We start from the raw sequence: 45,733 nt of genomic DNA, 5'->3' as shown, positions 1-45,733 counted from the left end.
CAGCCATTAGCAGAACAACCTACGGGCACCGTGAATGTCAGCTTTACGGACGGAACCGCGACAACAGGGGATGATTACACCTACGGCAATACGACCGTCAATGTTAACGGTGTCTTCAGTGCCGAGTCCGTTGATGATGTCCTTTCTGATAATGCAGAGAACTTTATTGTTTCACTGGATGAGGGTTCCTACAGCGAAGATGCGGGCAATACTGCAGATGGCAGTGGCCGTTATGAAACCGTAGAGTATGCATCGGATACGGTGACCACCACCATTCTGGATGAAATGGATAATGACCCGGCCACCCCGGGTGATAACGACAGCGCCTTTACGTTGAAGTTGTTTGCTGCTGATGAGAACGGCGATATTTTGCGTGATGGTGATGGTAACCCTGTTGATGCGACAGAGATCTCTGAACCCGGTACTCAAGGTGGTGAGTCAACGGCCTATTATGTGGTGAAAGCTGTAGATGCCGCAGGTAATCCATTAGCTGAGCAGCCGGAAGGTACCATTGATATTACCTTTACCAACGGCGATAACATCTCTAATGATGACTACTCTGGTCCTGGTCCTCAAACTGTCACGGTGGGTGAGAAATTTACCGCAACAGCGAAAGATGACGATATTTCCGATAGCGGTGAAAACTTTGTAGTTTCTCTTAATGATGGCAGTTTCAGTAATGCAGGGGTTTATGAAACGGTTCAGTATGCACCTGATACGGTGACTACCACTATTTTGGACGAAACCAATACCTCTACACCTGACGATAATGACAGCGCCTATACCCTGAAATTGTTTGCTGCGGATGAGCAGGGAAATATCCTGCGTGATGGTGATGGCAACCCTGTTGATGCGACTCAGATTCATGAAGATGGTGGCACCAGTGCTTACTATGTTGTTAAGGCACTGGACGACAACGGCGATTTTGTTGATTTGTCCGGTCATGTCAACGTGCGTTTCAACAACAATGATGCCGAAGATAATGATTACGATATCAGCGGTACTCAGGTCGAGTTGGATGAAGTATTTCATGCCACAGCGATTAATGATGCCTGGGCAGATAATGGCGAAACGTTCACCGTAGAGCTGGTCGAGAACTCCTACAGTGAAGATGCTGCTTATACGCCGGGTGGTGAATATGAAACCGTTGATTATGATGATGCTACGGTGACGACAACCATCCGTGACCTGGATATTGCGGGTATTGAGGATAATACGAATACTCAGGAAGGTGTTGGAGCCGGTGGTGACTGGGATATTACGATTCTAGAAAATCTGGATGATATTCACCAAGAAGCAGACTTTTCTTCAATCACTATTTCAAATATTCCAGCGGATGCGACGCTTAAGGATGGTGATGGTAATGTCATCACTGTTAATGGCGGTGAATATACAGCGACAAGCTGGCAGGAAGCTCTGGAGCTCACTTTAACGCCAGCGGTGGACAGTAGCAAAGATATTGAGTTGGACTATCAACTGAGTCTTCAGGATGGTTCTGTAGCAACGTTTACACAATCTATTGTGATTACTCCAGAGGCTGACCAACCCTGGACACTGGATAAGCTAACATCGGAGTCTGTAACTTATCAGGATACGTTATTGGAAGATGATGGCTGGCAGTCGTTAGATGCCGGTTGGAGTGATGGGGTTAATGTTTTTGATGAGTTAACCGCTTCTACTGGTGACGCAGATGGTAGTGAAAGCAACACCTATGTGCGCTTTTATTCTGATGGCGACACTAATCTGCCGACAAATACCCAGCTTCGTTACGAAGACAGTGATGGCAATATCAGAACTTACACCTTTAAAAACTCCAACAGTTATGTAGATGTCCCAGCTGATAAGTTGGATAGCCTGCAGATTAAAACACCGGCTCATTTTAATGGTGAGCTGAGTCTTAAGATTAAAACCGGGGTCATTGATCAGGATGAAGATGGTTCAGGTTCGGATAATCGCTGGAGTGACAGTGGAGAAACCAACCAGGTCTGGGGGACAGCGGATACGCTGATTATTAATGTCTCCGGTAGCGCGGATCTTGATGAAAACCTGATCTCGGTGACCAGTGTACGGGCAGATGAAGACAGTGGGCGTGATCAGGGTACGGGAGCTCTTACCCAGAGGGCAGATGGCACCTACGATATATCCGATGCTATTGATCTTGAGATTAACTTCCGTGCGGGTAAATACACCAATACCGAAGTGATTGAGTTGAAGGTTGAGGATATCCCTGCCGATACTTTCATTTTTGATAAAGATGGTAATTTGTTAAATGGCGACGGCTCAGGCGGTAGCCTGAGTTCTATAAAAATTGTGTTGGACCCTTCTGATGGTGAGCATTATACCCCTCAGGCGGGTGAAGTTGTTCTGACATCAAAAGAGGCATTCAATAGCTTTGTTGAAAACCTGAGCCTGATACCTGCACATGATAGTAATGAAGACTTTACGCTGACTCTGAATCAAAAATCCACTGAACCTAACTGGGATGGGACTGTAGGCGGCGAGCAAACTAAAGAGGTAACCGATACCTTTGAAGTACAGCTGAACAGTGTTGCAGATAACCCGTTAGTCAGTGGAACTGATGCGCCAATTGAGCTGACCGAGAGTGGTGAGTGGCAAGATCTGGCTGGTTTCCAGATCGCTTCGGGAGAAGATCAACACTTCTCTGAAGAAGTGTATGCACTGATTCGTAATGTCCCCGGCGACGTTGGCCTACGGATTGTGGATAGCAATGGCAATGAATTGTTTGATCAACTGGTACTGGCTGATACTGATGGCAGTACCACTGATTGGCGCATCGACAATGAGACCCTGCAAAAGATCGATAGTGGTGAGTACCGCATCCAGCTAAAAACGCCTGATGTAGATATGAGTGGGTCCATTGAATTCGGTATTCGTGTCACTGTATTGGATCTTGATCCTGACTCAGGTCAGCAAACGGATACTCTTGTGTCTGATCATACCATGACGATTGTGGTGGAGCCGGATGTAGAGTCGTATGGAGATAGCCAATCTTCGGGTAATGAAGATGAGTGGATAGACCTTAATTTAATCGTAGGCTCCAATGATGGTGATACCTTGGTTGAAGGTCAGTATGACTACAATGGCATCGCTTATGACATGAAAATAGAGATTCCTGGTCTGGGGCAAACCAGTGAGGATATCCAGGTGCAGGGCGACAATCTGGTGATTGATTATGCCAATAACCTGATCTATCTCAATCAGAGTGATTTGGCTTCCGTTGAGGTGAAGGCCCCGCAGCATTCGAATGAAGATCTGTCTGGTATTCAGTTCTATCGATATCTGAAAGATGACATGGATGATGGCTCAACCTCTCACGAAGATATTCAAGAGGTTGTGACAGGCCATACTGTTAATGTCACTGGCGTTGCGGATGGTTGGGAAGATACCGATAATCCAGATAACGGTACCACTGATGATACTGATGGCACTGATGATGATGGCTTTATTGTCGATGATGTAACAAGTGGTCTATCGTCTGATACCCTATTTGAGATGGGAGGTTATCAGGGCGATGGCTATAATCAGATGCTTAATACTGGCAAGTTAGATAGCGCTAATGCTCCGATTTCTTTCACAGCTGGAAAAGGTTTTGGTGTTGCTCAAGATGGTCAGGGCAGTTCAAGTAACCAATCCGAAGGGTTGGATCAAAACGAAAGCATTGGTGTTACTTTAGGTCAGTCGGCAAGCCAGGTTGGTTTCACCATTAACTTGGACTCAGGTGCATCTATTGATGGAGTAATCTCTTTCTATAATGCTTCTGGTGATAAAGTTGGCGAAATTGATATTCAAGGATTGAGTGGGTCTCAGTCCTTCACAGAATCCAATATTAAAACCAGTAATGGTCTAAATGGTAATCAAGAGGCGTATGATCAGGCCAATAATGGTGTCAGTTTCAACTATATCGTATTCGATGCCTCGACTTCGAATGGTAATGCAAATCCAGATAATGGTTTCTATGTCGATATCACCAATGTAGCAGGTAATAGTGTTGATAGCTCAAGCCTGGCTATTACAGATGGCAAGGTTAGTTCTGAAATCGTAACTGGTGATGATAATGCCAATACAGCCCTATCTGATATTGTTACGCATAATATTAATATCGAAGACAGTTACCACGATACGGTATCTGATATAGATACCTCCGAATCTGAGTACTACATAATCCGTGATCAGTCTGGTTTGGATTCTCCAAATACGACCTGGATGGTCGAAAATGGTATTAATGCGGGTAATGGTGTGTGGGTTGTACCTGCTGATGCCTTTGACTCGGCCAATATTAAGATTCTGCAAGTAAACGCAGGTGATGGCTCTCTGGATCTGGAAATCATTCCGGTCAGTAAAGAAAATGACGGCGATATCCTGTTTGATCAGCCTCATACTTTTACCATTGAGTATGGGAACGGTACATACAGTGATGCAATTGCCGGTGAAGTGAATGGCTCTTTAGAAATTCCAGGGAGTGGTTCGGCGCCTACTCTATCTGTGCATAGCAAAAATGAAGGCACCGAGGATGTGTCTGTTGATGATGTCTTGAGCGGCACAACAGCCGGTAGTGCTGACGTATCCTACGTGGTAACAACCGCGACGAATAATGGTTCAGTTGATACCAGTGATATGTATCAGTTGCCGGATGGCAGTTTTGTTGGAACCGGGGCGATTAACTTTAATCCCGACGCTAACTTTAACGGCGATGCTGGCTTTGATGTGGATATCATTGCGACAGATAGCAAAGGTAACCAGTCGACAGTTTCGGAAACAATCGTATTGGATATTGATCCTGTACTGGATGATGCTCAGACCAGTGCCCAGGGTGGTATTGAAATTGATGGGGGCAATGCAGAGAGTATTGACCTTAACATCCAGATTACATCGTCTGACACAGACGGTTCCGAAACCTTACAGGGTGATGTTACTTTAACACCTCAGGACGGAGGGCAGCTAACAGGGACAGGCATCATAGACAATGGCGATGGTACTTATACTATCGCACCTGAGAACCTGGGTTCTGTTGCTTTTGTACCAGATGCCTATACACATGGATCTTATAGTTTTGAAATTAGTTACACCCGTATCGATACGGATGCCAATGGTACTGATCATGTGACACTGAATGTGACGGAGACATTCAGTATTAATCTGGCTTCTGAAGTTGATCAGATTGATGTTGATTTGACGCCTTCCTCAGACAGTATTGACGAAACGGAAGATTATCCTCTGGATCTTTCGGTCCTGCAGCATGATAGCGATGGCAGTGAAATATCGTCTGTGAAGATCAGTGGTGTGCCTGATGCTCTGGTTATCCATAATGCTAACGGCGTCCAGATTGGTAACTACAGTGATAATGGTGACGGAACCGTTGATATTGTATTAAAAGGCGACGAAGTGCCTGCAGATGGCGGACTGAAGTTACACGATACTACAGATACCTACGGCGGCACCTTTACCCTTAACGTGACAGCATTCAGCCTGGATAAAGTCACCAAAGAGATTGAGCAAGGTGCAGACAGTGTTACTTTGACAATCAATCCTGTTGCAAGTGATATAGCAGAAGTTGATGCCGGTAGTGCACAAACTAACCGTGTTGTAGGTACTGAAGATGACTCGGGTATGCCACTTGATCTTGATGTAATCATGACTGATCTGGATGGTAGTGAAAAACTCAAGATCACCTTTAGTGAAGAGTTTGTCGATAATGGTTTTGGTGCCAAGTACACCGATAGTTTTGGTGTAACACAAACGCTGACAGAGAATAGTTTATTGACTCCAGAAGAGGCAAAAAGTATTCAGCTGGTGCCAGGGCCTAATTATAGCGGCGACTTTGATCTGACAGTTAATGTGCAATCAGTTGAAGTAGATGCTAATGACAATGTGCTGGATACGTTAACAACACCAGTATCGAAGACAGTACAGATTACCGTTGAGCCTGAGGCTGATGATGTTGCTCTGGATGAGATTAGCGATCAGACCGTTGTTGAGGACGCATCTGCTGTTGACTTAGGTCTGGTATTGACACTGGATGATGTGAACGAAGAGTTAAACATCTCCTTGGATGGACTTGAACCGGGAGCCACTGTTTCTGTGTCAGGCCAAACTGTTACTGTCGGCAACAGTGGCCAGGTGAGCTTTACCAACCTGACGCAGGTTGAAGCTGAAACCTTGAGTGTAGCGCCTCCTGCAGACTACAGTGGCACCATGAACATTAATGTCAGTGTCAAAACCGTTGATGGTGGTGATGTTCTGGATACCGCTGTAACTCAGTCCTTCAACTTTATTGTGACCCCAGAAGCTGATCAGCCTGATCTGGGTGATCCATCACTATCTGAATCTGATGATGTGGATAATGAGGGGGCGACGTTCAGTTATAACCTTGATCTGAGTGCATCGCTAACAGATGACAGTGAAGAATTGTCTTTCAGAGTAGATGGTATTCCTGAAGGCTGTAGTCTGACCAATGATAATGGTGACAATCTTATTATTACAGATGGGTCCATAACTTTAACGCCGGATCAACTTGATGGGCTTACCCTGACAAGTCCAGTCGAGCTGGCCAGTGATGGTCCTGGTGGGCTCAATATTGAGGTAACCGCTATATCAACAGAAGATATGGGGACTGCAGATCCTGCCGATGATAATAGTGCTATCCAGACTAAAACTATTATTGACGGCGTCATTGAAGGTCTGGCTTATGAGACAAGCTCTGGTTTATCGGGATTCACTGATCAACAAGGCGCGTTTCAATACAGAGAGGGTGATTCAGTTACCTTTAAGGTAGGAGATGTCGTTATTGGAACGGCTACGCCAGAGGATATGGCACAATCCAATATCTTCCTGCAGGATCTGGCTAATGTTGATCGTTCTGATCTGAACAACGAGTATGTTGAGAACATGGGGGTCTTCTTACAGTCTCTGGATGCAGATGGTAATCCTAATAATGGTATTACGATCAGTAATGGTACTCATGCTCTGTTTGATGGTGTTTCTCTCAACCTGAAGACAGCTTCTGAGTCCGAGGTTAAAGCAGTTCTTGAACAAGTGGGTAAAACGGCTGTAAGCGAAGAAGAAGCCATGGCCCATGTTAAAAGTATGCTGCAACAGCATTCAGATCAAACGGACTTTGACGAGCATATTGATGACTCCATTGTCACGGCCAATTTGGCTAACCAGTCCATTGATGGTCTACATTACGAAACATCTTCTGGTTTAAGTGGTGAGCTATCTGGTGGGACTTTCCAGTTTGATGAAGGGGATACAGTTGAACTGTATTTAGGTGATCAGCTGGTCGCCAGCTTTGATGCTTCAGATGTGGGTAATGATGGTGTAATCACGTTTGAAGAAGCCGGTTTCACCATGAGCTTGGAAGAGATCCAGGCGCTACAGAACGCAGAAACGCCAGAGGAAGGGACTCAAGAAGAGTCAGAAGAAACTGCTGTCGAGTCTGAAGAAGATGAAAAAGCAGCATCTGATGAAGGCTCTGAAGATGAAAGCGATGAGTCTGCTGGCGAGACTGGTGAGGAAGAACCTGTTTCAGATGACACTTCAGAAGTAGCCGATGATTCTGCTGGCGAGACTGGTGAGGAAGAACCTGTTTCAGACGACACTTCAGAGGTCGCCGATGAGTCTGCTGGTGAGACTGGTCAGGAAGAACCTGTTTCAGATGACACCTCAGAGGTCGCCGATGATTCTGCTGATGATGAAGAACCTGTTTCAGATGACACTTCAGAGGTAGCCGATGATTCTGCTGAAGAAGCGCCTGAATCGGTAGAGGATAGTTCTGACTCAGATACGGAAGAGGCTGAATCAGCAGAGGATAGTGCTGAGCAAGCTGTTCAGGAAACCACTGACGAGGAAGATTCTCAGGTTGCAGAGGAAAATCCAGAGTCAATGACACAAGAAGAAGCAAGCGAAGAAAGCTCAGATACTGCAGAAGAACAGACTGATGCTGTATCGGACGGTTCTGAAGGTGTAGCCGAAGTCGAAGAAGTTGAGGCTGAAGCCGATCCATTTATGGTCGATGAAGCTGAAGAGGTTGATCCATTTATGGTCGACGAATCAGCAGAAGTGGATGAAACTGATGACTTCTTTACCTTCGCGGATAACTCGCCAGCCAATGACTGGACCAGTGAGATTGAAGGGAATGTTGATACTTCAGATAACTCTGGTTGGGTTGGTGAACTCGATAATGCCGTTGATAATGCAGCGGTAGAGAGCGACGATTCAAGCTTCAGTGATATGGAACCGTCATCTGATGAGGGCTTTAGTGATGGCGCGGAAGACGCCCCATTAGATTGGTAAAAGAGTATTAGAAGACAGGCCCGGCCGGTTATGGAAAGCTGGGCCTATTTTCTAACAAAATACGGATTAGGGTTAAAACGGCTTATGCATTTAACTGGATCAGCAATTGGTTCAAATAATACCTGCTGTATGCAAGTGAGCTTTGAGTGCTAAAAGCCGTTTAGCCCTTTTCAAAAATTTCGTCGGTACGGGATGCCATAATAAAATCATTTTTATGCAGTCCTAGAATTTTATGGGTCCACCAGGACACAGTCACTCTGCCCCATTCCGTCAAAATAGCGGGGTGATGGCCTTCAGATTCTGATAAATCAGCAACGGCATTAGTAAAAAACATCGCCGACTTAAAATCCTTAAACTGGTAACTGCGCGATATCTGGCGAACTCCATCAGCCACTTCCAATTGCCACCCAGGCACCTCTGTTAGTAACCGTTCCAGTTCATCCCCCTCTACTCTCGGGGCATCGGTACGGCAGGCTTCACAGGAATATTGGCTGAGTTCACTCATGGTTGGCTCCACACGTTTCTTATGTCTTCTATTTGCAAGCGTAGCTGAATATTGCCCAGATCGCGGAAAAAAGTGCTTATTTAGTGATCAGTGACGACGAGTGGAAAAGAAGTAAGGGAGGAAAGGCTCCGCGTGCCAACCCGCTGGCGCGGGTTGTGAGGAGTGCACGCAGTACTCGCGGTTAACGCTTTCAATGACAAGCATTGTAACTCAGTTAAGCTGAGTTGGCCTGTGGTCTGATGTCACATGAGGCCAGCTGTCTCAGGTATCAGGCTTATCTCAGTACAGAGACTGTTCAGGCCATACCCACCAGATCGCCAGCACACCCGGTAACAGGCTGATAGCTACTGTTGTGGCGATCTTTTTCCACCAGGTATCACCCGGGTTATCCGTCCATTTGATCAACAGTGGCAGTGCCAGTAGCATCAGAGCATAAATGCTGACATCAGCATAGTAGAACGCATAAGCCAGAATAAATAACCACAGGGCCATTGTGGCTTGGGTCACGGCCAGTATGCTTTGTGCCGATAGGGCAACGATTCGATTCAGCAACCAGATGACACCCAATACCACGGCCAGAGAGCCGGTCATCTGTGCGGTGTTTAACGAGCTACTGATGCCAATCACCACGGCGGAAGTCACGATCATCACAATCTGACTGACAGGGAAACGAAAGGCACTTTGCTGACGATCAGAAGCACTGATCGCCATACCGCAAAACAGCAGCCAACCCACAACTTGAGTGAAGATTTCAATGGTACTCATGCGGCCTAATAGCGGTTGTGCTACTAGCGCAAAGCTTAGCATTGAGGCCACACCAAAGCCGGACATGCGATATTCTTTCGGTAATCGGGTGGCTAACACCGGAACCAAACTGGCGATTAATAGCCAATCCAGCGCTTGTCTCGGTGGTAGTTGCCAACGGGTATGAATACCTTGGGCTGCAGTGATCCAGGCTAACCAGATCAGGCCGGTGGCTAACCAGAATGCCGGTTTTTGCAGCTGTTTATGCTCAAACTGGAATAATACCAGGCCTAAAACGACCGCTGCCAGTAACGGATAAACCACCACTGGCAGCAGCATCGCTAAAGGTGAAACGGATTCACCATACATTACGACTCACCTCTATTGCGATTTCTTATCTCTTTCAGCATCTTGCTGTCAGCCACCCCCGCTAACACTGCCCTATTAATATTGGCCTGTTAACATTCCTTGTAAAAAGGAAGGGAAAGGGTGGCTGGTGTGCACAGCGTATCAGATAAGGATTTTTAAAAACAATTACTTACGGATGCCTTCGATAAACAGTTCGATCTTCACATCGTTGCCGATGCCACCCAGCATCTGATCGATACCAAAGTCAGCACGCTTCAATGTTATAGTGCCGTTAAATCCGCTGCGGTAGCCACCCCAAGGATCTTTACCTTCACCGATTTTAACCACGTTCAGGTCAACCTGCTTCGTTACGCCGTGCATGGTCAGGTCGCCGGTCAGTACACCTTTATCAGCATTGCCATTAAAAGCGGTGGATTTAAAGGAGATCTCTGGGTACTGCTTAGTGTCCAGGAAATCCGGGCTTTTTACGTGCTTGTCACGGGCCTCGTGGTTGGTGTCCAGGCTATCAGCATCGATAGTAATCGCCACCTGAGCACTTTGTGGTTTGTTGGCATCGTACTGGTAGTTACCAGAGAAACTGTTGAAACGGCCGACGGTTTCACTAAAACCCATATGATTGATTTTAAACAGAATCGTGGTGTGAGCACCGTCGATATCGTAGTTCGCTGCCATCGCAGAGCCAGAGATCAGAGCAGCAGATAGCAGGACTGGTTTTAGCATAGACTTCAACATATTAATGACCTTCTCAGAAATATTTAATCGGTTAAGAACGCTGTGTATTCGGTTATCACAGGAGATGTGTGCATTCTATCCGTGAATTATTGGCTTGATAATCCATTGTAAAGTGTAAAAACTATTTCTTTATAGTTAACAATAAAGTGTGAACTTTACCGGAAATACTCTGTCGGCTAGTGGATCGATCTTGATTAATCTTTGCGAGGGAAAAATGGATAAATACACCGCAATGCGCGTTTTCTGTCGGGTGGTTGAACGTGAAAGTTTTGCCGCAACAGGACGGGATATGAGCCTATCCACTGCGATGGTCAGCAAGTATATCGCGGGTTTGGAAAAAGAGCTGGGTATCCGTTTGCTGAACCGCACAACCCGCCGGGTTAGTCCTACGGATGAGGGGCTGTATTACTACAATCGCTGCAGTGCTTTATTGTTGGAGCTGGATGAGCTGGACTCTTCAGTCGCTCAGCAGGGACAGGAGCCCAGAGGTCTGTTGCGTTTAACTGCACCGATGGATTTTAGCCTGCTGCATCTGATGGAACCGATCTGCCTGTTTCAGGAGCAGTTCCCACTGGTACGTATTGAGCTGGATCTGGATGATCGCCAGCGTAATCTATTGGCAGATAAGTTTGATGTCGCTATTCGTATCGCGCGCCTGACGGATTCCACCATGGTGGCCCGGAAAATCACCGAGTGTGCCAGTTATGTCTATGCGGCTCCCGAGTATCTGCAAAAGTATGGCATCCCACAAACACCCGACGAGCTGCAGCAGCATAAGTGTTTGCAGTACACCTATCTGTCCCACGATAGAAACTACTGGGTATTTCGCGACAGTGACGGCGAGCGTATCCGGGTAAGAATTCCGTGGACTCTGGCGGTGAATAACGGCAGAGCCTTGTGTGAAGCGGCCGCTCAGGGCATGGGCATTATCCATCAACCGGATTTTATGGCTAATGAGCTGGTTGAGCAGGGACGTTTGCAGCGTATTTTGGATGATTATCCACCAGAGCCATTTAATGTGTATGCGGTCTATCAGCACCGAGAGTTTCTGCCGCAGCGTATTGTCGTATTTGTGGATTTTCTGCGTGAGTACTTCCAGAATAGTCAGAGATGGTAAACTCCGTGTTTTCAAGACTGATGGGGGCAGGGTGTGACGAGAGAAGAGCCGGTTGTATTAGTGATGGATTCCGGTGTCGGTGGTCTATCGGTTGCACAACATATCCAAGCACTGAGACCGGATCTTTCGCTACTCTATCTGGCTGATAATGGCGCTCTGCCTTATGGCAATAAAAGCGAGGCTTGGCTGAATCATCGGGTGGCTACTTTGGCACAGAGGGTGGTACAGGAGTATCCGCTACAGTTGGTGGTAGTTGCCTGTAATACCGCCAGTACGCTGGTATTGCCTGCTTTGCGCGCGAGTCTATCGGTACCTGTGGTGGGTGTTGTGCCTGCCATTAAACCCGCTGCGGCCTTGTCTCAAACCAAGCATATTGGTTTACTGGCCACACCGGGTACGGTACAGCGCAGTTATACCGATCAACTGGTGAATGAGTTTGCTGAGGGCTGTCGGGTATCTCGTTTAGGCACTACCGATCTGGTCAGTTTGGCTGAAGATAAGCTGGCCGGTAAAGCAGTGGATCTGCAGCGTTTAGCTCAGGCGGTAGCCCCGCTATTTGCTCAGCAGGATCTGGATACTCTGGTGCTGGGTTGTACTCACTTTCCCTTGTTAGTCCCTGAGCTGGAACAGATTGCGCCCCGCAAGATCAACTGGGTAGATTCCGGTCAGGCCATTGCCCGTCGGGTAGATGCTCTACTACCACAGATATCATCTTCAGAGCATATGCCGCACCAGGCAATTTTGACCGCTGAAGTTGATCAAACCTCCACGCTATTAACCTCTTTAAGTCGTTTAGGTTTTGGCCATAGCCGAGTCTGGGCTATGGGTGCAGAATGAAGATGTCCGGATATGACCGCTATAGGTCAGGTTACGGCCTGTTGGCTATAACGGCTTCCCCATACACTTTCCTTACTGATTTTGTTTCACTTTATTAAGTTCAGGAGAGCGAGTGATGAGTAAGGCTGCACTGTTAGTGGTTGATGTACAGGACTCCTTTAAACAGCGTGCCGTTTGGGAAACCAGTGATCATGGCCGTTTTGAAAGTAATGTCGCAGCGTTAATTCAAGCTGCCCGTACACAAGGGTGGCAAGTGATCTATGTGCTACATAATGAAGAGGAAGGTGTCTTTTCACCTGAGTCCGGTTTTGTCCGCTTAATGGATTTTATTCAGGTTCAGGATGGCGAGCTGGTGTTTAATAAGAAGGTTCATAATGCCCTAACAGATAGTGGTCTACATGTCTGGCTACAGGAGCAGGGCATTGAGCAGCTGAAAGTCTGCGGCATTCGTACGGAGCAGTGTTGTGAAACCACAACCCGTGTCGCCAGTGATCTGGGTTATCAGGTGGATTTTGTTCTGGATGCGACTCTGACCTTCCCTATGGTCGATGCGATTACCGGTGAAGAGGTCTCTGCTCAGATGCTGTATCAGCGCACTGCAACGGTGTTAAAAGATCGTTTTGCCCGTATTACTCAGGTTGCTGATTATCTGTAAGTTATTCAAGCACTCACACAAAAGTTTTCTCCTTAGCCAATGGCTTTATGCTTCAGCCATTGGCCGGAAAATATCGAAACACTTTTGCGTAAGTGTGTATTGCGGTCATGCGGTAACGGTTTTTCTTGTATCGCAAGAGTATGAAGGGGGTGACTGATGTTAGAGCTACGTCCTAATTGTGAGTGCTATGATAAGGATCTGTCCCAACGATGACCGCTATCACTGATAACTGTGCTGAGAAAAATAAACGACAGGTCTATCTGCTGACACTGCCTGGTGTTCACCTATTGGATCTGGCTGCTCCTGGGCAGATCTTTGGTCATGATTGGTTAAGGGATCAGGTGGAGTTGCACTATATCTCGACAGACAGTGAGCTGAGGTGTCATCAGGGGTTGATGTTCAGTCAGCTGGAGCCTTTGCCTGATACAGTTTCTCAGGATAGCTGGTTATTTCTGATTGGCACCAGTCGTGCGGCATTGCATCTGGATGAGCCCTATTACCGTGAGGCCCGAGAATGGTTGGCCAACACCGCAGATCAGTTCCAGCTGATCTGCGGTATCTGTTCGGGTTCTCTGCTGGCTGCTTATGCGGGATTGATGTCCGGTCGGGAATGTACCACCCACCATGAGCTACTACCAACTCTGGAGCAGTTAGCACCCCAAGCTAAGGTGCTGCAGGACTGTATCTTTGTCAGAGACGATAAATTTTGGACCAGTGCGGGCATTACAACAGGGATTGATCTATGTCTACAGATGACTGCTGAATACTACGGTCATGATTTGGCGACGCGTATCGCTCGGGATATGGTGGTATTTCAACGACGCAGTGGTCAGGAACCGCAGCTGAGTTTCTGGCTGCAGCATCGTAATCATATCCATTCCCGGGTGCACCAGATCCAGGATAGCGTGATGGCCCAGCCAGGTTATGCCTGGCGTATGGCCGAGCTGGCAGAAAAGGTACACCTGGGGGAGCGTCAGCTTAGACGGGTATTCAAACAGGCCACCGGTTGTTCACTACAGGATTGGATTCAGCAAGCCCGCCTGGAGCTTTCCCGACAACTCTTGCAGCAAACTAATTTACCGCTGGCAGAGGTGGCACACCGCTGTGGTTTTGACTCGGAACGTAGCCTGAGACGTTTATGGCAGCGTTGGTTGGGAGTCAGTCCGGCTCAGTTTCGTAACGGTGAAGATAAATAGCCTATCCTGAAAAAGTCAGATGGTAGCCTGGGGTTACATCGGTTGGATTTATTGCTCTGGGTCATAAAGTAACCCTGTCTCTGTTTTCTATTTGTGTTTTGTATGACTACCAGAAGTAAACTGCTTCCCTTAAAAACACTTCACATCAATATTTCTATCTTCTCCGGCTGCAGACCGGAGAAGGCAGAAGCATAGATGCCGAAAAACTTATGTGCCGGCTTATTATCAGGCCTTATAGCGCTTAAAAAACTAATAGAACGTCCAGAATTAGTTGACCACCATACTTACATTATGAAAGATTGAAATAGAAAGGACTGAAGAAGAATAAAGACCGGCTTTATCAACTAGCTAGCTTTTTCAGAGGTTCCCTAAGCGGTATTGTTTTTTTGTGCGATCTCGACGGAGTTACTTATGCGTATACGTTTTAGATTGAGTTTGACACTGGCTAGTCTATTGATCATTACTTCCCTGTCCACGACTATTCTTGCCATTCTTTGGGTTTCAGGAAAACAAGCCGCTCAAGAAGTTGGCAAAAGCTTATTTGAAGTCACCTCTCAGAATGTAGAAACAAAAGTATCGGCCCTTTTGGAGCATTCACTGGAAATTGCGAAAATAGTGTCCAGCAGAGCAGGCTTACAATATGTCAGTGGTGATGGCCCGGACATGTCGGTTTTACCTCTTTTTCGTAGTATCCTGGAAGCTGATAAAACGTACTATTCCATTTATAAAGGTTTTGAAGATGGGAGCTTTCTCCAGCTAATTGCTGTAAATGACAGAGAAAGCATCGCTAAGGCCCATAATGCACCGGCTGGTACAGTCTGGATTGCCCGTACTATTTTAAGTCATTCTATCCAAGAGAGAACTCAGAACTGGGCGTTTTTGGATGCAGACTTTAAACAGATAGCCAGACGGGTTGAAAGTACCCGTTATGATCCGCGTCAGCGCCCATGGTATAAATCCGCGATGCAGAGACCGGAGGGACAGCTTTCAGAAGTGTATTCATTCCACTCTCTGCAACAGCCGGGTCTGACGGCATCTCATAAAATTACCGGTGCGATAGGGGTGGTTGGTGTAGATCTAACCTTATCTGGACTCGGGGAGTTTGTTTCTGGTGAGAAAGTCTCTGAAAATGGGGTGGTTATTCTTTATGACCGGCATCATCGTATCATAGCGGCATCTGATAGCATTGAAAATGTAGGCGTCTTAAGTCCTTTACAGGATGCCCGGCGTGCAGACATTAAATATTTTTCCGAACAAAAAGACGTTGGCTTTAGAAGCTTTGGGGTGAATGGGCAGACCTATCTTGCAAACATCGTAAGCCTTGACATCGCTTCTGGGGCACTGAACATTGCCGTCAGTGCACCTTTGGACGATTTCCGTCAAAGTTTTATTTCAATGAAAAAGCGTATTTTTATTTTGACGCTTATCAGTTTCGCAATTTTTATCCCCGCATCGCTGATTTTTAGTGACCGTTTGTCTTCACGGGTTCGCCGGTTAGTCAAGCAGGCCAAAATGATCAAGCAGCTTGAATTTGTTGAGAGTGGAAACCGTGAGTCCCATATTGTTGAGTTTTTTGAACTGGAAAACAGCTTTGATGATATGCGCAAATCATTGGCTGAAAATGCCGGGGCTTTGACGATATCGCAGGAAAAACTTAATCGTTTGGTCGAACTGGGCATCGCCATGTCTGCCGAACGTGATACCGATAAAGTCATGGAGATGGTGTTGATGGGGGCCAAAGAGCTTTCCAATGCTGATGGGGGAACGCTCTATAAAATTGAAGATAATGCCCTGAGCTTCAAAATTGTTCATAACACGTCTTTGGATATCCAGATGGGTGGGACAAGCGGCGTTGAGCCTGTCCTCTCTCCGGTGCCCCTGTTTAATGAGGCCGGGGAAGAGAATCACCACAATATAGTCAGTCATACGGTCCATCGTGCTATGTCGGTCAATATTGAAGATGCATATAATAATGACCTGTTCGACTTCTCCGGTACCAAAGTGTTTGATGAAATGAACGGCTATCGTTCTAAGTCATTTCTTACCGTTCCTCTGAAACCACGTGGTGGTGACGCAATAGGTGCCTTGCAGATCATTAATGCACAGGATGAAAATGGTGACATCATCCCTTTCAGTGATGAAATTCAAAGCTTTGTCGAAGCGCTTTCGGCGCAGGCTGCCACTATCCTCTATAACCATGACCTGTTAGATGCTCAGGAACGTTTGATGGATGCTATGATCCAACTGATTGCTGGTGCGATTGATGCGAAAAGCCCTTATACCGGTGGACACTGCGAGAGAGTACCGGAACTGGCCATCATGCTGGCGCGAGAAGCATGCGAAAAGCAGGATGGCATCTATGCCGATTTCAATTTTGAAACAGAAGAACAGTGGCGCGAGTTTTCCATCGGAGCCTGGTTGCATGATTGCGGCAAGGTAATCACTCCTGAATATGTCGTTGATAAAGCCACCAAACTGGAGACCATCTATAACCGCATTCATGAAATACGTACTCGATTTGAAGTGCTGCTGCGTGATGCGGAAATTGCTTATTATAAAGAGCGAGTCAGCGGCGCAGATATCAACGTGGCTCAGGAACGATTTGATAAACGTAAAGCCAAGCTTATTGATGATTTCGCCTTCGTTGCCGAATGTAATGTTGGCGGTGAATTTATGAGTGACGACAAGCTTGAACGTCTTAAAAATATTGCAGAAGAAACGTGGGTACGTCACTTTGATATTCAGCAGGGGCTGTCTCATGAAGAAGCGCAGCGTTTTCAGAATGTTGCCGTTGCGCCAGCCGTTGAGAAGTTGTTAGAGGACAAGCCCTACCACATTATTCCACGCCAGAGCGATGTCACAGCACAGTATGAGCATTTAAACTTTAAAGTTCCTGTACCTCAGGATCTGTATAACCGTGGTGAACTTTACAACCTTTCCATTGGTCGTGGTACATTAACACCGGAAGAACATTTTAAGATCAAAGAACACATCATGCAGACCATTGCTATGCTTGAGGCTCCGCCCTTCCCCGCGCACTTGCAGCGTGTACCTGAATATGCCGGTACGCATCATGAAACAATGATTGGCACCGGTTACCCGAGAAAACTCGAGAGTTCAGAGCTTTCCATTCCCTCTCGTATCATGGCGATTGCTGATATTTTCGAGGCATTGACAGCATCAGATCGCCCCTACAAAAAAGCCAAAACTTTGTCTGAATCCATCAAAATTCTCAGCTTCTTTAAGAAAGACCAACACATTGATGGCGACATCTTCGATCTGTTCCTGACCTCCGGCGTCTATAAAGACTATGCTGAAAAGTTCCTGCTACCAGAACAGATCGATCACGTAGATATTTCACAGTATCTGTCTTAATAGAAGGGGGTGGTATGTCTCTTTCTGGTAATGGCCCGCTGTGTCAGGACTATCGTATTCGTAAGTGCAAGTCATATGAGAGAGCTTGTCAGGATGGGTATAAATAGACTTGCAAATGATAAATCTTATCATATAGTATATCGGTAGTTTGATTCCGTTAATAACTGCGATTCAGGACTCCAGTACCATGTATGTCTGTTTATGTTCCGGTATAACCGACCAGCAAATTCGAGATGCGATTCAGGCGGGTGATAGCGATCTTAAAACCTTGCGTAAAAAACTGGGTTTGGCGAATAGCTGCGGGATGTGTGTGTCAGATGCCCGTGAAATCCTGACAGCGGAATCTGATCGTTTGGCTGAGCAGGCTGTGATGGTAGAAATTGTGGATGCAGGTCAGAAGGCGGCGTAACAGGCCGTCTTCTATTTTAACTGTGTGGGTCTAACTGCGCAGGCTCTTTTTATTACTCTCTTTCCTCGTTTTTGATTGGCTCTTTGTTTGTTAGCCGTGGACCTTTCTTTTTCCTTATTCCCCTGTTTATCCTTCTTTGATCTGCTTCCAGGTATTCTTGATATTATTAAATGAACAAAGCCCGGTATCTTATTTGCCATTATCAGGCTAAGACACCAGGCTTTGAGTTGACAGCACTAAGCTGTAAAAGGCCGGATAATGATGGATTACATGCCGGTTTTAAGCTTCTGCCAGTACTCATTCATCAGCTGAGAGGCCTCGTCGCCGATATCGTGGTGGAATTCCCCGTTATTGATATCTTCCTGAGAAGGAAATACTGCCGGATTGTTGCGTACCTCATCACTGAGCAAAGGAATTGCAGCCTGGTTTGGTGTGGCGTAACCCACATATTCGGCATTTGCTCTGGCAACGTCTGCTTTCAACAGGAAGTTGATAAATTTATGGGCGTTATCGACGTTTTCAGCGCCTTTTGGAATCACCAGGCTGTCAACCCAGAAAACAGCGCCTTCTGTCGGGTATACGTACTCCAGGTTGGCACCTTCCTGTTGTGCCATATAGACTTCACCGTTCCAGTTCATACCCACAGAAACGTCACCGGAGAGGAAAGGCTCCCGTGGGGCCTCAGAGTTAAATACCAGTACATTAGGTATCAGGCTTTTCAGCGTTTCGTAAGCTTGCTTGATCTCTTCCGGGTTACGGGTATTACCACTATGACCGTTGATGCGCAGCGCCATATGGAAAACTTCACGCACATCATCAGTCAATAGCAGTTTGCCTTCCCACTGTTGATTCCACAGATCTTTCCAGGAGGTGATGGTTCCGGCTTCAATAGAGTCGGCGTCGTAGCTGATTGCGGTACTGCCCCAGAAATAAGGCACGCTGTACTGGTTGCCTTTATCGTAATCTTTATTCAGTAGGTCAACATTCAGGTTGCCGAAGTTACTCAGTTTGCTTTTATCTATGGGCTGTAGCAGACCTTCACGGGACATCTTGGATACATAGTAGGTGGAAGGCACGACGATGTCGTAACCTTTGCCCTGCTGTAGCTTCAGTTTCGAGTACATCACCTCGTTGCTGTCAAACGTCGCGTACTCAACTTCGATACCGGTTTCTTCGGTGAACTGCTCAACTACGCTTTCGTCGATATACTCCGACCAGTTGTAAACCACCACCTTGTCGCCAGCAAAGGCCAGATTTGATGCCAGAATAGCGCTGGCAGCCAGTAGTTTGTTCATTGGCTTTTTCCTTTTCTTAATATCAGTTGTGCCACAACAACCAGAACAACAGAGAGAATCAACAGGCCTGTGGCCAGTGCATTCACCTCAGGGGATACACCCACCCGGACCATGGAGAAGACCCGGATCGGTAAAATTTCATAACTGGGGCCTGTGACAAATGAGCTTACAATCACATCATCCAGTGACAGAGTAAAACTCAGCAGCCAGCCTGAGACAATAGCGGGCATGGACATTGGCATGACTACTGTAAAAAAGGTACGTGCTTCGCTGGCACCCAGATCCCGTGCCGCTTCGATCAGGTTGCCATCAAAGTCATTTAAACGGGCATAGACCGTAATCACCACAAAAGGCAGGCAGAAAGTGATATGGGCGATCAGTAAAGACCAGAAGCCGAGGTGAATACCCAATGCCATAAAGATCACGAGAAAGGTGATCGCCAGTACGATATCCGGTGACATCATCACGACGAACAGCATGCCACTGGTCACCCGCTTTAGAGTAAAGTTGTAGCGGTATAAGGCGTAGGCCATCAGAGTACCAAGCAGGGTTGCAAAGGTGGCTGCCAGTAAACCTATGGCGATTGAGTGCCAGAAAGCATCCATCAGGTTCTGATTGTTCAGCAGCTTCTCATACCATTTCCAGGTAAAGCCTTTCCAGTTATGGCCATATTTTGACTGGTTAAAAGAGTTCACAACCAGAACGGCTATAGGGGCATATAGGTAGAAGAAAATAGCGCCCAAAAACAGCCATTGACCAGCTTTTGCCCAGCGGGCTGACCCCTTGCCTTCTTTGCTCGGACCCATCAGATTAGAGATTGCTATCATGCAGGCCTCCTTTACGGCTGACCAGTCTATTGGCCTGTACATAGAGCAGTAACATTAAAGCCATCATTAACATCATAATTACGCTAAAGGCTGCGCCCATTGGCCAGTCCCTGGCTACCAGAAACAGATTCTTCACGACGTTGCCCAGAAGCAGATTTTTCGCACCGCCCAATAGGTCCGCAATATAGAACATGCCCATGGCAGGCAGAAAGACGATCAGGCTACCTGAGACAATACCAGGCATGGTCAAGGGGAGGATAATATGACGAAAACGCTGCACTGTGCCTGCGCCCAGGTCCCGGCCCGCTTCCAGCAGGCTCTTATCCATCTTATCGAAACTGGAATAGAGCGGTAGTACCATAAAAGGCAGCAGGAGATAGACCAGGCCAAAGATCACCGCAAACTCGGTATAGAGCAGTTGTATCGGCTCATCAATAATGCCCAGGTTGATCATCGTCGCATTGACCAGGCCTTTTTTACCCAGCAGAATCTTAATGGCATAGGTTCGGATCAGGCTATTCGTCCAGAATGGCAGAATTAACAGAAACAGCAGTAAGGCCTGAGTACGGCTGTTAAAGGTCGAGAGTATCCAGGCAAAAGGGTAGGCCAGCATCAGGCAGATTACTGTTGCAATAGCCGCCAGTTCAAGGCTGTGCCAGAATACAGAGAAATAGAGCGGGGTAAATACCTTCTCAAAGCTATCCAGTGTCACAGGCCACACCACCAGATGATCGGGGTTGGGTGTCATGACGCTGGTGCCGACCAGCAACAGGTGAGGCAAAAAAACAAATACCGTCAACCAGGCCAGGGTGACGGAGATAATTAAGCGGCGAAAGTTCATCGCAAATATCCTCAGCAGAACGCTATAGATCGACTTGAATTACAATAGGTCTGCTTTAATTACATGTTCCCAGCCGTGAACCCAATCGATCCACACCTTTTGATTCAGCTTGTAGTCAAAATCGGGTTCATTTTCGTTAAAGAACTCGCTGGCCAGAATCAGTTGACCATCCTTCAGCTTAATCTGGGAATCCAGGGTTTTACCCTTGTAGTTTCTTTCCTGCACTTCGCCGATAAAGCCCGGTTTTTCGGGAGCGTCTTCCAGGAACTCAATGCGCAAGTCTTCCGGACGAAGCATGACTTTAACCTTGTCTCCGGCTTCAAAGCGGGTTTCGGAAACAATCTCCCGGGTCATATTCCCCTGGTCGAAATAGGCTAAATAGCGTCCTTGTTGTTCATCAATGGAGACTACCTGTTCAATACGGGCATCAAAAATATTGATCTCACCGATAAAACGGGCGACGAATTCATTTGCGGGGGATTCGTAAATATCCCGTGGCGCACCGACCTGCTGTGCCTGACCATGGTTCATCACCAGAATACGGTCTGACATAGACAGGGCCTCTTCCTGGTCATGGGTGACGTAGACAAAGGTGATGCCCAGTTGACGTTGCAGGTGCTTTAGCTCAATCTGCATCTGCTGACGCAGCTTGTAGTCCAGCGCACTCAGAGACTCATCCAGTAGCAGCAGACGAGGGCGGTTTACAACTGCGCGGGCAATTGCAACACGTTGCTTCTGACCACCGGAGAGCTGAGCGGGTTTGCGGTCTGCAAACTCTGCCAGTCGTACCATCTCCAGCGCTTCCATAACCCGTGGCTTAATCTCTGTACTAGGAGTACGGCTCATTTTCAGGCCAAAGGCAACGTTATCAAACACGCTTAGGTGAGGAAAAAGCGCGTAGCTCTGAAATACGGTATTAATAGGGCGATGCTCTGCCAATTGCTCAGCGATATTATGACCATCCAGTAAAATTTGCCCCTCATCCGGTTGCTCAAAACCGGCAATTAAGCGCAGAACAGTGGTTTTACCACAGCCTGAGGGCCCTAACAGGGTGAAGAATTCACCATCCTTAATATCCAGATCAAATCCCGTCAGGATTTCCTGTGTATCAAACTTCAGGGAAACCTGGCGAAACTGCATCAGAGTTTTTGCCAATCTGAGACTCCTTGTGCCCGTAAATACCCAAGTATGGTCACTCAGGTATATAAAAAGTATCGTTATAAAGTCAGCTCTGGCGCTGAATGCTTTGAGCTACTGCCCTGTCAGGCTGTTGGCTGAATGTACAAAAAGCGGCCAGTGGATGCCAGAAAAAATAGAGATTTAATTCTATTTTTCCTATTTAGGAAAGCTGACCTTAATCGTTAAAGCGGGTGATTTTTATGACAAATGAAAATTTACAGGTGTGGGGGATGATTTAGCCAATGCTATGGTTTTTAAGAGGGAAATAAAAAGCCAAAACCGACAGGGCTTTGGCTTTTATGACGGGCACATCCCAGGATGGCCTCGGTCAGGCAAAGTAGACTTTAACCTTCGCTGCCTTTTCGCATCTGAGCCTGAATATAGTTTGGCAAGCCAACCATATCAATCAGGCGCAGCTGCTGTTCCAGCCAGTAGGCATGATCCATCTCGGTATCATCAAGTAGTTTGACCAATACCTGACGGGTGACGAAGTCTTTCTCTTCCTCACAGACCGCAATGGCTTCTTTCAGGGCTTTATCTACTTCATACTCTACAGCCAAATCATTTTTAAACATGCTGACCACATCGGTACCCACGTTAGCGTCCAGGTGGCCATTCATATCCGGTGTGGTTTCCAGAAACAGCATACGCTCCATCAGTGCCTCTGCGTGTTCCGTTTCCTCTTCCATCTCATGACGCAGGCGTTCATGCAGATGGTGCAGTCCCCAGTCTTTAAAGATATTGGCATGGGCCAGGTACTGATCGCGTGCCATTAACTCGTTATTTAACAGCGCCTGCAGATGGGTGATGACTTTTGCACTACCTTTCATGATTAATCTCCTTAGTCATCCATCTGAGCAGCAAGATAATTTTCCAGACCGCTGTTCGTGATCTGCCATTGCTGAGTTTCCAGCCAATCGATCTGTTCTTCTGTTTCTTCCAGTACATGAATCAACAGATCACGGGTGACATAGTCCTGAGCTTTTTCGCACACATCAACAGCAGTAACCAGTTGATCACGAATTTCAGTGTGTACTGACAGATCACCGGCGAACATTTCAGGTACATTTTCACCAATCTGCAGACGATTCAGCGCCTGCATACCTGGCAGAGCTTCGAGGAATAGAATACGCTCGATCAGGTCATCAGCCATCTTCATCGCTTCAATAGATGCTTTGTATTCGTGAGAGTTAATCTCCTCAAGCCCCCAGTTTTTTGCCATACGGGCATGTAAAAAGGTCTGGTTGATAGCCGTAAGCTGCCCTTTTAAGGCGGCATTTAGCTCTTTAATCACGGCGCTGTCGGCGTTCATGGTACGCTCCTATTCTTTTAGCTTGCTATGTGGTTCGCCAGATAGTATCTGTATTAGTTTTTTAATTAAGTCTTGTCTAATTTTGTTTTTTGGGATGGCGATTAAAAGTTGACTGAAATAATCTGGCTTTTTTGGAGATGAAGTAATAATAGTGAATAAAATATCTTATTCCAGTTTTTTTGGCCTAATATATTTCTGAGCAGTGTATAGTGCATAGCTCATTGTAATCAGAGCTACGCACTGTTCAGTCCTTGAAATAGAGAGCCGAATACTATTAATAGATAAGACTTTAAACAGTTAGAGTTTTTAGCCAGGCGGTTAAGTTGCGAAACAAAAGCCTTCAGGGTTAATAATATTTTCTGTTCTGGCATCTTGTCCTGAGGACAAAACACAGTAGCTTTGTTTTTCTGTTTTTCGAGTAGGCTTAAACCACTTCTCCAGCCACCCAACCACTGGACCAGGCCCATTGGAAATTAAAGCCGCCGAGATGGCCGGAGACGTCCATCACTTCACCCACAAAGTAAAGGCCTGGGGCTTTTTTTGCTTCCATGGTTTTGGATGATAGTTCGTCGGTATCCACGCCGCCAAGAGTGACCTCGGCAGTTCGATAACCCTCGGTACCAGAGATCTTAGGTTGCCAGTGGTGAAGTTGTTGTGCGATCTCTTCGATCTGAGCGTTACTTAACTCGCTCATCGTTTTATTGGTAAAGAAGTGTTCGCACAAGGCTTTGGCTAAACGGCTGGGCAGGTGTTCGCTGAGTACCGTTTTTAGCTCAACCTTGGGCCTGTCCTGACGCAGTTGTTTCAGATGCTCATCCAGCTCTAAACCTGGTAACAGATCCACTTCCAGAGTATCGCCAGATTGCCAATAAGAGGAGATCTGCAGGACAGCAGGACCACTGATACCCCGGTGAGTAAACAGCAAACTACCGGTAAAACTCATTGTGTTACAGCTGAGTGTGGCTGGAGTACTCAGGCCAGATAGCGGCTCGGTCCAGTTTTTCTCTTCTGGTTGTAAAGTAAAAGGTACGAGGGCAGCAGTACGTGGCAGTATGCGCAGACCAAACTGCTCAGCGACCTGATAACCAAAACCGCTGGCCCCCATAGTCGGCATAGATAACCCCCCGGTGGCTATCACCAACGATTGGCAATGATATGTGCCTTGATTGGTTGTCAGTTGATAACGGTAAGGGGCTGCGCGCTTATCCAGCGGTGTAATGCTTTCAATCTCGGTTTTTAGCTGTACCTGAGCACCGGCATCAGCTACTTCCTGCAGCAGCATATCTAAGATCGCTTTCGATTTCAGGTCGGAAAACAGCTGGCCTTCCTCTTTTTCATGATAGGGCAGGCCGTGTTTATCAACCAAAGCGATAAAGTCCCACTGCGTATAACGACTTAGAGCGGATTTACAGAAATGAGGGTTTTTCGAAAGGTAGCGATTGGGCTCGATATAGTAGTTGGTAAAGTTACAACGACCACCACCGGATACCATGATTTTATTACCTGCCTTACGGGCGTGATCCAGTACCAGAACGTCACGCTGACGCTGACCCGCATTGATGGCACACATTAAGCCAGCTGCACCGGCACCAATAATAATGACATCCCGTTGTTGAGCAGCCATGGAGTTACACCTGTCGCTTGTGATTGAAGAGGGCGCACTCTAGTGAAATGAGGGCAGGCTGTAAAGAGTTAGGGGAGGCTGACCCAAGTACTGTCTTTACAACCTGCCTTTAAAACATGTGCTTCCTGTGACCTGGGGCCCTCTTTATTATTGATGGCTGCAGATGTATCCCCTGAGCTTAGGACAACGAGCCTTGAATTTTATTTGCCAGCTGTTTCAGTGCGTTGCTGGTTGCAGATAGGCCGTCTTCTGAGTGATCCATCTCTTTAATGCTTTTTTCAATCACTTGAGTAAAAAACTCCTCTTGCTCTAATGTCAGATCTAACTCATGAAAGCTAGACCTGATATCCATAATGAGGTTATTCGTTTGCACTTTCATATGGCTATCATGATGATTAATCTGATCACTGACATGATCAATCATATCCTGCACACTGTTTAGGATATTTTTGAGTGCTTGCTCGCGCTGTAAATCCAAGTATTTTGCTTCCAACCCCTCAATAATTACAGCGGTTACGTCACGTAGGCGGCCATAATTCATTTCATCATCGACGGGCATATTCTTGATCAGGAAAGAAACATGCTTATCGTTCAGTATGGTTCGGTTATCAAAGTCATACAGGCGCCCCACACCGCGTAATAGTTCAAACAGGTTCTCTTCAATAGGGCTACACTGACCGTTAATCTGATCATAGGAATGTGTGTCTCGGCCATGGAACTGCAGACTGGTGATCAGGTTCAGGTTAGCCATCATTTCAAAGAAATGTTTAGCCAGTTCATCCAGACTTTTACTATGCAGGCTATTTTTGAAAAACTGCAATACGTGACCATACTGTGAGGCCTCTGCCATCGACTGAAAGGCCATATTCCGTGAAAAGGCCTCCTGATCCTGCAAGCTACGCTTATTACTTTGGTAATGAGCCACAGCGTGGATCTTAGCCAGTAGCTCTTTCATTTCAAAGGGCTTAGCTACAAAGTCATCACCACCAGCATCATAAGCCCGCAGACGCTCCTCCAGTGAATTGTGTCCAGAGACGAAGATGACAGAAAAGTCATCGCTGTATTCTTGTTTTAAGGCCCTGCACAGCTCAATACCATCCCTGCCAGGCATATTAATATCCAGCAATAGAATATCCGGTTTATGTTCGGCGAACAGGCTTTCCGCTTCTCCGCTGGTGGTCGCGGTAAGAGTGCGATATTCACCTTCCAGCATATCGCTGACCAGATCACAGTGCATTTCATCATCATCAACGATTAATAGTGTTAGCTCACTCATTTTTCGTATCCTATTTTCTGAAGCCTGTGCGGGGAACAAGCCAGTATGTTTTTTGGTTAAACTTTAATAAGGGTTAAAGCTTGTCCAGGTATTCTTTAGCCCATAGAATAAAATCATCGCTGGGTAGAGAGGGGCTGTACAGATAACCCTGAGCAACATCACACCCTGATTCAATCAGGAAAGATTCTATTTCTTTTGTCTCAACACCTTCTGCAATACAGCGCACACCCAGTTGTTTAGCCAGTGAAATGGACGACTGCACAATAGTCTGAGAGATAGGGCTTGATAAGGCATGCATAACAAAGCCCTTGTCGATCTTAATCTCATTAAAGGGCAGCTGATTCAACTGAGCCAGAGAGGAGTAACCGGTACCAAAATCATCAAGTGAAAGGAAAAAGCCCTTAAGTCTTAAGCGTGTCAGCGCGTCCAAACAAGATTGATTACTGCCATCCAATGCAATGCGCTCTGTGATTTCAAAAGTAATCATCTCCGCAGTGACTGGATACTTCTGCAGTAACTGAGGCATCAGGGATGCCAGATTTAACTCATCCAGATAAGCTGCGGATAGGTTAATTGAGACCTGAAGGTCAACCAACCCATGGTTTTGCCAACGTTCCATTTGTGCCATAGTTTGCTCAATAACTGAGAGTGTCAGCGGCAAAATGAGTTTATTGCTTTCAATCAGCGGCAGAAAGTTGTCTGGCATTACGATACCGCGGTCATGATGCCAGCGTACCAGTGCTTCTACTCCATGAACCTGACCGGTGGCCAGATCAATCTGTGGCTGAAAATGGGGGATAAACTCATTTCGCACAAGGGCTCGCTCAATCTCTTGTACTGAGAAGTCGTTAGCTTGGCCACTACGAAGTTGAGACTTGTTTTTTGCAGGAACGGTAAAGGGCTGCATCAGCAAAGATTTTACATTTTGAACCTGAAAGGGCTTTGATAAAGTACCCAGTACCGGGATCTGTAATTGATCGGCCAGTTTTTTAGCACCCTCCAGTACGGACTGCTCAAAACCTGTCATTAGTACCAATTGAGGCTTCAGATTGAGATGCTCCATATAGTGAAGAATCTCAATGCCATCTAAGCCTGGCATTGACAAATCCAGCGCTAATACATCAAATGCCTCCAGAACTGAGAGATCGTCAACACTGTTGAGCAGGCTGATGCTATCTGTTTCATAACCGGCAAGTTCTGCTATCTCAGATATCAGTTCACAGATATCCTCTTCATCATCAATCACCAGTAACTTGCGGCGTGTGATCTCTCTTTGATCACCAAGGTTGTTTTGAGTACCCATTTTAACCTGAGCGTTTCCAGCAATTACGTTGTTCATGATGCCTCTTGCTCTATATAACTTCCCTGATATTAAGCCCAATGCCATTTTGACAGCGTTTGAATCAGATCTTTTCGACTAAAAGGCTTTTTCAGCAATTCACCAACTTGTTGTGCATCCTGTAAACGCACATTCTCAGCATAGCCTGAAGCCAGAATAATCCGGGTATCTGGAGAATTCTGTTTCATCCAGTGCCCCAACCAAACACCATTGTGCTCGCCGGGCATAACAATATCCGACAGCAGCAGAGCAAAGGGAGTCGTACTGTTTTGCACAACATCGATAGCATCAGCAGCACTTTCAGCCTGGGAGACTGCAAAACCGATATAGCTGAGCATCTCACTGAGGGATGAACGGATATCCTCTTCATCATCCACTACAAGGGCTGACAGCGACTGTTTTAAGTGTAGATCAGGGATCTTATCCTGAGTGGGTTCCTCACTCACTGCTTCCTGTTCCGAACGGGGTAACCAGAGTTGGAAACAGCTACCTTCATTTTCCTGAGAATCTAACTCAAGAAAACCACCACTGCGTTTTACAAAACCATAGACCATACTCAGGCCTAATCCAGTGCCTTTACCTTTCTCTTTAGTCGTAAAAAATGGATCGAAAATTCGCTCTCTTATTTCTTTCGGAATACCTGACCCCGTATCCTGTATACTGATGCACAGGTAATCACCGGGTATACGATCCCGTACAATCAGGGGGCTATCTTGCTCCAGGGTGATATTCTGGGTGGTAATGGTCAGGGTTCCCCTTCCATCCATGGCATCTCTGGCATTAATGGCCAGGTTGATCATCACATCTTCAAAATCGCCCTTATCGATAATGGCGGGCCATGGATGATTACTCAGTTCCAGTACTACCCGGATATTGGTGGTCAGTGATTTAGTAATCAGCTCGATCAGATCACCGATAATGTCATTGAGGTTATAGGCCTGGCTACTCATCTGCTGCTGGCGGGAAAACTGCATCAGCTTATTGGTTAAACTGGTCGTTCTGCTAGCCGCTTTATTGATGGCATCAATATGCTTTTGTACTTTGTCGTTATTCTTCAGTTTTAATTCCAGCAGCTCGGCATGGCCACGAATGATGTTGGTGATATTGTTAAAGTCATGAGCTATACCGCCAACCAACTGCCCAATAGCCTCCATCTTCTGCGTCTGGCGTAAGCTACTTTCAATGCGCTTTTTCTCCGTAATATCGTGGGCAACCAGCAAAATCGAAGCTCGGCCTGAGAGCTCAATCGTGTGGGTGTGCACTTCCACATCAATCACTTCACCAGAGTGTTTCTGCATACGGGTTTCCAATATACGGTAATCGCCCTGTGAACTATTCTCACTGGCTGAAACCAAGCCGTGTACATCAATTACGTGCTGTAATGGAACCAGATCGTAAATGTTCTTACTCAACATCTCACTGTGTGAGTAACCAAACTCTTCCGTTGCGGCATGGTTAACGGCAATAAACCGAAAATCTTCCCTATCAAAGGCCATCATCGCCATAGGGCTGTCATAAAACAGCAAACGAAACTGTTGCTCCTGTAATGACAAGGCGTCCTGAATCTGTTGCCTTGATTCATTCAGTACCAGAATATGAAGGTAGTTAGCCACCTCCCGGGCAAAGTTAAATTGATCCTCGTGCCATAAAGGTCTGTCATGGTCCTCTATCACCAGAAAACCGATCAAATGCCCCTCTTTAATAATAGCGGCACACATCAGTGTATTAACGCGGTGACGACGGAAGTAGTCTTTTGATAAAAAGTCCGGCTGATGGAAGCTGTTATTCAGGTTGGTCAGGGCCATCACCCGGACCTGCTCCAGTTGACGCACAAATGGGTTTTTCTGTGTGAGCACGAGAGGTTGGCATTCACTGTAGGGGGGATCATTATGTTTGATCTGACAGAAGTTACGGTAGATAGGGCTATCATTCTCGTTGAGCCAAACACCGACTCTGGGAGCATCCAGTGTAGTTGCTGTTAGCTCGCAGATTTTGTTAACCAGTTCTTCATAGGGCGATTTGCCCTGAGTAGCCAACCTGGCAACTTCTAACGTCGCTCTTTGCTGGCTTTGAATACGGATATTTCTTTCCTGTCGTTTATTGACAGACTCCAGCTCAGCACTGATATCCTGCACCTTTACTGAGAAAGTTAATTCTGATTCTTTTAATTCTGCTGCACAGGATACCCGAACAGAGATAGCTCGACCGGTTCGGGTGAAAGCTTTAAGTTCCTGGTATTTCTCCGCCTGCTCTGTTGAGTCATTCAGGTGCAAGCTAAGCTGGATCTTAGGGATAAGTTGATTGATAGGTTGGCCCATAAGGCGTTCAGATGGGAAGGCAAGCAGGCTTTCTGCCGCTTTATTGGCCATCAAAATGATGCCATCGACATCGGTAATAAACCCTGGGTGATTGCTGTAGGTAAATTGAGGATCAAACTTCTGGCCATCAATCTCGCTGGGTAGCGATGAGAAGTTGAGGCTATCGCCACTTTTAGAAGTCTTGCCCGGATAATTGGTGAAGCTCTCAAACAGCAGCATATTGATGCAGAATGCTAAATGAGGCTCGAGCGCCATAATATGCTTGAGCTGAAAGTCTTCCTCTTTACCGCACAATACGACCAGACCTTTACGCTCCCCTATTGTTGACGTAAGAGGTAACATAATCGTCTTATGCAGCAGGGACCAGGCGTTTGTATCATTGCAAGCTAATTTCAGGCTTGAGGGCGAATTAGCGATCAGGTGGTTAGTGCGCCTGAGTTGAGGCACCAATAGATCCCTGATTTTTTGTTGCCATTGCTGAAGGTATTCCGGTGAATTTTCATGCTGCCAATATCCGCTCTGAAGATCCCCCTGCCAATGCAAAATTACATTATTATCGCTCGTTGCTTGCAGAAGCAGAGCATAACGGCTTTGACTAATACGTAGCATATCTTGCAGTGCGACGCCGATAACCTCTTCAGGCGGCTCCTGATTGTCCAGCAGTGTGATGAGCTGTTTCAGCTCGGCAAGAGTCTGATGTCTGTGTCTGTATTTGGAGTCAGCCATGACGGGTCCTTTTAGCTTCGTCATATCCCTTTTCCACTATTCAAGCCTGCTTCTATCACTCAAATAATCTGGTAACAGATAGGGAAGGGTCTTTGCCTTAAATCAGACAAATAAAACAGTGAAACAAACGCTTTCACACAGGAAGGATATATTTCTGACGTTTGGGGCAGAAAATATCAAAACACGTTGTTTTTCTGTATATAGTTAGGATTAGGCTAAATTTTCTGGTTTTGCAATCTGTTTTGTTTAAAAACAGGTGTAATAGTTGTATGTTTGTGTCGTAAGTTTTCCCTACACGCTTAATATTTTTGAGGTATTTTTAAATAAAAGCGTAACTCTCGACCCATACAGAGAGGTGTTTATGGCCGCTGTTTGTCGTTTATTTTATCTTCTGCTGCTGTCTACTTTTGTTGCCTTAAGCGGGTGTGATCAGTCGCAGTCGACTTCTGAAAAGAGTCCACCTCAACAGACATCTGTTGAGGATAAACAGGTTTTGTTGGCACTGTTTCCTCAGAAAGTTTCCGATTCTGGTTGGAATCAGGCTGGATTTACGGGGGTGCAAACACTCAGTAATGAGCTGGAACTCAATTTTATCTATCTTGAGTCTGTGCCTTTTATAGATTATGAGGCTTTTAGTGCCTTAGTCAGGCAGCAGATAGAGGTCAATAACGTCGATATTGTGATGGCCCATGGCGGACAATATATTGACCCTGTTTCCCGGTTGGCACGCAATTTCCCAAGAGTAAACTTTATCGTTAATACCAATTGCCCGGGTAACAACGCCAATATGGGCTGTCTGTCATTTGATTGGCGAGAATTGGGTCTGCTGACGGGGACCTTAGCGGCGTTAAAATCTGAGACTGGAAAGATAGGCTTTATCGGCGGTATGCAGCTACCTATCCTGGAACAGATGGCGACAGGTATGCGGGTAGGGGCGTTGGATATTAATCCTGGTGTGCAGCTCTTCGAACACTATCTTACCAGTTGGACCGATGAGGTCCAGGCCATGGCTATTGCCGAGCAAATGTTAGCAGATGGCGTGGATGTTATCGCGGTTAACGCTGATCCAGCCAGCCGGGTGATCTATCCCTTGTTAGAGAAGAAAGGAGTTGCAGTTATTGGTCGGCAGTTAGAAAACTATGACTCCCCTCCCAGCACTCTGCTCGCTAATGTGCAGCTTTATACCCCTCGCTTGATTCAATATGGCTTTAATCAGATTCTCAAGGGACGCTGGCAAGGCAAACTATACCAGTTTGGTATTAAGGATCAGGTACAGGAGATTCACCTGGAGCCTAAAGCATTAACACCGGAACAGGCACAAGAGTTTAAGCAGGTCTATCAAAAAGTAGTATTGGGTCATTTGGAGGTGGAGCGGTGAACAATCACTTTCAGGATTCCCTTTTTGGTGCCTTGACTAAGACTCATGTACGGCTAATGTGTAGCCTCTTGGTGCTGCTTGGATTAACCAGCTGTGATTCAGAGCAGCTTCCCTCTGTCGAACAGAAGCAGCACAAGATATCTGTAGTACTGATGACGCCGCAGGAGCCAGAGAGTGATCCTTGGAGTGCAGCTGGCCTTGATGGTGCTGAGCGTATTAAATCTCAGCTTAATGCGCATGTGCATTTAGTCTCCAACAGTGACCCTAATAAGGTCAGTGAAGAAGTGTTAATGGAGAGAATACGACCTGAACTAGAGCAAGGGTTGAGGGTAGTGATCGGTTTGGGAGGGCAATATGAAGCCTTTCTACGCCAGCTTGCAGAGCGGTTCAAATATACCAGTGTTGCAGTTGTGGGAGAAGTTGAAGGCAATCATACGAACTTTGGTGGTGCTGCAGGGCGTTTCAATGATATTGGCTATGTCATGGGCGTGCTGGCAGCTCAGCAGGTTGAGAGCCCTGCAGGGAAACAAGTCGCATTTCTTGGAGGGATTCCTTTTAAAGCTTATCAAAGAATGGCAGACGCCTATGAAAGTGCAGTTACTGAATATCAGCCAGATGTTGAGGTGTTGGTTGATTGGGTCGATAGCTTTTCCGATCCTGCGCTGTCGGTTGACAAAGCGAAAGCATTACTTGATCAAGGTGTAAAGGTGCTCTTTATTAACACAGGTATGGGAAATAAAGCTGTAATTGAACTGGCCAGAAAGTACCCTGCCAGCAGGATACTGGTGATTGACACCGAGCCTCGGGATGAATGGAATATCGATCAGGTATTGGCTACAGGTATTATGGACGTTGCAGGCATCATTACTCAAACTGCACATATGGCAGGTAAAGGGCATTGGCGTGGTGAACAGGTTTGGTTTAGCTTTGAAGAAGAGGTTGCACAAATTCGTTTTAATTCCGTGCTGGTTGGAGAGCAATATCAGCAGCAGGTTGCTGACGTCATTCAGCAGTTAAAAGGAGGGCTGGTGTACGGACAACTCAAAGTGGATCAGTTGGAGAGTGATCAGTAGTATGAGATCAGGCATATTGTTATGAAGACTATTCGTAAGCAATTGCTGATAGGCAGTTTGGGACTGACCTTTCTGTCAGTTGCGATTACCCTAGTGCTAATCCTACCCATTAGCTTTTCGGCTTTGGAGAAGCAGACGCATACGCATGCCTCTCGTACCAGTCAATTAGCGGCAGAATCTGTGAAGGTATTCTGGGATGAAGTTGTGCGCAGCTTAAATCTGTTAGCTAGGGTACGCGGCTTGTCCGAATTCTCTGATACGGAGTCCGCTCCTTTAGTTGAGGCCCTGATTCGCCAAAACAATGCTTTTGAGATGGTTGTATTATATGACCGAAAGGGCAAAATCATTGCTCAGAACAGCCCTTATGGCCGTAGAGCGTTAAACTCTGTCAGTAACCAGCCCTTTTTCCGTCGCTCGTTTCTACGTCATGAAGAGTTTTTATCCAACCCCCAATACGATCCTTTCTTAAAAAACCAGTTTGTGGTGGTTTCTCTGCCGATTAGGAACAAAATGGATCGAATCGATGGTGTATTGATGGCTCATGTTAATCTGCACCATATCTCATTTCTGCTCTCTAAGATTCACTCTGATCTGGATGGCTTATCTTATTTACTGGATGTCAGAGGTAATACAATCGCTTCCAGTGTGGAGTTAGAAAAACAGTATCTGGCAGATATGCAGGCAATCATTCTATCCTCCAGCGTACAGCAACAACTCAGGCATTCAGGTCACGCACAGCTGGAGCATTATACCGGAGCCTTAAATCGGCCCGTTCTGGGTAATATTCGAAGCCTGTTTGGTACCCCTTGGTTAGTCGTTGCTGAAGTTCCGTATTCTCTGGTTACCAGTCCAGTGCAGAATATGCTGATATTTTCCCTGCTGGGAGCTTTTGTTGCACTGCTATTTGTGTGGCTGGTGGGGCGTCAGATCGCTCGTAAGATTACTCTTCCTCTTACCGCTTTGGTTGATGCCGCTCAAAAGGTCAGCCGTGGCGACTATCATGCAGATCTAAAGATTGATTCCCATGTGGAGTTTTCTCTACTGTCGACTGCTTTTAATGAAATGGCTTCAAAGGTGGAAAAGTCGATTGAGGATCTTCAGAGTCTCAACGACCAGTTGGAGCTTAGAGTCGAAGATCGGACTAGGGAGCTGTCACGTACGCTGGAGCAACTGCAAAAAGCTCAGCAGGAGCTGATTGAAAGCGAGAAAATGGCCGCTCTGGGTGAGCTGGTGGCCGGTATAGCCCACGAGATTAATACGCCTGTTGGTATTTGTGTCACTGCAGCATCTCACATCAGTGATGATTTGAATGATTTGCAGAAAGCGTTTAAAGAGCAGACACTAACACCCAGCATGCTACAGGAACATATCGATCAGTCTCATGAAGCTCTGGGGCTGATGCGTTCTAACCTGAATCGCGCCTCTCAATTGATCAGCGATTTCAAAAAAGTGGCAGTGGATCAGTCCCATAGCGAGGTGCGTGAGTTCCTGCTGGTAGACTATGTTCGTACTGTAGCCAACTCCCTGACGCCGAGGCTGAAACAGAAGAAGCATAAGGTTGAAGTTACAGGCCCCGAGATGCTGGAAGTGGTACATAACCCAGGGGCGGTGTCGCAGATTATTGTTAATCTGATAATGAACTCCATCATTCATGGCTTTGATGAGCGTCGGGAAGGTTTGATTAAGATTGAGATCAGCCAGCCATCAGCAGATCAAGTGGTGCTGGAATATTCGGATAACGGCTCTGGTATGAATGATGAGCAACTGGCCAAAGTGTTCCACCCCTTCTTCACTACTCGCAGAAGCAGCGGTGGCAGTGGCCTGGGTGGTAATATTATCTACAACTTAGTCACTCAGGTGTTAAAAGGCAGTATTCGGGCTCAGAATGTACCGGAAGGGGGAGCCCGCTTTATCCTGCGTTTTCCTGTAATGACACCTCAACAGCTGTCTGAAGAATCCGCTTGAGTGAGGCTATAATTCTGCATACTATCTAAGCCGTTTTTTATTACTTTTTGAGCGGTATTGGCTATGTATTACCCCGACAGCAAGTTGCCAAAAGTTGGCACCACTATCTTTAGTGTTATGTCTCAGTTGGCAGCTCAGCATAACGCCATCAATCTATCTCAGGGGTTTCCTGATTTCGAAGGACCGGAACAGCTGCGTAAACGTGTGGCTTACCATATCGGTCATAAAGCCAATCAGTACGCCCCTATGACAGGCGTGCAGCCGTTGCGTGAAGCGATTGCCGAAAAAGCCAAGCGCCTTTACGGGGCCAATGTCTGTGCCGATGAAGAGGTCACGGTAACCTCTGGCGCCACCGAAGCGATTTTTGCAGCGATCAGTGCTGTCGTGCGTCAGGGTGATGAAGTGATCGTGTTTGACCCCTGCTATGACTGCTACGAGCCTGCTATTGAGTTGAATGGTGGTATCTGCCGCCATATCTCGCTGACTCTGCCAGAGTTCACCATCGACTGGCAGGCGCTGAAAGAAGCGCTCACTCCACGCACCCGCATGATTATCGTCAATACACCCCATAACCCCAGCGGTGTGACTCTAAGTCGTCAAGATCTTGATAAGCTGGCTGAGCTGGTTCGAGATACACATATTCTGCTATTAGGTGATGAGGTTTACGAACATATTGTATTTGATCAGCAACCGCACTGCAGCCTGTTAACTCATTCTGAGCTGGCAGCACGTAGTTTTGTTGTGTCCTCATTTGGTAAAACCTACCACACCACGGGTTGGAAAGTGGGCTACTGTATTGCACCTAAGCCGCTTTCTGTTGAACTGCGTAAGGTGCACCAGTATCTGACTTTCAGTACCGCAGCACCTTTCCAGCTGGCTATTGCCGACTATATGCTGCATCACCCGGAATATACCGGTGAACTGCCGGGATTTTACCAGGAAAAGCGTGATCTGTTCTGTCAGGTGATTGAGCGCAGTCGCTTTAGTTTTACTCCGGCAAAAGGCACCTATTTCCAGCTGGTGGATTACAGTGCCATCAGCGATATGGATGATGTCAGTTTCTCTCGCTGGTTGACGACAGAAAAGGGCGTTGCCGCGATTCCTGTTTCTGTATTCTGTCAAAACCCTGATCCAGATATGCGACTGGTGCGCTTCTGCTTTGCGAAGAACGAAAAAACCTTACGCGAAGCTGGGGAGTTGCTATGCCAGTTATAAAAACAGGGCCAGCTATAACAACGGTTCAGCCTGTTACTACTGCATATACCATAACGAAGCCAGCTGCAATGGACGCTGTTAAAAAGGATGATGCACTGTGAATGAATTAAGAGTGACCTTAGTGCAGTCAGAACTGCACTGGCACGATGCTGAAGCCAATCTGCAGATGTTTTCTGAGCTGACTGATCCTTTAGAGGGTAAAACCGATCTGATTATCTTACCTGAGATGTTCAGCACCGGTTTTACCATGACCCCGGAACATGTCGCTGAACCAGAACAAGGCCCAGCGTTTCAGTGGTTAGTGCAGCAGGCGGAAAAGCTAAATGCGGCAATCTGTGGCAGTGTGGTCGTACAGAGTGAACAGGGCTATCACAACCGCTTCTACTGGGTGACACCAGAGGGCGACAGCCAGTATTACGATAAACGCCATCTGTTCCGTATGGCCGGTGAACATAAGCACTATCAGGCCGGTGAACAGCGCCTGATTGTTGAATATAAGGGCTGGCGCATTCTGCCACAGATCTGTTACGACCTGCGCTTCCCGGTGTGGAGTCGCAGCCATAACGATTATGATCTGGCGATCTATGTGGCGAACTGGCCGCAGGTACGCAATCACCCCTGGCAAGCATTGTTACAGGCACGGGCCATTGAAAACCTGTGTTATGTCGCCGGTGTAAACCGTGTTGGTGTCGATGGTAATGAACTGCCTTACAGCGGTGATTCTGCTTTGATTGACTTTAAAGGTCATGGCCAACTGCAGGCGAAACCGTGTGAAGTGGAAGTATTAACGACTATGCTGGATCTGAAGGCGCTGGACGATTTTCGTACCGCTTTCCCTGCCAGTAATGATGCGGATAGCTTTACTTTTCTGTAGACAAAAAAAAGCCTGTACAAAAAGCTACAGGCCTACAAGCACAAAGTGTCAATGAAAAGCATCCTTTGGAAAGTCTCTGAAGTGATCTGGTAACAGGAAAAACCAGATCCTGTACTTCAGAGACTCTTGTAGCGACCTGAACAAAAGCGTTGTTATCTAATACCATCCCCGATAAGTTTCTTGATATCAGAGTAGGTTGGATAAGCGAAGCGCCATCCGACACTGACTCCGATACCGGATAATTGTCGGAAGGCACCTTGCGGCTTTTCCGACCTACAACAACCTGTCTGGTTTGGTACAACCCCATATCAAAACGTTTGATATTAAGGCTTTCGATAACTTCTGCGCTGGGCTGAGGCACACAGGCCAGCGCAGATAAACTTTTGTTCAGGTGTCTTGCGATGAAACCGTTCAGTCCTTTTGAACCGTTTCCTATCAATCGATTAGCTGAAGTTCTTTTTCATAAACTTCTGAATCTCACCCACGATACCGCTACGGAACAGCAGTACACAGACTACGAAGATCAGACCCAGAATTACCGGCACCCATGATGCTAACGGACCTTGAGACAGGTAGTTCTGCAGCGTTACAACAGTGGCTGCGCCAACGACAGGGCCGAATATAGTGCCCACACCACCCAGCAGGGTCATCAGGATCACTTCACCAGACATATGCCAGTGTGCATCGGTCAGGGATGACAGCTGGAATACCAGGCTCTTAGTGGAACCGGCCAGGCCAGCCAAGCCCGCAGAGATTACAAATGCGACCAGCTTGTACTTGTCGACGTCGTAACCCAGAGAGATGGCGCGAGGCTCGTTCTCACGGATCGCCTTCAGGATCTGACCAAATGGCGAGTGGATGGTGCGATGGATCAGCGCAAAGCCAAAGATAAAGATGGCAAATACGAAGTAGTACATCGGCAGATTATCTTCCAGGCTGATGAAGCCCAGCAGTTCACCACGCGGGATACCCTGCAGACCGTTCTCACCACCGGTGAACGGTGCCTGAACGTAAAGGAAGAACACCAGCTGGGCCAGTGCCAGCGTAATCATGGCGAAGTAGATACCCTGACGACGAATCGCCAGCTTACCAAAGACAAAACCCATGGCTGCGGAACATACCGTACCGATCAGGATACCGACCTCAGGGGTTACACCCCACTCCATCACAGTGTGACCTGTGATATAGCCGCCAGTGGCCAGGAAGGCTGCGTGACCAAAAGAAAGCAGACCGCCATAACCCAGCATCAGGTTAAAAGCACAGGCGAACAGAGCGAAACACAGAACCTTCATCAGGAATACTGGGTAGATCGCAAACGGCGCGACCAGGCCAATCGCAATCAGAACAAGGAACAATACTTTGGTTCTTGCCATGGACTTATCCACGGCGCTGCTGTTTAAGGCTTGAGTTGTCATGGTTACGCCTCCTTACCAAACAGACCTGCAGGACGTACCAGCAGTACAATAATCATTACCAGGAAGATCACAGTGGTGGATGCTTCCGGGTAGAACACTTTCGTCAGACCTTCGATCAGACCCATCAGCAGACCGGTCACAATTGCACCCATAATGGAGCCCATACCACCGATGACTACCACTGCGAATACGACGATCAACAGGTTGGAACCCATCACCGGGCTTACCGAGTAGATCGGCGCAGCCAGTACACCAGCAAAGGCAGCCAGCGCAACACCGTAACCGTAGGTCAGGGTGATCAGCAGTGGTACGTTGATACCAAATGCCTGCAGCAGTTGTGGGTTTTCGGTACCCGCACGCAGGTAGGAACCCAGCTTGGTACGCTCAATCATGTACCAGGTGCCGAAACAGATAATCAGAGACGCTACGATAATCCAGGCGCGGTAAGTCGGCAGGAACATAAAGCCCAGGTTGTTACCGCCAGTCAGTGCCTGAGGTACAGAGTATGGCTGACCGGATACACCAAAGAAGTGAATAAAGGAGCCTTCAATGATCAGCGCCAGACCAAAGGTCAGCAGCAGACCGTACAGGTGGTCCTCTTTATAAAGACGACGCAGCATGGTTTTCTCAAGGGCAATACCGATTGCCGCGACCACCAGTGGGGCCAGTAACAGAGAAACCCAGTAGTTTACACCCAGGAAGTTCAGACCCAGCCAGGCAACAAACGCACCCAACATGTACTGAGCACCGTGTGCAAAGTTAATAATGTTTAACAGACCAAAAATAATAGCCAAACCAAGACTTAGCAGTGCATAAAACGAACCGTTGATCAGTCCGATCAATAACTGACCAAATAACACTTGTGGCGGAAAACCCAGCAACTCAGCCATAACAAAACCCTTTAACGCTCGTGAAGACGCGACCACCCTCAAACAGGCGTCGTTATTTTTATTGTTTCTTTTGTAGCAGGACACTTAGCTCAACCCCGATAGGGCAGGGTTGAGCCAGATGGCTTGATTCCTGAGAACCAGAGCCATCCAGGTATCAGGTATTAGTTACCTGCAACCAGCTTACACTTAGACTCGGACAGAGGACGGAACGCCTTATCTGCCGGGATGGTGCGCAGAATCTTGTACAGATCCCAGTCACTCTTAGACTCTGAAGGCTTCTTAACTTCAGCCAGGTACATATCGTGGATCATACGACCATCTTCACGAATCTGACCGTTGGTGGCGAAGAAATCGTTGATTGGCGTTTTCTTCATTTGCGCCATTACCGCAGAAGTCTCATCAGTACCCGCTGCTTTAACCGCGTTCAGGTAGTGATTAACCGAGGAGTAAACACCCGCTTGTACCATGGTTGGCTTAGCACCGGTACGCTCTTCGTAGCGTTTTGCCCAGGCGCGGGTCTCGTCAGTACGGTCCCAGTAGAAACCGGTGGTCAGCTGTAGACCTTGTGTGGTTTCCAGGCCCAGACTGTAAACATCTGTCAGGAAGATCAGCAGACCGGCCAGTTTCTGACCTGCATCTACAACACCAAACTCTTTTGCCGTTTTCAGGGCGTTAGTGGTATCTGCACCCGCGTTAGCCAGACCTACAATTTTTGCACCAGAAGCCTGAGCCTGCAGGATGAAAGAGGAGAAGTCGTTGGTAGACAGTGGGTGACGTACGCCGCCGACGACTTTACCGCCGCTTTCTTTAACAACGGTGGTTACGTCGCCTTCCATTGCGTGACCAAATGCGTAGTCGGCTGTCAGGAAGAACCAGCTGTCACCACCTTCTTTTACAACTGCTTCACCAGTACCGTGTGCCAGTGCATAGGTGTCATAAACGTAGTGTACAGAGTTCGCTGTACAGTACTGGTTGGTGATAGCAGAAGATGCTGAACCGGAAACGATAGAGATTTTATCTTTCGCTTCTACCACCTTGTTTACTGCGATCGTTACCGCAGAGGAAACCATACCCGCGACCATATCAACGTTATCAACATCGATCCACTGACGTACTTTGTTTGCGCCGATATCTGGTTTGTTCTGGTCGTCAGCACTTACGATAGTGATTTTCTTACCGTTTACTTTGCCGCCGAAGTCTTCGATCGCCATTTTAGCGGCTTCCAGACCACCAGGACCTGCCAGAGCACTATAAGTACCGGACATATCCGCCAGGTAACCGATACGTACTTCATCATCGGAGATACCTTTAGCTTGAGCTGCACCCGCTGCTGCCATAGCTGATACAACTGCGCTGCACATCAGTTTTTTGATCATTTTCATAGTCCACTCCATTGCTTGTCAGCCTAAACAAAGGGGTTTTGATTCTGTTTAGGTGTTTTTAAGCTTTTTGTTTTTGTTGTTACTCATTGCTTTGGCTTGTTAGCCATTTTCAGTCATTCACAGCGAAATGCTTTTTTTTGCTGCTTCTGACCTCTTTTTCTTTGTCACCGGTTGAAACCGGAGATCTAGACACCGAGATAGGTGTTCAGTAGATCCATCTTCTCTTCCAGCTCATGGCTGGCAATCTCTTCCACAATGGAACCGTGTTCCATCAGATAGTGACGATCCGCTAGAGGTGCCGCAAAACGGAAGTTCTGTTCCACCAGTACGATCGTTAAACCTTTGTCTTTCAGCTTCAGCAGTACTTCGCCCAGGGTCTGTACAATTACCGGAGCCAGACCTTCAGTGATCTCGTCCAGTAACAGCAGGTTGGCACCAGTACGCAGAATACGCGCCATGGCCAGCATCTGCTGCTCACCACCGGACAGTCTGGTACCCTGACTCATGCGGCGCTCATACAGGTTCGGGAACATCTCGTAGATTTCATCCAGAGACATACCACCACTGCGTACGGTCGGTGGCAGCATCAGGTTTTCTTCAACGTTCAGGCTGGAGAAGATGCCACGCTCTTCCGGGCAGAAACCCACGCCCAGATGGGCGATCTGGTGTGCTGGCATGCCTACGGTTTCGTTACCGTTGATCATGATGGAACCGGTACGCTTGCCCACCATATTCATAATGGATTTCAGGGTGGTGGAACGACCGGAACCGTTACGGCCCAGCAGCGTTACCAGCTCACCGCGATTCACCTTCATATCGATGCCGTGCAGGATATGAGACTCACCGTAAAAGGCGTGCAGATCTGCAATACGCAGCTGCTCGGTACCTTTTTTATGTTCGTTTGTGCTCTCGCTGGCCATTTTTACTTCCGCATTCATGCTGCTTCACTCCCCGCTGCTTCAGTACCCATATAGGCTTCACGTACCTGAGGGTTCTGAGACACTTCTTCGTATGGGCCTTCGGTCAATACCGCGCCACGTTGAAGTACAGTAATACGATCAGACAGGCTGGAAACCACGTGCAGGTTGTGCTCAACCATCAGGATGGTACGGCCTGCGGATACTTTCTTGATCAGGTGCATGACACGCTCAACGTCTTCGTGACCCATACCCTGGGTTGGTTCATCCAAGAGCAGCAGTTCAGGTTCCAGTGCCAGCGTAGTGGCCAGCTCCAGTGCACGCTTACGACCGTATGGCATCTCAACGGTGATGGTGTCAGCCCACTTGCCTAGGCCTACTTCTTCCAGCAGTTCCATGGCTCGGTCGTTTAACACGTCCAGGGTTTTGTCTGATTTCCAGAAGTGGAAGGAGGTGCCGGTCTTGCGTTGCAGCGCGATGCGCACGTTATCCATCACGCTCAGGTGAGGGAAAACTGCAGAGATCTGAAAGGAGCGAACCATTCCCATCTTAGCGATGTCGGTCGGTGTTTTATGTGTAATATCCTTGCCGTTAAACAGGATGGTGCCACGGGTTGGCGTTAAAAACTTAGTCAGCAGATTGAAGCACGTTGTTTTACCAGCACCGTTTGGGCCAATCAGCGCATGAATGGTGCCGCGTTCAATATTGAGGTTCACATCATCTACCGCAGTGAAGCCCTTAAACTCTTTCGTCAGAGAGTTCGTCGAGAGGATATAATCTTGCGTCATAAAACCTTCCCAGCCCCTTATCCTGAAAAATGGGGGTTTTGTTATTTTTGTGCTGTGGTATTCAGGTCAGCAGTGGATCAGGTTTAATAGGCGCCTGATCGTGTCAGCCGAAGCCATTGTCAGAACAAACTGTGGCTAGGGTTTGTCACAAATGCACCGAAATGTGCACATGGCAGTAATTGGCTATTTTTCGCTTTACACTGAAGCCATCTAAGGCACTGGTAATACGTTATGTCGTCTGCAACTTCTGATACTTTTTCCTCTGGCTCCGGCCCGTCAAAACCTGGCGCTAAGGCCTATTCCAGAGCGGATAACACCCCAAGGACTACCCTGTTCAGACGCTTCTTTGCGGTAGTGGTGTTGATCATGACCATGATGTTTGTGGTCATCTACTTCTACTCGGTGCCTCTAATACAAAAGGAGGTGTATCAGATTGAACTGAAATCCGCCCGTTTAACGCTAAATAACACTTTTCAGCTTGCCAATACGATGCACAGCAACCTTGAAAGCTATCGAAAACAGGCGTTGGAAGCCCATAAAGAGCGCTTAAAAGCGGTGGTGGATTTGAGTGAAGTGCACCTGGAAGAGGCCTTTGAAGAGGCGCACAGAACCGGTGTTGATTTTGAACAGGCGAAAAAACGTATCTTTGAAGGCCTGCGCAACTTTACCTATGACAACGGGGGTTATATCTGGATTACCGATTATGGCACCCAGGTGCTGTCCCATCCCGATCCTTTTTTCCACAATATGTCCATCGCTAAGCCGGATATGGGGGAACAAACAGAGATTTTGCGTAATTTGGTGCAATCCGCTCAGGAGGAGGGCGAAGGTTTCTATCAGTATCAGTGGCAACGCTTGAATGAGCGAGTACCGACCGGCAAGCTGTCTTATGTGAAAAGCTTCCCCAAATGGGGCTTTGTTATAGGCTCGGGGCTCTATCTGGACGATATCGAACGGGAAGTGGAAAAGCGCAAGCAGGGCATTATCGAAGAGGTGACTAAGGCCCTAGAAGGCGTGACCGTCGGTAAAAGCGGTTATGTGTTTGTGTTTGATAAAGCCGGTAATCTGATTATTCACCCCAGTGCCAAATTGCGTCGCGCCGTAGGCTTTGATCTAAAAGATCCGGTGACCGGACTGCCCATTCTGGAAAACCTGATGAATGTGGCCGACACCGGTAAAGAGTGGCACTACAAGTGGGACAAACCCTCTGATCCGGAAAACTATATCTACGATAAGGTCTCCCTGGCCCGCTCACTGGATGGTTTGGGTTGGTATATCTGTTCCTCAGTCTATGAAGATGAATTGAAGCAAAGTGCTGAGTTGCTCAGTGAGCGCATCCTCACTATTGCACTGTTCTCCACCCTGATTGCTACTGCGCTGGCACTGTTCTTTATCCGCCGGATTACCCGGCCCATCAATCAACTGGCAAGTACTGCTGAGCAGATTCGTGCCGGTGATCTGACCGCCACCAGTGGTGTGGTGCGCAATGATGAGATCGGTGTGCTGGCGCAAACCTTCGATACCATGGTGCAACGTCTGCACGACAATATTCAGACCCTGGATGATGAGGTACAAAGCCGCACCCAGGAGCTGGCGCAACAGGAAGAGCGTCAGCGCCTGATTCTTGACGCCCTGCCTGCCCAGATCGCTTATCTGGATAAAAACCTGAAGTATATCTTTGTTAATCAGGGTTATGCGGAGATGTTTAACCGCAGTAAAGAGGAGATTGTAGGCAAGTCCTCGACCGATATTCTGGGCAGCGAGATGATGGCAAGTATTCATCATCAGATTGATCAGTGTCTGGCGGGAAAACCCTCGGTGTATGAGTACTCCTTTACTCAGGATCAGCGTCAGGTGATCACCAAACGTAAACTGATTCCTTATCTGTCCGATAAGGGGGAGGTGATCGGCGTCTTGAACCTGTCGCTTGATATCACCAGTGAAAAAGATGCTGAAATAAAACTGATGGAAGCCCAGCGTATGAGTGCTGCCGGTCAGTTAGCCGGTGGTCTGGCCCATGACTTTAATAATCTACTCACCGTGATTATGGGTAATCTGCTGGCGGCCAAGGATCACTTTGACGAGGTCGAAGGGCTGAAGCGCTATATCAACCCTGCCATTCGTGCCTCCCGCCGTGGTGCGGATATTACCGGACGTTTGCTGGCCTTCTCCCGTCGACAGGCCCTGGCCCCCTGTGCGGTAGATCTGCGTGAGCTGTTGGAAGAAACCACCGAACTGCTGGAAGGCTCTTTGCCGGACAATATCAACGTTAGCAGTCATATCGTTGATAACCCGCAACTGGTAGTTGATCCTGGGCAGTTGGAAAATGCGCTGGTGAATCTAGCGCTAAATGCCCGTGATGCCATGCCGGAAGGTGGTGACATTACCTTTAATATCCAGATGCTGACCGTCACTACACCCCTGAACTACGACGATCTGGTACCACCAGGGCGGTACGTGGAGATTCAGATCAATGATACCGGAGCCGGTTTCTCTTCTGAGGCCAAAACCCTGGCCTATGAACCCTTCTTTACTACCAAGAGTGTTGGTGAAGGCACGGGCCTGGGCCTGAGTATGGTCTATGGTTTTATCAAACAATCCAGAGGCTTTATCGCGATTAATAGTGAACCGGGCAAGGGCGCGTCTATCTCCCTGCTACTGCCACTAAAATTGACGGTAGAAGCTCGCAAAAATGTCACCGGTATAAATATATCAACTACAAATAGTGCCATAGAGGATAAAGCAACGTGCGGTATAGCCACGGGAGGAACTGAGGATCGTACAGCTACAGGCAATAGGGCCACTGGAGAGCTAATCCTACTGGTCGAAGATGACAGTGATGTGCGT

At 47.3% G+C, this 45,733-nt stretch carries 31 protein-coding genes (1 of these 31 running past the window's edge); 13 read left to right on the top strand and 18 right to left on the bottom strand.

Annotation, left to right across the window (positions count from 1 at the left end):
- Positions 1 to 30 precede the first annotated feature (30 nt).
- Positions 31 to 8,313: an RIP homotypic interaction motif-containing protein gene (locus H579_RS0108720; protein ID WP_036565817.1), complete on the top strand. Its 8,283-nt coding sequence runs from the start codon at positions 31 to 33 to the stop codon at positions 8,311 to 8,313.
- 160 nt (positions 8,314 to 8,473) lie between these two features.
- On the opposite strand, the gene H579_RS0108715 is transcribed toward H579_RS0108720, so the two are convergent.
- The 3 genes from H579_RS0108715 to H579_RS0108705 all read right to left on the bottom strand — a co-directional run bounded on the left by H579_RS0108715 (position 8,474) and on the right by H579_RS0108705 (position 10,663).
- Positions 8,474 to 8,818: a 4a-hydroxytetrahydrobiopterin dehydratase gene (locus tag H579_RS0108715; protein WP_028300352.1), complete on the bottom strand. Its 345-nt coding sequence runs from the start codon at positions 8,816 to 8,818 to the stop codon at positions 8,474 to 8,476.
- A 279-nt stretch (positions 8,819 to 9,097) separates the two neighbouring features.
- Positions 9,098 to 9,931 (bottom strand): hypothetical protein, encoded by an 834-nt coding sequence (locus tag H579_RS0108710; protein ID WP_028300351.1) that lies wholly within the window; start codon positions 9,929 to 9,931, stop codon positions 9,098 to 9,100.
- 165 nt (positions 9,932 to 10,096) lie between these two features.
- Positions 10,097 to 10,663 carry a YceI family protein gene (locus H579_RS0108705; RefSeq protein WP_028300350.1) on the bottom strand — a complete coding sequence of 189 codons (567 nt, stop codon included), beginning with the start codon at positions 10,661 to 10,663 and terminating at the stop codon, positions 10,097 to 10,099.
- Positions 10,664 to 10,877: 214 nt separating this feature from the next.
- Between H579_RS0108705 and H579_RS0108700 the strand changes: the two genes are divergently transcribed.
- The 6 genes from H579_RS0108700 to H579_RS0108675 all read left to right on the top strand — a co-directional run bounded on the left by H579_RS0108700 (position 10,878) and on the right by H579_RS0108675 (position 18,252).
- Positions 10,878 to 11,780 carry a LysR family transcriptional regulator gene (locus H579_RS0108700; protein ID WP_028300349.1) on the top strand — a complete coding sequence of 301 codons (903 nt, stop codon included), beginning with the start codon at positions 10,878 to 10,880 and terminating at the stop codon, positions 11,778 to 11,780.
- Between the two features lie 33 nt (positions 11,781 to 11,813).
- Complete coding sequence (gene murI, locus H579_RS24940; RefSeq protein WP_157834582.1) at positions 11,814 to 12,617, top strand: glutamate racemase; 804 nt, start codon at positions 11,814 to 11,816, stop codon at positions 12,615 to 12,617.
- Between the two features lie 115 nt (positions 12,618 to 12,732).
- Complete coding sequence (locus H579_RS0108690; protein ID WP_028300348.1) at positions 12,733 to 13,272, top strand: isochorismatase family protein; 540 nt, start codon at positions 12,733 to 12,735, stop codon at positions 13,270 to 13,272.
- Positions 13,273 to 13,481: 209 nt separating this feature from the next.
- On the top strand, positions 13,482 to 14,468 hold the full coding sequence (locus tag H579_RS0108685; protein ID WP_051227460.1) for a GlxA family transcriptional regulator: 987 nt from the start codon (positions 13,482 to 13,484) through the stop codon (positions 14,466 to 14,468).
- A 411-nt stretch (positions 14,469 to 14,879) separates the two neighbouring features.
- The gene (locus H579_RS28545) at positions 14,880 to 17,843 is read left to right on the top strand and encodes an HD domain-containing phosphohydrolase (RefSeq protein ID WP_084624038.1); all 2,964 of its coding nucleotides are present in this window, start codon (positions 14,880 to 14,882) and stop codon (positions 17,841 to 17,843) included.
- 187 nt (positions 17,844 to 18,030) lie between these two features.
- Positions 18,031 to 18,252, top strand: a complete 222-nt coding sequence (locus H579_RS0108675) for a (2Fe-2S)-binding protein (RefSeq protein ID WP_028300345.1) — start codon at positions 18,031 to 18,033, stop codon at positions 18,250 to 18,252.
- 266 nt (positions 18,253 to 18,518) lie between these two features.
- Here the strand turns inward: H579_RS0108675 and H579_RS0108670 are convergent, their stop codons facing one another.
- From H579_RS0108670 to H579_RS0108625, 10 genes are all read right to left on the bottom strand, one after another.
- Positions 18,519 to 19,547, bottom strand: a complete 1,029-nt coding sequence (locus H579_RS0108670) for an extracellular solute-binding protein (protein WP_028300344.1) — start codon at positions 19,545 to 19,547, stop codon at positions 18,519 to 18,521.
- Positions 19,544 to 20,374: a spermidine/putrescine ABC transporter permease PotC gene (gene potC, locus H579_RS0108665; RefSeq protein WP_245583235.1), complete on the bottom strand. Its 831-nt coding sequence runs from the start codon at positions 20,372 to 20,374 to the stop codon at positions 19,544 to 19,546. The genes H579_RS0108670 and potC overlap by 4 nt, the downstream gene beginning before the upstream one ends.
- On the bottom strand, positions 20,358 to 21,215 hold the full coding sequence (gene potB / locus H579_RS0108660; RefSeq protein WP_028300342.1) for a spermidine/putrescine ABC transporter permease PotB: 858 nt from the start codon (positions 21,213 to 21,215) through the stop codon (positions 20,358 to 20,360). The genes potC and potB overlap by 17 nt, the downstream gene beginning before the upstream one ends.
- Positions 21,216 to 21,254: 39 nt before the next feature.
- The gene (potA, locus tag H579_RS0108655) at positions 21,255 to 22,370 is read right to left on the bottom strand and encodes a spermidine/putrescine ABC transporter ATP-binding protein PotA (RefSeq protein WP_028300341.1); all 1,116 of its coding nucleotides are present in this window, start codon (positions 22,368 to 22,370) and stop codon (positions 21,255 to 21,257) included.
- A 368-nt stretch (positions 22,371 to 22,738) separates the two neighbouring features.
- The gene (gene bfr, locus H579_RS0108650; RefSeq protein ID WP_028300340.1) at positions 22,739 to 23,224 is read right to left on the bottom strand and encodes a bacterioferritin; all 486 of its coding nucleotides are present in this window, start codon (positions 23,222 to 23,224) and stop codon (positions 22,739 to 22,741) included.
- An 11-nt stretch (positions 23,225 to 23,235) separates the two neighbouring features.
- The gene (bfr, locus tag H579_RS0108645; RefSeq protein WP_028300339.1) at positions 23,236 to 23,706 is read right to left on the bottom strand and encodes a bacterioferritin; all 471 of its coding nucleotides are present in this window, start codon (positions 23,704 to 23,706) and stop codon (positions 23,236 to 23,238) included.
- A 424-nt stretch (positions 23,707 to 24,130) separates the two neighbouring features.
- Positions 24,131 to 25,330, bottom strand: a complete 1,200-nt coding sequence (locus tag H579_RS0108640; protein WP_028300338.1) for a BaiN/RdsA family NAD(P)/FAD-dependent oxidoreductase — start codon at positions 25,328 to 25,330, stop codon at positions 24,131 to 24,133.
- Positions 25,331 to 25,508: 178 nt separating this feature from the next.
- Entirely contained in the window at positions 25,509 to 26,606 is a 1,098-nt protein-coding gene (locus tag H579_RS0108635; protein WP_028300337.1) for a response regulator transcription factor, read from the bottom strand.
- Between the two features lie 73 nt (positions 26,607 to 26,679).
- Positions 26,680 to 27,945, bottom strand: coding sequence for an EAL domain-containing response regulator (locus tag H579_RS0108630; protein WP_028300336.1), 1,266 nt, complete (start codon positions 27,943 to 27,945; stop codon positions 26,680 to 26,682).
- A gap of 32 nt (positions 27,946 to 27,977) precedes the next feature.
- Positions 27,978 to 31,013 carry a PAS domain S-box protein gene (locus H579_RS0108625; RefSeq protein ID WP_084624036.1) on the bottom strand — a complete coding sequence of 1,012 codons (3,036 nt, stop codon included), beginning with the start codon at positions 31,011 to 31,013 and terminating at the stop codon, positions 27,978 to 27,980.
- A 337-nt stretch (positions 31,014 to 31,350) separates the two neighbouring features.
- Here H579_RS0108625 and H579_RS0108620 point away from each other — a divergent pair, with 337 nt between their 5' ends.
- The 5 genes from H579_RS0108620 (at position 31,351) to H579_RS0108600 (ending at position 37,494) form a co-directional block, all read left to right on the top strand.
- Entirely contained in the window at positions 31,351 to 32,367 is a 1,017-nt protein-coding gene (locus tag H579_RS0108620) for a BMP family protein (protein ID WP_028300334.1), read from the top strand.
- Positions 32,364 to 33,440, top strand: coding sequence for a BMP family ABC transporter substrate-binding protein (locus H579_RS0108615; RefSeq protein WP_036565815.1), 1,077 nt, complete (start codon positions 32,364 to 32,366; stop codon positions 33,438 to 33,440). Before H579_RS0108620 ends, H579_RS0108615 begins: the two co-directional genes overlap by 4 nt.
- Before the next feature lie 21 nt (positions 33,441 to 33,461).
- Complete coding sequence (locus H579_RS27795; protein WP_051227459.1) at positions 33,462 to 35,405, top strand: sensor histidine kinase; 1,944 nt, start codon at positions 33,462 to 33,464, stop codon at positions 35,403 to 35,405.
- 63 nt (positions 35,406 to 35,468) lie between these two features.
- Positions 35,469 to 36,620 carry a pyridoxal phosphate-dependent aminotransferase gene (locus H579_RS0108605; RefSeq protein WP_028300332.1) on the top strand — a complete coding sequence of 384 codons (1,152 nt, stop codon included), beginning with the start codon at positions 35,469 to 35,471 and terminating at the stop codon, positions 36,618 to 36,620.
- Between the two features lie 97 nt (positions 36,621 to 36,717).
- Positions 36,718 to 37,494 carry an amidohydrolase gene (locus tag H579_RS0108600; RefSeq protein ID WP_028300331.1) on the top strand — a complete coding sequence of 259 codons (777 nt, stop codon included), beginning with the start codon at positions 36,718 to 36,720 and terminating at the stop codon, positions 37,492 to 37,494.
- A gap of 443 nt (positions 37,495 to 37,937) precedes the next feature.
- On the opposite strand, the gene H579_RS0108595 is transcribed toward H579_RS0108600, so the two are convergent.
- The 5 genes from H579_RS0108595 to H579_RS0108575 all read right to left on the bottom strand — a co-directional run bounded on the left by H579_RS0108595 (position 37,938) and on the right by H579_RS0108575 (position 42,886).
- Positions 37,938 to 38,909: a branched-chain amino acid ABC transporter permease gene (locus H579_RS0108595; protein ID WP_028300330.1), complete on the bottom strand. Its 972-nt coding sequence runs from the start codon at positions 38,907 to 38,909 to the stop codon at positions 37,938 to 37,940.
- 2 nt (positions 38,910 to 38,911) lie between these two features.
- Positions 38,912 to 39,799 carry a branched-chain amino acid ABC transporter permease gene (locus tag H579_RS0108590; RefSeq protein WP_028300329.1) on the bottom strand — a complete coding sequence of 296 codons (888 nt, stop codon included), beginning with the start codon at positions 39,797 to 39,799 and terminating at the stop codon, positions 38,912 to 38,914.
- 161 nt (positions 39,800 to 39,960) lie between these two features.
- Entirely contained in the window at positions 39,961 to 41,181 is a 1,221-nt protein-coding gene (locus tag H579_RS0108585; RefSeq protein WP_028300328.1) for an ABC transporter substrate-binding protein, read from the bottom strand.
- Positions 41,182 to 41,366: 185 nt separating this feature from the next.
- Positions 41,367 to 42,119, bottom strand: coding sequence for an ABC transporter ATP-binding protein (locus tag H579_RS0108580; protein ID WP_281167032.1), 753 nt, complete (start codon positions 42,117 to 42,119; stop codon positions 41,367 to 41,369).
- On the bottom strand, positions 42,116 to 42,886 hold the full coding sequence (locus tag H579_RS0108575; RefSeq protein ID WP_028300326.1) for an ABC transporter ATP-binding protein: 771 nt from the start codon (positions 42,884 to 42,886) through the stop codon (positions 42,116 to 42,118). The genes H579_RS0108580 and H579_RS0108575 overlap by 4 nt, the downstream gene beginning before the upstream one ends.
- Before the next feature lie 231 nt (positions 42,887 to 43,117).
- Between H579_RS0108575 and H579_RS24930 the strand changes: the two genes are divergently transcribed.
- A protein-coding gene (locus tag H579_RS24930) for a cache domain-containing protein (protein ID WP_084624035.1) crosses the window boundary here: on the top strand, positions 43,118 to 45,733 show its 5' portion. The gene runs 336 nt beyond the window's last position; only the first 2,616 of its 2,952 coding nucleotides appear in the window; the start codon lies at positions 43,118 to 43,120; the stop codon falls past the right edge of the window.

Source organism: Oceanospirillum beijerinckii DSM 7166 (genome assembly GCF_000422425.1).
Classification (GTDB): domain Bacteria; phylum Pseudomonadota; class Gammaproteobacteria; order Pseudomonadales; family Halomonadaceae; genus Oceanospirillum; species Oceanospirillum beijerinckii.
Note: the sequence above shows the minus strand (reverse complement) of the source record. Positions and strands in the feature narration are given on the sequence as shown.

Bases quoted from the DNA above. Each gene is read 5' to 3' on its own strand.
- H579_RS28545 (WP_084624038.1), top strand. From the start codon at position 14,880: ATGCGTATACGTTTTAGATTGAGTTTGACACTGGCTAGTCTATTGATC.
- potB (WP_028300342.1), bottom strand. From the start codon at position 21,215: ATGAACTTTCGCCGCTTAATTATCTCCGTCACCCTGGCCTGGTTGACG.
- H579_RS0108590 (WP_028300329.1), bottom strand. From the start codon at position 39,799: ATGGCTGAGTTGCTGGGTTTTCCGCCACAAGTGTTATTTGGTCAGTTA.
- H579_RS0108705 (WP_028300350.1), bottom strand. From the start codon at position 10,663: ATGTTGAAGTCTATGCTAAAACCAGTCCTGCTATCTGCTGCTCTGATC.
- H579_RS0108635 (WP_028300337.1), bottom strand. From the start codon at position 26,606: ATGAGTGAGCTAACACTATTAATCGTTGATGATGATGAAATGCACTGT.
- H579_RS0108595 (WP_028300330.1), bottom strand. From the start codon at position 38,909: ATGACAACTCAAGCCTTAAACAGCAGCGCCGTGGATAAGTCCATGGCA.
- potC (WP_245583235.1), bottom strand. From the start codon at position 20,374: ATGATAGCAATCTCTAATCTGATGGGTCCGAGCAAAGAAGGCAAGGGG.
- bfr (WP_028300340.1), bottom strand. From the start codon at position 23,224: ATGAAAGGTAGTGCAAAAGTCATCACCCATCTGCAGGCGCTGTTAAAT.
- H579_RS0108670 (WP_028300344.1), bottom strand. From the start codon at position 19,547: ATGAACAAACTACTGGCTGCCAGCGCTATTCTGGCATCAAATCTGGCC.
- H579_RS0108675 (WP_028300345.1), top strand. From the start codon at position 18,031: ATGTATGTCTGTTTATGTTCCGGTATAACCGACCAGCAAATTCGAGAT.
- H579_RS0108605 (WP_028300332.1), top strand. From the start codon at position 35,469: ATGTATTACCCCGACAGCAAGTTGCCAAAAGTTGGCACCACTATCTTT.
- H579_RS27795 (WP_051227459.1), top strand. From the start codon at position 33,462: ATGAAGACTATTCGTAAGCAATTGCTGATAGGCAGTTTGGGACTGACC.
- H579_RS0108585 (WP_028300328.1), bottom strand. From the start codon at position 41,181: ATGAAAATGATCAAAAAACTGATGTGCAGCGCAGTTGTATCAGCTATG.
- H579_RS0108710 (WP_028300351.1), bottom strand. From the start codon at position 9,931: ATGTATGGTGAATCCGTTTCACCTTTAGCGATGCTGCTGCCAGTGGTG.
- H579_RS0108715 (WP_028300352.1), bottom strand. From the start codon at position 8,818: ATGAGTGAACTCAGCCAATATTCCTGTGAAGCCTGCCGTACCGATGCC.
- bfr (WP_028300339.1), bottom strand. From the start codon at position 23,706: ATGAACGCCGACAGCGCCGTGATTAAAGAGCTAAATGCCGCCTTAAAA.
- H579_RS0108630 (WP_028300336.1), bottom strand. From the start codon at position 27,945: ATGAACAACGTAATTGCTGGAAACGCTCAGGTTAAAATGGGTACTCAA.
- H579_RS0108685 (WP_051227460.1), top strand. From the start codon at position 13,482: ATGACCGCTATCACTGATAACTGTGCTGAGAAAAATAAACGACAGGTC.
- H579_RS0108580 (WP_281167032.1), bottom strand. From the start codon at position 42,119: ATGAATGCGGAAGTAAAAATGGCCAGCGAGAGCACAAACGAACATAAA.
- H579_RS0108625 (WP_084624036.1), bottom strand. From the start codon at position 31,013: ATGACGAAGCTAAAAGGACCCGTCATGGCTGACTCCAAATACAGACAC.
- H579_RS0108575 (WP_028300326.1), bottom strand. From the start codon at position 42,886: ATGACGCAAGATTATATCCTCTCGACGAACTCTCTGACGAAAGAGTTT.
- H579_RS0108620 (WP_028300334.1), top strand. From the start codon at position 31,351: ATGGCCGCTGTTTGTCGTTTATTTTATCTTCTGCTGCTGTCTACTTTT.
- H579_RS0108700 (WP_028300349.1), top strand. From the start codon at position 10,878: ATGGATAAATACACCGCAATGCGCGTTTTCTGTCGGGTGGTTGAACGT.
- H579_RS0108690 (WP_028300348.1), top strand. From the start codon at position 12,733: ATGAGTAAGGCTGCACTGTTAGTGGTTGATGTACAGGACTCCTTTAAA.
- H579_RS0108640 (WP_028300338.1), bottom strand. From the start codon at position 25,330: ATGGCTGCTCAACAACGGGATGTCATTATTATTGGTGCCGGTGCAGCT.